52 protein-coding genes, 1 tRNA gene, 1 other RNA gene and 3 pseudogenes (1 of these 57 running past the window's edge) are annotated in these 57,671 nt (G+C 55.9%); 42 read left to right on the forward strand and 15 right to left on the reverse strand.

All coding sequences use genetic code 11. The annotated features are described in order from the left end of the window. Positions 1 to 233: 233 nt before the first annotated feature. Positions 234 to 380, forward strand: coding sequence for an MAPEG family protein (locus tag Abin_RS16155; protein WP_370684457.1), 147 nt, complete (start codon positions 234 to 236; stop codon positions 378 to 380). Positions 381 to 443: 63 nt separating this feature from the next. Here the strand turns inward: Abin_RS16155 and Abin_RS04315 are convergent, their stop codons facing one another. The 4 genes from Abin_RS04315 to Abin_RS04330 all read right to left on the reverse strand — a co-directional run bounded on the left by Abin_RS04315 (position 444) and on the right by Abin_RS04330 (position 3,663). Beyond that, the gene (locus Abin_RS04315; protein ID WP_084593463.1) at positions 444 to 605 is read right to left on the reverse strand and encodes a LysR family transcriptional regulator; all 162 of its coding nucleotides are present in this window, start codon (positions 603 to 605) and stop codon (positions 444 to 446) included. 215 nt (positions 606 to 820) lie between these two features. Next, positions 821 to 1,606: a TSUP family transporter gene (locus Abin_RS04320; RefSeq protein ID WP_255319309.1), complete on the reverse strand. Its 786-nt coding sequence runs from the start codon at positions 1,604 to 1,606 to the stop codon at positions 821 to 823. Between the two features lie 570 nt (positions 1,607 to 2,176). After that, entirely contained in the window at positions 2,177 to 2,875 is a 699-nt protein-coding gene (locus Abin_RS04325) for an aspartate/glutamate racemase family protein (protein ID WP_048845141.1), read from the reverse strand. Positions 2,876 to 3,063: 188 nt separating this feature from the next. Beyond that, positions 3,064 to 3,663, reverse strand: a complete 600-nt coding sequence (locus Abin_RS04330) for a DUF488 domain-containing protein (RefSeq protein WP_048845142.1) — start codon at positions 3,661 to 3,663, stop codon at positions 3,064 to 3,066. Between Abin_RS04330 and Abin_RS04335 the strand changes: the two genes are divergently transcribed. Next, positions 3,662 to 3,877, forward strand: a complete 216-nt coding sequence (locus tag Abin_RS04335) for a hypervirulence associated TUDOR domain-containing protein (RefSeq protein ID WP_061507197.1) — start codon at positions 3,662 to 3,664, stop codon at positions 3,875 to 3,877. The two genes, Abin_RS04330 and Abin_RS04335, sit on opposite strands and share 2 nt — an antisense overlap. A gap of 176 nt (positions 3,878 to 4,053) precedes the next feature. On the opposite strand, the gene Abin_RS04340 is transcribed toward Abin_RS04335, so the two are convergent. After that, a complete protein-coding gene (locus Abin_RS04340; protein WP_307190427.1) occupies positions 4,054 to 4,908 on the reverse strand; it encodes an AraC family transcriptional regulator in 855 nt (284 codons plus the stop codon). Between the two features lie 72 nt (positions 4,909 to 4,980). On the opposite strand from Abin_RS04340, the pseudogene Abin_RS04345 reads away from it, so the two are divergent. Beyond that, positions 4,981 to 5,889, forward strand: a pseudogene (locus Abin_RS04345) (NAD(P)-dependent oxidoreductase); the annotation flags it as partial. 259 nt (positions 5,890 to 6,148) lie between these two features. Here the strand turns inward: Abin_RS04345 and Abin_RS04350 are convergent. Then, positions 6,149 to 7,057 carry a LysR family transcriptional regulator gene (locus tag Abin_RS04350; protein ID WP_048845191.1) on the reverse strand — a complete coding sequence of 303 codons (909 nt, stop codon included), beginning with the start codon at positions 7,055 to 7,057 and terminating at the stop codon, positions 6,149 to 6,151. Between the two features lie 329 nt (positions 7,058 to 7,386). Here Abin_RS04350 and Abin_RS04355 point away from each other — a divergent pair, with 329 nt between their 5' ends. Both Abin_RS04355 and Abin_RS04360 read left to right on the forward strand, forming a co-directional pair. Beyond that, on the forward strand, positions 7,387 to 8,376 hold the full coding sequence (locus Abin_RS04355) for an LLM class flavin-dependent oxidoreductase (RefSeq protein WP_048845143.1): 990 nt from the start codon (positions 7,387 to 7,389) through the stop codon (positions 8,374 to 8,376). A 291-nt stretch (positions 8,377 to 8,667) separates the two neighbouring features. After that, the gene (locus Abin_RS04360; RefSeq protein WP_048845144.1) at positions 8,668 to 9,780 is read left to right on the forward strand and encodes an alkene reductase; all 1,113 of its coding nucleotides are present in this window, start codon (positions 8,668 to 8,670) and stop codon (positions 9,778 to 9,780) included. Positions 9,781 to 10,055: 275 nt separating this feature from the next. Here the strand turns inward: Abin_RS04360 and Abin_RS04365 are convergent, their stop codons facing one another. Beyond that, entirely contained in the window at positions 10,056 to 10,538 is a 483-nt protein-coding gene (locus Abin_RS04365) for an Lrp/AsnC family transcriptional regulator (protein WP_048845192.1), read from the reverse strand. A gap of 135 nt (positions 10,539 to 10,673) precedes the next feature. On the opposite strand from Abin_RS04365, the gene Abin_RS04370 reads away from it, so the two are divergent. From Abin_RS04370 to Abin_RS04390, 5 genes and pseudogenes are all read left to right on the forward strand, one after another. Continuing rightward, complete coding sequence (locus tag Abin_RS04370) at positions 10,674 to 11,693, forward strand: DMT family transporter (RefSeq protein ID WP_052948162.1); 1,020 nt, start codon at positions 10,674 to 10,676, stop codon at positions 11,691 to 11,693. Between the two features lie 11 nt (positions 11,694 to 11,704). Then, positions 11,705 to 12,562, forward strand: coding sequence for a PhzF family phenazine biosynthesis protein (locus Abin_RS04375; protein ID WP_048845145.1), 858 nt, complete (start codon positions 11,705 to 11,707; stop codon positions 12,560 to 12,562). An 83-nt stretch (positions 12,563 to 12,645) separates the two neighbouring features. Beyond that, positions 12,646 to 13,113: a RidA family protein gene (locus Abin_RS04380; RefSeq protein ID WP_048845146.1), complete on the forward strand. Its 468-nt coding sequence runs from the start codon at positions 12,646 to 12,648 to the stop codon at positions 13,111 to 13,113. 119 nt (positions 13,114 to 13,232) lie between these two features. Further along, positions 13,233 to 13,483, forward strand: a pseudogene (locus tag Abin_RS04385) (IS3 family transposase); the annotation flags it as partial. A gap of 304 nt (positions 13,484 to 13,787) precedes the next feature. Beyond that, positions 13,788 to 14,858, forward strand: a pseudogene (locus tag Abin_RS04390) (IS5 family transposase). Between the two features lie 90 nt (positions 14,859 to 14,948). Here the strand turns inward: Abin_RS04390 and Abin_RS04395 are convergent. Further along, a complete protein-coding gene (locus tag Abin_RS04395; RefSeq protein ID WP_255319310.1) occupies positions 14,949 to 15,659 on the reverse strand; it encodes a tyrosine-type recombinase/integrase in 711 nt (236 codons plus the stop codon). Between the two features lie 143 nt (positions 15,660 to 15,802). Further along, positions 15,803 to 15,892 (reverse strand) — tRNA-Ser (locus tag Abin_RS04400). Between the two features lie 215 nt (positions 15,893 to 16,107). On the opposite strand from Abin_RS04400, the gene rplU reads away from it, so the two are divergent. The 4 genes from rplU (at position 16,108) to proB (ending at position 19,151) form a co-directional block, all read left to right on the forward strand. Further along, entirely contained in the window at positions 16,108 to 16,422 is a 315-nt protein-coding gene (gene rplU / locus Abin_RS04405) for a 50S ribosomal protein L21 (RefSeq protein WP_006559166.1), read from the forward strand. 48 nt (positions 16,423 to 16,470) lie between these two features. Beyond that, complete coding sequence (gene rpmA / locus Abin_RS04410; RefSeq protein ID WP_048845148.1) at positions 16,471 to 16,740, forward strand: 50S ribosomal protein L27; 270 nt, start codon at positions 16,471 to 16,473, stop codon at positions 16,738 to 16,740. Between the two features lie 105 nt (positions 16,741 to 16,845). Beyond that, on the forward strand, positions 16,846 to 17,868 hold the full coding sequence (gene obgE, locus Abin_RS04415; RefSeq protein WP_048845149.1) for a GTPase ObgE: 1,023 nt from the start codon (positions 16,846 to 16,848) through the stop codon (positions 17,866 to 17,868). 152 nt (positions 17,869 to 18,020) lie between these two features. Then, complete coding sequence (proB, locus tag Abin_RS04420) at positions 18,021 to 19,151, forward strand: glutamate 5-kinase (protein ID WP_048845150.1); 1,131 nt, start codon at positions 18,021 to 18,023, stop codon at positions 19,149 to 19,151. 81 nt (positions 19,152 to 19,232) lie between these two features. Here the strand turns inward: proB and Abin_RS04425 are convergent, their stop codons facing one another. Together Abin_RS04425 and Abin_RS04430 are read right to left on the reverse strand one after the other, a co-directional pair. Then, positions 19,233 to 19,901: a hypothetical protein gene (locus Abin_RS04425; protein ID WP_048845151.1), complete on the reverse strand. Its 669-nt coding sequence runs from the start codon at positions 19,899 to 19,901 to the stop codon at positions 19,233 to 19,235. A 105-nt stretch (positions 19,902 to 20,006) separates the two neighbouring features. After that, the gene (locus tag Abin_RS04430) at positions 20,007 to 20,279 is read right to left on the reverse strand and encodes a DUF2312 domain-containing protein (protein WP_048845195.1); all 273 of its coding nucleotides are present in this window, start codon (positions 20,277 to 20,279) and stop codon (positions 20,007 to 20,009) included. 260 nt (positions 20,280 to 20,539) lie between these two features. Between Abin_RS04430 and zwf the strand changes: the two genes are divergently transcribed. Together zwf and Abin_RS04440 are read left to right on the forward strand one after the other, a co-directional pair. Continuing rightward, entirely contained in the window at positions 20,540 to 22,012 is a 1,473-nt protein-coding gene (gene zwf, locus Abin_RS04435; protein ID WP_048845152.1) for a glucose-6-phosphate dehydrogenase, read from the forward strand. Then, positions 22,009 to 22,464, forward strand: a complete 456-nt coding sequence (locus Abin_RS04440) for a hypothetical protein (protein WP_048845153.1) — start codon at positions 22,009 to 22,011, stop codon at positions 22,462 to 22,464. Before zwf ends, Abin_RS04440 begins: the two co-directional genes overlap by 4 nt. 142 nt (positions 22,465 to 22,606) lie before the next feature. On the opposite strand, the gene Abin_RS04445 is transcribed toward Abin_RS04440, so the two are convergent. After that, positions 22,607 to 23,695: an alpha/beta hydrolase gene (locus tag Abin_RS04445; protein ID WP_048845154.1), complete on the reverse strand. Its 1,089-nt coding sequence runs from the start codon at positions 23,693 to 23,695 to the stop codon at positions 22,607 to 22,609. Between the two features lie 141 nt (positions 23,696 to 23,836). On the opposite strand from Abin_RS04445, the gene rnpB reads away from it, so the two are divergent. The 23 genes from rnpB to Abin_RS04560 all read left to right on the forward strand — a co-directional run bounded on the left by rnpB (position 23,837) and on the right by Abin_RS04560 (position 54,238). Next, positions 23,837 to 24,246: RNase P RNA component class A (gene rnpB, locus Abin_RS04450), an RNA gene on the forward strand. Positions 24,247 to 24,558: 312 nt separating this feature from the next. Continuing rightward, a complete protein-coding gene (mraZ, locus tag Abin_RS04455; RefSeq protein ID WP_048845155.1) occupies positions 24,559 to 25,032 on the forward strand; it encodes a division/cell wall cluster transcriptional repressor MraZ in 474 nt (157 codons plus the stop codon). Continuing rightward, positions 25,029 to 26,045 (forward strand): 16S rRNA (cytosine(1402)-N(4))-methyltransferase RsmH, encoded by a 1,017-nt coding sequence (rsmH, locus tag Abin_RS04460; protein ID WP_048845156.1) that lies wholly within the window; start codon positions 25,029 to 25,031, stop codon positions 26,043 to 26,045. The genes mraZ and rsmH overlap by 4 nt, the downstream gene beginning before the upstream one ends. Then, entirely contained in the window at positions 26,042 to 27,049 is a 1,008-nt protein-coding gene (gene ftsL / locus Abin_RS04465; RefSeq protein WP_048845157.1) for a cell division protein FtsL, read from the forward strand. The genes rsmH and ftsL overlap by 4 nt, the downstream gene beginning before the upstream one ends. 36 nt (positions 27,050 to 27,085) lie before the next feature. Then, positions 27,086 to 29,170, forward strand: a complete 2,085-nt coding sequence (locus Abin_RS04470) for a peptidoglycan D,D-transpeptidase FtsI family protein (RefSeq protein ID WP_048845158.1) — start codon at positions 27,086 to 27,088, stop codon at positions 29,168 to 29,170. Continuing rightward, positions 29,167 to 30,672 (forward strand): UDP-N-acetylmuramoyl-L-alanyl-D-glutamate--2,6-diaminopimelate ligase, encoded by a 1,506-nt coding sequence (locus tag Abin_RS04475; RefSeq protein ID WP_048845159.1) that lies wholly within the window; start codon positions 29,167 to 29,169, stop codon positions 30,670 to 30,672. Before Abin_RS04470 ends, Abin_RS04475 begins: the two co-directional genes overlap by 4 nt. Beyond that, positions 30,669 to 32,144 carry a UDP-N-acetylmuramoyl-tripeptide--D-alanyl-D-alanine ligase gene (locus Abin_RS04480; protein ID WP_048845160.1) on the forward strand — a complete coding sequence of 492 codons (1,476 nt, stop codon included), beginning with the start codon at positions 30,669 to 30,671 and terminating at the stop codon, positions 32,142 to 32,144. The genes Abin_RS04475 and Abin_RS04480 overlap by 4 nt, the downstream gene beginning before the upstream one ends. A gap of 1 nt (position 32,145) precedes the next feature. Next, positions 32,146 to 33,240, forward strand: coding sequence for a phospho-N-acetylmuramoyl-pentapeptide-transferase (gene mraY / locus Abin_RS04485; RefSeq protein WP_048845161.1), 1,095 nt, complete (start codon positions 32,146 to 32,148; stop codon positions 33,238 to 33,240). Continuing rightward, positions 33,237 to 34,679 (forward strand): UDP-N-acetylmuramoyl-L-alanine--D-glutamate ligase, encoded by a 1,443-nt coding sequence (gene murD, locus Abin_RS04490; RefSeq protein WP_048845162.1) that lies wholly within the window; start codon positions 33,237 to 33,239, stop codon positions 34,677 to 34,679. The genes mraY and murD overlap by 4 nt, the downstream gene beginning before the upstream one ends. Next, entirely contained in the window at positions 34,679 to 35,845 is a 1,167-nt protein-coding gene (locus Abin_RS04495; RefSeq protein ID WP_048845163.1) for an FtsW/RodA/SpoVE family cell cycle protein, read from the forward strand. Before murD ends, Abin_RS04495 begins: the two co-directional genes overlap by 1 nt. Then, complete coding sequence (gene murG, locus Abin_RS04500; protein WP_048845196.1) at positions 35,842 to 36,990, forward strand: undecaprenyldiphospho-muramoylpentapeptide beta-N-acetylglucosaminyltransferase; 1,149 nt, start codon at positions 35,842 to 35,844, stop codon at positions 36,988 to 36,990. The genes Abin_RS04495 and murG overlap by 4 nt, the downstream gene beginning before the upstream one ends. Beyond that, positions 36,987 to 38,420 (forward strand): UDP-N-acetylmuramate--L-alanine ligase, encoded by a 1,434-nt coding sequence (gene murC / locus Abin_RS04505; RefSeq protein WP_048845164.1) that lies wholly within the window; start codon positions 36,987 to 36,989, stop codon positions 38,418 to 38,420. The genes murG and murC overlap by 4 nt, the downstream gene beginning before the upstream one ends. Further along, positions 38,417 to 39,355, forward strand: coding sequence for a UDP-N-acetylmuramate dehydrogenase (gene murB, locus Abin_RS04510; RefSeq protein WP_048845165.1), 939 nt, complete (start codon positions 38,417 to 38,419; stop codon positions 39,353 to 39,355). The genes murC and murB overlap by 4 nt, the downstream gene beginning before the upstream one ends. Further along, a complete protein-coding gene (locus Abin_RS04515; protein WP_048845166.1) occupies positions 39,352 to 40,293 on the forward strand; it encodes a D-alanine--D-alanine ligase in 942 nt (313 codons plus the stop codon). The genes murB and Abin_RS04515 overlap by 4 nt, the downstream gene beginning before the upstream one ends. Beyond that, positions 40,290 to 41,228 (forward strand): cell division protein FtsQ/DivIB, encoded by a 939-nt coding sequence (locus Abin_RS04520; RefSeq protein ID WP_048845167.1) that lies wholly within the window; start codon positions 40,290 to 40,292, stop codon positions 41,226 to 41,228. The genes Abin_RS04515 and Abin_RS04520 overlap by 4 nt, the downstream gene beginning before the upstream one ends. Then, positions 41,225 to 42,655 (forward strand): cell division protein FtsA, encoded by a 1,431-nt coding sequence (gene ftsA, locus Abin_RS04525; protein ID WP_048845168.1) that lies wholly within the window; start codon positions 41,225 to 41,227, stop codon positions 42,653 to 42,655. The genes Abin_RS04520 and ftsA overlap by 4 nt, the downstream gene beginning before the upstream one ends. An 82-nt stretch (positions 42,656 to 42,737) precedes the next feature. After that, positions 42,738 to 44,282, forward strand: coding sequence for a cell division protein FtsZ (ftsZ, locus tag Abin_RS04530; protein ID WP_048845169.1), 1,545 nt, complete (start codon positions 42,738 to 42,740; stop codon positions 44,280 to 44,282). 149 nt (positions 44,283 to 44,431) lie between these two features. Continuing rightward, positions 44,432 to 45,412, forward strand: coding sequence for a UDP-3-O-acyl-N-acetylglucosamine deacetylase (gene lpxC, locus Abin_RS04535; RefSeq protein ID WP_048845170.1), 981 nt, complete (start codon positions 44,432 to 44,434; stop codon positions 45,410 to 45,412). Positions 45,413 to 45,505: 93 nt separating this feature from the next. Further along, entirely contained in the window at positions 45,506 to 46,501 is a 996-nt protein-coding gene (locus Abin_RS04540) for an outer membrane protein assembly factor BamD (protein ID WP_048845171.1), read from the forward strand. Positions 46,502 to 46,675: 174 nt separating this feature from the next. Beyond that, positions 46,676 to 48,397 carry a DNA repair protein RecN gene (gene recN, locus Abin_RS04545; RefSeq protein WP_048845172.1) on the forward strand — a complete coding sequence of 574 codons (1,722 nt, stop codon included), beginning with the start codon at positions 46,676 to 46,678 and terminating at the stop codon, positions 48,395 to 48,397. Then, positions 48,390 to 50,498 carry an NAD-dependent DNA ligase LigA gene (gene ligA, locus Abin_RS04550; RefSeq protein ID WP_048845173.1) on the forward strand — a complete coding sequence of 703 codons (2,109 nt, stop codon included), beginning with the start codon at positions 48,390 to 48,392 and terminating at the stop codon, positions 50,496 to 50,498. The genes recN and ligA overlap by 8 nt, the downstream gene beginning before the upstream one ends. A gap of 190 nt (positions 50,499 to 50,688) precedes the next feature. Continuing rightward, positions 50,689 to 53,361, forward strand: coding sequence for a pyruvate, phosphate dikinase (ppdK, locus tag Abin_RS04555; RefSeq protein WP_048845174.1), 2,673 nt, complete (start codon positions 50,689 to 50,691; stop codon positions 53,359 to 53,361). A gap of 49 nt (positions 53,362 to 53,410) precedes the next feature. Continuing rightward, positions 53,411 to 54,238, forward strand: coding sequence for a pyruvate, water dikinase regulatory protein (locus Abin_RS04560; RefSeq protein WP_048845175.1), 828 nt, complete (start codon positions 53,411 to 53,413; stop codon positions 54,236 to 54,238). Between the two features lie 128 nt (positions 54,239 to 54,366). Here the strand turns inward: Abin_RS04560 and Abin_RS04565 are convergent, their stop codons facing one another. Next, positions 54,367 to 54,741 carry a hypothetical protein gene (locus Abin_RS04565; protein ID WP_052948163.1) on the reverse strand — a complete coding sequence of 125 codons (375 nt, stop codon included), beginning with the start codon at positions 54,739 to 54,741 and terminating at the stop codon, positions 54,367 to 54,369. Positions 54,742 to 54,857: 116 nt separating this feature from the next. Next, positions 54,858 to 55,388 (reverse strand): 2-oxo-4-hydroxy-4-carboxy-5-ureidoimidazoline decarboxylase, encoded by a 531-nt coding sequence (gene uraD / locus Abin_RS04570; protein ID WP_048845176.1) that lies wholly within the window; start codon positions 55,386 to 55,388, stop codon positions 54,858 to 54,860. A 236-nt stretch (positions 55,389 to 55,624) separates the two neighbouring features. Between uraD and Abin_RS04575 the strand changes: the two genes are divergently transcribed. Continuing rightward, a complete protein-coding gene (locus Abin_RS04575; protein WP_048845198.1) occupies positions 55,625 to 56,221 on the forward strand; it encodes an IMPACT family protein in 597 nt (198 codons plus the stop codon). A 78-nt stretch (positions 56,222 to 56,299) separates the two neighbouring features. Here the strand turns inward: Abin_RS04575 and Abin_RS04580 are convergent, their stop codons facing one another. Next, positions 56,300 to 56,698, reverse strand: a complete 399-nt coding sequence (locus Abin_RS04580; RefSeq protein ID WP_048845177.1) for a hypothetical protein — start codon at positions 56,696 to 56,698, stop codon at positions 56,300 to 56,302. A gap of 212 nt (positions 56,699 to 56,910) precedes the next feature. Between Abin_RS04580 and Abin_RS04585 the strand changes: the two genes are divergently transcribed. Both Abin_RS04585 and Abin_RS04590 read left to right on the forward strand, forming a co-directional pair. After that, on the forward strand, positions 56,911 to 57,114 hold the full coding sequence (locus tag Abin_RS04585) for a hypothetical protein (protein WP_086611923.1): 204 nt from the start codon (positions 56,911 to 56,913) through the stop codon (positions 57,112 to 57,114). Next, a protein-coding gene (locus Abin_RS04590; RefSeq protein WP_048845178.1) for a class II 3-deoxy-7-phosphoheptulonate synthase crosses the window boundary here: on the forward strand, positions 57,111 to 57,671 show its beginning. Its footprint extends 819 nt past the window's final position; the window shows 561 of its 1,380 coding nt (coding positions 1–561); its start codon is at positions 57,111 to 57,113; the stop codon falls past the right edge of the window. The genes Abin_RS04585 and Abin_RS04590 overlap by 4 nt, the downstream gene beginning before the upstream one ends.

The raw sequence follows: 57,671 nt of genomic DNA on the forward strand, positions 1-57,671 counted from the left end.
GCTATCCGCGCTCACTCACAACATAATATGCAACTGTAGTGATAGGGCTTTCTATTCCCATATCTCTACGTCACGTGAAGATTAGAGACATGATCGGGGACAGCCCCGATCAACCACTGCACCGCCGCATCAGGGCGCAGGGAAACTTCATCGAATATGTTCCTCTCTGCCTGCTTGGCCTCGTCGTGACCGAAGCCGAGACCGCTTCCCTATGACCTGCACTGAGTATCGGTATCGCACTTGCCTGCGGGCGAGTTCTCCACGTCATCGGCATGTACGGCAATTATGCACCTCTGCGAGGGCTTGGAATGGTGTTGACCTATCTCTCACTTGTTCTGACAGCACTGTTCCTGTCAGGCACAATGCTGGGCTTTGTATAGGCAAGATCTTGTTCCACACAGGCTTCAGTGTATGGTTGGTACATCATTTTGCGAGTGACGCCGTCAACGATGCACGACTTTGGAGAAGATTACGAAAGGTCTCTCTGCCGTTTTCCTGATGCGACGACTGAAGGCCGATTGCGTCACATGACGCTCTTCCGCTACGCGTGAAAAACTCTGCACACGCGATAACGTGATGAAATCTTCAAGCCACTTGATGGCCATAGAATTCTTTTATGTTGAGTTCCATTTTTAGAAAATATTTTCGGAAAGTTTGAAAGCCATTAATATTATTTTAGGTAGATAAATTTTATGATGCAGCGAACTTTACTTAACATCAAAAGCAAAGTGTCAGTCAGGCGCAAAAATCTGCAGCTTATTCCACCATAGAATTCCTCACATCAACAGCGTCCAATACCATACAACGTATCTCAATTGAGCTAGAACATTTTCCAAAGTGGATTATCAGGGTTAGAAAGCATCTTGATGGTCAACGCCAATGACATAAAGACAAGTAAAGGACGAATACCTTTACCCCCAAAGCGAATAGCGAGCCAGGCTCCAACCTGATTACCCAAAATATTTGCACAGGCCATGCCAAAACCCAGAAGCCACAAAACTTTTCCACCTGCAATCATGGCAATCAAACCAGCTAGATTGGTCATCAGGTTAAGAAATTTAGTGTTGGCGATAGCACGTACCAAACCTAACCCAGCAAATGCGACCAAAACAGTTGTTAAAAATGAACCTGCTCCAGGACCAAAAAAACCATCGTAAAAGCCAACCCCGCTGATACAGACTGTAATCCCCCACCTATTCAGGTAAGCGTGACGATCTACCGCACTCATGGGAGGAGATAATAGAAAATAGAAAGCCATCCCAATCAACAGAAGAGGCACAATAGCAGACAAAATAGTAGGATTAATAAACTGTACAGCCGTAGCACCAGCCAATGAACCGAAAAAAGCCCCGGTCGCTGGAACGGCAAATAGGTAGATATCGACATGTCCAGCTTTAAGAAATGCCAGAAAAGCCGAGAGCGTCCCTAATGTGCTCTGCAGCTTGTTGGTCGCGAGCGCTGAGACAGGTGGAATACCAGCCGCCATCAGAGCCGGTATTGTCAGAAGCCCGCCGCCACCTGCCAGAGCATCAATACACCCAGCCAGAAAAGCGCAAGAGATCAGAAAAAAAAGGGTCTCTACCGTAAAATGCATACCAATAAACAAACTTTAACCTGAAGAGCCATATGAGGATTGACCCTATCCTCGACTTGCCTTCATTTTTGAGTGCGGGTCTATAGAATGATAGATTGCGTTAATGAGGCTCTACTTACAAAAGATCCATTCCAACTTTCTCAAACATAATTCCACACTAGCCCTTTCCGAGACCTGCTAATACGTAGTCACCTAGCGGACAAGGAATAGACAACCTTTCTATGACAGGCAGCTTTCATTCTTCAGGCAGTCAGAATCTGTCCTCTGTTTATAGACTTCGAAAGTTGGACAACGCGGACGAAAACACTCGCTAAGCGGGGTTTAGTTTCTGCTTTCTGCAAGATGCCAATTTGAATATTGCTGGCAGCAGGCTGCTCCTGTACCCAGACACCGACCGGACACCTTCTCCATCGCTCCCACTCGCCCAATATCGACTAGTATTGTTTGCTCCACAGTTCGCTCTTTCACATGGTTGCTAGCTTATCGCCTACCTTCTTACAGGGCATGTCAGTGCTGCGTATGGATTACCTGCTTCTGCACTCCTGCTTTGTTTACTGACGGCAGCAGGCATCGCCCTGAAAATTAGCGTGACAATTCCATAGCAGAAAGAAGTGCTTCTGCATGAATTTCGAGCGTATCGAGACATGATATTGAGAGCGTGACACCGTCAAACAGAAGCGGCAGTTCTGTACAGCCGAGAACAACAGCATCTATGCTGGATTCAACGGTCATTCTCTGAATGATGTTCAGAAACTCGGTCTGCGTCGCCGGTTTGACTGTTCCATGTTCCAGTTCAGTCGATATTTTTTCTACCACGAAATCGAAGTCATGTCCTGTGGGGATCACCACGTCTATTCCGACTTCCCTGAAAGGTTTCTTGAAAAAATCCTCTTCCATGGTGAAACGGGTACCCAGCAGGCCTAATTTTTTCAAACCCCGCTTTTTTGCTTCATCACGCGTTGTTTCGATAATACTTACAAGCGGTACAGAAGAATGTTCACGCAAGGCATCAAAAACAATATGAGGCGTATTGCCCGTAAGAGACACAATCTCGCAGCCCGATGCTATGAGATTATTGATGCCGTCCACGAGATAACGCGTTAACCCATCATAATCTCTGTCCGAGCAATATTTGAGAACATTGAAAACATTCAGGCTTTCTATCGTCAGATTAGGAAAAAACTCTTTTCCAACCCGCTTATTGGCTCCATAAACAATTTTCTTGTAGTAAATGAGCGTGGATTCCGGACCTGTCCCACCAATTAAGCCAAGTTTTTTCATATCCACTTCTCCCAATACCCAGATTTCTGCATCAGAATGCAGAATGTCTGCCCTTTTATCGTAACGCGTGGCTTTCGGTCACTCAAGATTGCCCTGTGTCGGCATAAACACAAAACACTCTGGGTCACCAGATCAAAAATCATGCCGCTTTTTCGAAATAGAATGTTTTTACGCCTAGCATTTTACCTTCAGTCTCTGGAAGTGTTTATCTGTGGGTAAGTAATATGGCGGCTGCTATCAATAATCGCAGATTCAATGAGGTGCGCGGGAACGGCATCCGTCATGGACAGAATATGAAAGACTGTCACCCCGTGGGCCAGGAGATAGTCAGTAACGATGCGCCTGTGACAGCGCCACCAGAGCACTTCCGCGCACATGATCGCAACAGTCGCCCGCTGTCCCGCCTCGATAAGCCGGACGAGACCTCGGTGAAAATCTTGCCCAAGCGCATAATCTGCATAATTATGAAAACTCTGGACACGCCAGAATGCGTTGGTCTCCGCAGGCACCGTCTTCAACCGTGGCCGTCGTCCACCAAGCTCTGGAAAATGACTATATCCGATCCCCTGTGTCGCCAGTTCCGGCTGGAGACTGGTGCCATCATAGTCTCGATTACGCCGGGAATACGGAAAAGCCCTCACATCCGCGATCAGTGTCACGCCATAATGACGCAAAAGCGCGATAAAATCAGATAGTGCAAGCGTGGAATGCCCAATGGTGTAGAATGGATGACAAGAAGATGATCTTGCCTCCCCTGCGAGGTTCACATTGGATACGGAGTTTTCCATGCCGTCACAAACTTTCCAGATCGGAGACATCGTATCCTGGAACTCGGAAGCGGGATACGTCAGTGGACGGATCAAAGCCATTCATACGGCGCCCTTTCTGGTCAACGGCTATCAGCATCACGCGACGGCAGAACACCCTCAATATGAAATAGAAAGCCTTAAAACCAGTCATATCGCCTTTCACAAAGGCACGGCCCTGACACTTGCTGAGTGACTGGATCATCTCCTGAGCCAGCATCAATGTAGAGACAGACGGATTGGCTGAGGTGATCAGAGCACAGAGCACCACATCCAGAATCGGGGTAACAGACGTGAGTTTCGCAACAAGCCTCTCATGACAGAGATTGTCCGGCCCAATCACTCTTTTATTGGCGCACGCATGATCTGCTCTCATGATAATTCGTAATTTTTCTCTTGGCAGATGGATTGTTCGCAAATGCGGAGAATATTCCTCTCGCTGCAAAGCTTTATATAAGCTGCAGGACTGTGTCCCGTGATCTTCCGAAATAGTGCCGCGAAAGCGCCCGGACTTTCATAACCGACGTTACGTGCGACACTCGTGACCCTCTCCCCACGTGCCAACCGTTCCTGTGCATTGAGAATACGCAGCCGCTGACGCCACGCCGTAAATGGCATTCCCGTCTCCACTCCGAAATACCGAACAAAGGAACGCACTGACATGGAAGCGACGATCGCCCATTCCTGCTGCTCGCGCACATCTGCAGGGTTTTCGCTCAATGCATCAGCCACACGACGCAAACGCTCATCTTTGGGAAAAGGCAAAGAAACTGACGCACGAGGCAAGGGCAAAAACTCATCCCAGAAGCTTTCGGCCAGACGGGCAACAACATCGCTCCATGACTTAGCTGACGAACAATGCGATAGCCGCTCGGCTTGCGCGATCAAAAGAGGCGTACCACGCACCAGAAATGGCTGAACAGGTAACGCCGTAGACCGGGCTTCATCAATAAACAGGCTCCAGCCGCGTATAGCCCCGTGCGAACGAGCCATGTGACGCAGGTGAGGCGGCAGCCACACTGCCTGCCCCGGTCCGATCAACCAGTAAGCCTCGTCCGTCCGTATGCTCATGACTCCATAAGTGATTCCGAAAATCTGGCCACGAGAATGCGTGTGAAAGTCCGCAAACCGACGTGTCTGCTGCCGCATATGACCACCCAGCAGCCAGGGAAGATCTGCTTCAGAATTTCCCATGCAAGGTGGGATCAGGGACAATGTGGCGCACATGAGTCGAAATCTGGCCTACGGGACGAAGCACGCCAAGTTTTATCTTGTTAACATCGCGCTTGGACCAACACGCACTTTATACAGTCAAGGAGTATGCTCATGAAAATTGGATTTATCGGGCTAGGAGCCATGGGTCATCCTATGGCCAGGCGGCTTCTCGATGCGGGGCATCATCTTGTTGTTTATAATCGCACGACTGCGAAGGCCGCTGATCTTGTCGCTCAAGGTGCTATCCTGGCCGACACACCAGCCGCTGTCGCGCGGGAAGTCGATATCGTTTTTTCGATGCTCTTTGACGACGCCACTACCCAGGAAATAGCCTTCGGCACAGACGGGATCGCAGCCGGACTATCCCCGAAGGGCGTTCACGTCTGTTGCAGTACGATTTCCCTCGCCCAAGCGCGCCGTCTGCGCGACGATCATGCAGAGCGGGGGCAGATTTATGTCAGCGCGAATGTTCTCGGGCGCCCACCCGCAGCGGAAACAGGAACATTATTCGTCATGGCGGCAGGTGATTCCGATGCGCTGGACCGTCTGGAACCAGCACTCACATGTTTCGGTCCCCATGTCTTCAGGTTGGGTAATGATCCCGTTCAGGCTAATCTCGCCAAGCTGTCTCTGAACTTCATGATTTACTCGACCATCGAACAGATGGCGGAAGTATTCGCTCTCAATGAAAAGGCAGGGACTGATCCACGTAAGATCTTCGAGGTTATGACAGGCAGTTTCTATAATGCTCCGGTCCACAAAAATTACGGTAAACTGATGGTCGAGCATGATTACGATTATCCCGGCGCGCCGGTAACACTCGGCCTGAAGGACGTCAAAATGTTTATGGACGCTGGCGGGGATTATGGTGTGCCGCTACCTTATGCCTCTGTCGTCCGAGATCGCCTGCTGAGTGCGATCAGCGCCGGAGACGCCGATCGAGATTTCGTCGTACTGTTGGAACGCGTGCGACAGGAAAGCGGTTTGAAGTAAGGGCGGACGGAAGCTGAGCAAAAATATCCAAAGTTCCCCGAAAAAGGGACAAAACGGGTTCCCGTGCTCATGGACAGTTCACGATGGGGTCCTTATCACGCCATCGAACTGGGAGTTTTCCAAATCGGACAGAAAAGGCCGATTTCGCCATTGAGCCCGCAGAATGACTCCGTCCATGGACGATAGGCCCGGCATTTCGGCGCCTGGCCTCTATAAACAGCCACACTTAAGACCTTGAGAGCGAGATCGGCGCTCTGGATCAGCCAAATCTTTCGGTAGCAAAGAACTCGACCAGTCGATCGACCACATGGCGGATCTTCGGGCTCAGATGTGACGTTTGCGGCCACAGTGCGTGAACATCGACCGCCCGCTTCGTATAATCCTCAAGAACCGGGATCAGGTCGCCCTTTTCAATATGCGTTCTGACAATCGGCATAGGAAATTGGCATAGACCGAAACCAGCCCTCGCAGCTTCGACGATCGCGTCACCATCGCCAAGCTCGAAGGTCGGCGGAGCGTCTATGCGCCTATCTTCTCCGTCGATCCTGAACCACCAACTCAACGGTCGACCGCGACGATATCCGACAATGCAGGCGTGGCTCCTCAGATCATCAGGTGACGCTGGGGCGCCCCTGTCTTCTAGGTAAGCCGGAGACGCGCAGGTGACCAATTTATACGTAGCGAGCTTCCTTGCGATAAGTCCATCGCAATTCTCCAAGTCCCCAAATCGGATGACCAGATCAACGCCCTCGGCTATGGGATCAATGACAAAATCCGAGAACGTCATAGTCAGTTGAAGCCTAGGATAAGGCCGAGCTATCTCCAGCAGGAGAGGCAACATCACGGATCGACCGAACGATACAGGCAAATCTATGCGCAACCTGCCTGTGAGATTTTGCCTGCTCGTCGTGAGTGCGGCTTCCACCCCCAATATCTCGTCGAGGGCATTCGCGCAGGTCGCAAAGTAGACTTCGCCATCCACAGTCAGCCCAATTTTGCGCGTGGTACGATTAAACAACTGCATGCCCAGACGGTCCTCCAGCCGGGAAATACTCTTTCCGACCGCGGACTTCGTGACACCAAGCTGAGCAGCGGCAGCCGTGAAGCTGCCTGCCCGTGCAGCCGCGACAAACGCAACCACACCACCGAGATGATCGAATTCGGACACCTCGCCCCTCCTTCCAAAGCCGCTCACTGTAGAGATTGAGGATACTATCCTACTCCTTAGGATACCTTTATCAAGTTGTGGAGAACGATAAATATGTCACTACGCTGAGCCTCCGTGACGTTCTCATGACAAGGTTCAGCCCTGCCAGCGGCGGTTGTTCGGGAACGGCCACGTGCAGAACTGCACCTAGCCTTCTGGTGTGCTGTTCACTCTTGTTCGCAAGATTGATCCGTTCAACGGTCAAGCCATACAGCCCGCGAGCTGGTCATCTGGTTTTCGAGAACCGGCGGTTCTGGTGCCTTGAGGCGTCCCGTTGGAAAGGAGTTGAAGTGACAAAACTGTCCATCCTCGACCTCGTCATGATCGGTGAAGACAAGGATCTCGCCACCTCTTTGCAGGATACCGTTCGCCTTGCTCAATGCGCCGAGCGTAGCGGCTATCAGCGATACTGGATTGCCGAACATCACAGCATGCCCGGGATCGGTTCTGCCGCGACGACGCTCATCATGTCACATGTCGCGGCACATACGTCGGCGATCCGCGTCGGCTCGGGCGGCATGATGATGCCCAATCACTCCCCGCTTATCGTCGCCGAGCAGTTCGGCACGCTCGACACTTTATATCCCGGGCGGATCGACCTTGGCGTGGGACGCGCGCCCGGCTCGGACAGCTCTGCCATGCGAGCAATAAGGGGTATTTTCCCGCAGCAGCGCGAACTCTCCGAGGACGTCACAGCGTTGCTCGACTACCTCGCCGACAATGGTAGGCAGCCGGCTCGCGCGATCCCGGGCCAGCATGACGTGCCGCTCTGGATCCTCGGTTCTGGCCTGCACGGCGCAGAGCTTGCGGCGACGCTAGGGCTTCCTTTCGCCTTTGCTTCCCACTTCGCCCCGCGGCATTTGCTTGAGGCCATTGCGCTTTACCGCCAGCATTTCCGTCCCTCACAGTATCTGGCAGAACCTTATGTCATTGCCGGATGTTGCGTGTTTGCCGCCGATACGAAAGAAGAAGCCGTATTCCTCGCGAGTTCTCACCAGAAGTGGGTCGCCAATCTGCACTCCGGTCGGTCGGGTCTGCTTCCCAAACCCGTGCATAACTTCATGGAAAGCCTGCCCGTCAACATGAGGACGGGTCTGCAACAGGAACTCGCCTACTCCGTCATAGGCACACGCAAAGAGGTCGGTAATTGGTTGCGTGCCTTCGCGCAGCAGACATCGGCAAACGAACTGATGATTGATGCGCGGATCTACGATCCGGCAGCACGATGCCGATCTTTCGAGATCGCTGCGGCAGCTCTGTCCGCTTCCATTCCTGCATAATCCCGCAAGTTGCAGGCTTCTCTCCGTTTAAGTGCCACCATGTCGCTCAGATGATGTGTAAGGCCGCATGCAAATGATGCGCATGCCTTGTGAACGACCTTCTGAGGGACGTCAGAAATGGAAATGTCCGCTCCAACAATCAGAGAAAGCGGCAACGGGTGACATACAATACTTCAGCACCGTCGTCCCATTACTGTTTCCTCAAAGGAAACAGTAATGGGACATAAAGAGGAATTGTTCTCTCAATCGTGCAGATACACAGTGAGAATTCATATTCTAAAGAGGGCAACGATGATCGATCTTTTTAAACCCTATTCGTTTGCAGGCCATCACCTAAAAAACCGCTTCGTCATGGCCCCGATGACCCGCGCTCGACGCCCGGACTACATCGCCGACGCCGAGACGGCGCTATACTACCGTCAGCGCGCGACGGCCGGCCTTATCGTAACCGAAGGCACTCCGGTCTCGCCAGAAGGTCAGGGCTACATCAACGTTCCTGGCATCTGGTCAGAGGCACAGGTCGCCGGTTGGAAACTGGTGACGGATGCAGTGCATGAAGAAGGTGGCACGATCTTTGCTCAGCTTTGGCATGTCGGTCGCATGTCGCACGTCTCTCTGCAACCAAATGGCAACGCCCCCGTCAGTTCGACCGCAACGCCCGCTCGGGATCCCAAAAGTCAGGCGTTCATCTATCTGGCAGATGGATCGACCGGCTTCGCCGAACCGAGTGTACCGCGTCCATTGGGGACGGAGGAAGTCGCGCGCGTGGTGGCAGATGTCGCCAAAGCCGGCCGTAATGCTCAGGCTGCGGGTTTCGATGGCGTTGAACTGCATTCCGCAAATGGCTACATCTTCGAACAGTTCCTCAACCCGATTCTGAATACCCGGGACGATCGCTACGGCGGTGCGCTCGAAAATCGTGCTCGCATCGTCCTCGAAACTATTGACGCGCTCATCGCGGAGATTGGTGCATCACGCGTTGGTATCCGGCTGGCACCGTTCAACCGACAGTTCGACATGCCCGCCTATGACGACAATGGCGAAACCTATCTCTACCTCGCCCGTGAACTTTCGGCACGCGGCATCGCCTATGTCCATCTTAACGACAACTGGGCCGCCGGGCATTCGGTCATCGGAGAGGACTTCCTGCGGCGCTTTCGGAACGCTTTCGACGGCACACTAATTCTAGCAGGCGCGATGACGCTCGACCGCGCGCAGAAACTCGCGGACGCCAACCTGATCGACCTGTCGGCATTCGGTCAGCCGTTTATCGCCAATCCCGACCTAGTCGCCCGCCTGCGCGAAGGTGCCCCACTCGCGACCCCGAACCGCGCAACCTATTATGGTGGCAGCGCAAAGGGCTACGTTGATTATCCGACACTGGCCGACGAAAAGCGCGCCTGATTTATCGGGGCATTCCCTGCATCGCATCCTATGAGGTGGTATAACCACGTTGCCCGCGGTCGTGCCGCCTACATAACCTTTCCAACCGATGGGAATATTTTTTAGCAGTTTCCTTCGTTGAGCGCGCAAACCATAACGCCACATCTACCTCCACATCGCCCAAAAATGGAGAAACAGTCTGCATAGACCTCAAAAAATACAAAACTCACACATGCCATCGTTAAATGACACCACAGTTCGAACACGGTTTTTAAAAATCGTTAATTATTCTATACTTATTTAGATTGAACAGGCAATGAAGTTGTGTACTTTACCTGCTCAAGCGAAAAGCTGGATCGTATATTCGAAACACCTGGTATTTTTGTTAAAACATTCAACATAAATTTTTGATAGTGCATCAAATCCTTGATGACCACGCGCAATAAAAAATCGGCCTCCCCTGTCATAAGATAGCATTCCATAACTTCCCGTCGTATGGCTATGGCTTGAGTAAATTGATCTAACGTCTCCTTGTCTTGGCGCTGAAGTGTCACGTTAATGAACACATTGACGGCCAGATCCAATTTAATTGGATCGACCAGCATGACCGCACCTTTAATGATGCCTTTTTCCCGCATCTCAGCGACACGCCGCCAGCAAGGTGAAGGAGACAAGCCGACACGCTCCGCCAGTTCGGTATTCGTGATTTCTGCGTTTTCCTGCAAGATTTCCAGAATTCTGAGGCTGGCATTATCGAGCGCTATATTGTTATCGGACAATTTTACCTCCGTGACGTTCTTGTGAGGAATTTTTTTCCGATAATAGACAAAACAGAGACAAAAAAGGAAATTCTTTTCGGGCAACCAGACATACTTTTTAGGTCATCATATTCACGCGAAAACTAAGGCCTGACCTTGTCCATAACACCCGATCTGAAACGCGATGCTCCCCCAGCCCTGACCATCATGTGGCTTTGCGTCATGGTTGTTTTATGGGGCGTGAGTTGGCCAGCCACCAAACTGGCATTGAATAGTGTTCCCCCTTTGTGGCTGGCTGCTATCCGGTTCGGCAGCGCGTCTATCTGCCTGTTCATGTTTGTCGCATGGAGAGGGAAACTCAAGCTCCCTGCTCGTGCCGACCTCCCGGTTGTAATCAGCATGGGCGTTCTACAGATGATGGCATTCACCGGACTGGGAATGGTCGCAATGACGTATACTGACACCAGCCATGCTGTTCTTCTTGCCTACACAACCCCTTTATGGGGCGTATTGGGAGCATGGCTGTTACTCAAAGAGGTGCCATCCCGCCTGCAAGTCATTGCGGTTGCCATTGGACTGGCTGGCATCGCCCTGATCTGCTCACCATTTGAAATGAACTGGAGAGCACCAGGTGTATTCATGGGGTGCGCTTTCCTTATTGGAGGAGCCATCGCCTGGTCTGTGACTATCCTGCATATCCGTCATCATAAATGGCACGACAGCCCTTTGTCTCTTGCTCCATGGCAGATGGCGCTCGCCACAGTGCCCCTTGCTGCGTGTGCATTCTATGTGGAAGGCAAACCACGTTTTTTATTAGCTGACGTGAGACTTCTGTCGCTCCTGATTTTTATAGGACCAGTTGCAACATCAGCCTGTTTTGTCATTTCTGCGGAGCATGGCCGTCGGATAACGACGTTCGCTATGTCAAACCTCACTTTGGGAGTACCACTGCTTGGGATCGCAGCATCGTGTCTTTTTCTTGGAAGCCACCTAACGGGTGTCTTTCTGGCTGGCCTGATACTTGTTTGTTTTGGAGCTATTCTTGCGGCGCGTTCCAATGGCCTATCCTCGAAAGTTTCTCTCAAGGCACCAAAAGTCAGCGTCCCGCAGAAGATTGCTAACCTCCCGGAGAAGTGGCGCGATCTGATGTCAATCGAAAACACAGAAAACCGTTGAAAGGAAATACTATGAGTCGCGATTTCAAAATTGTAGATGTTTTCAGCTCTACTCCGCTCAAGGGGAATCCTGTTGCTGTTGTACTAGATGCCGATGGACTGAACACAACACAAATGCAAGCAATCGCTGGTTGGACAAACCTGTCGGAAACAACATTTCTGTTGCCCCCAACTCAGCCGGGCGCGACCTATAAGCTGCGTATCTTCAGCCCTCGCAACGAGCTGGACTTCGCTGGACACCCCACACTCGGGAGCGCATTTGCCGCGCTCGAGGCAAAACGCGTTTTTCCGACAGAGGGGAAAATCATTCAGGAATGTGGTGTCGGCCTGGTTACCCTCCACGTGGAGGATACCCATCTTTCTCTCACGCTGCCTGAGCCAAAACTGAAAGCTGTTACTGAGGAAACCATTTCAGAAATAGAAACCATTCTCGGGCATTCTGTGTCCAGAACCGCGTCTCCCGTGACTGTAAATACAGGGATTGTTTGGATTGTAGCCTATATCCCGGATGCGAAAGACGTTTTGACTATCAAGCCAAATTTGGAACGCCTGACAGCTCTCTCTCATAAATTGAATGTCACTGGCGTGACAGTTTTCGGCGATAAGGAACACTCGGGCGAGATTGAAGTTCGGACATTCGCGCCGGCATGTGGCATCGAAGAAGATCCTGTCTGCGGCAGCGGAAATGGTAGTGTTGCGGCTTTCCGCCAACATTATAAACTTCTGGAAAAACAGGTAACGACCTATATTGCCAGTCAGGGCCAAAAAGTTGGTCGCAACGGGAAGATAACCGTTAATTACAGCGAAGACGGTCAAATTAGTATTGGTGGTTCGTGCATCACAACGGTGGACGGCAAATTAAACATTTAATGTTAAAACTTATAATAATGCACGGTATGGGGTTAGTTGTTCAACATCATACCTTGCGTGATTTATATTCCTAACAATGAAAAATGAAAGGTTTGCGTTATGTTTATAAAAGCAAAAGGTCTTTTTGTATCGCTTGGGCTTTTTTTCTGCCTGTTCTGGCACATGCAGAATCATCCACTCATTTTTATTCAGCGGAAGAAAAAGATGTACCTTTTTCCTCCGCTGTGCAGGTGGATACTATTCTCTACCTTTCCGGTGTAATTGGCATCGATAAGAACGGGCACCTTCCTGACGGTTTTGGCGATCAGACAAGAAATGTTATGAATAATATTGCAGAATTACTTCGTAAATCTGGAGCAGATTTTTCAGACGTTTTTAGGTGTAGTGTTGCTGTGACAGACGTCAAAAATATACCGGAGTTTAATCGGATTTACCTGTCACATTTTTCGCAAGGTCACTATCCAGTGCGTATGGTTTACGGTGTTTCTGCACTTGCTCTCGGTGCCTCAGTGGAAGTGCAGTGTGACGCACATCATAATGTAAAGAAATAATAGAATATCCATCGGGTATGAGTGATCTTTCCTGAACCTGCCCCCTGAAATACCCTCTATTTGAAGAGAAGTCTGTCCACTGGAGACAGACGATGAAGAAAGAGGTTTCAATTATCGAGAAGCGGCTCCTGATGGAGAGCGTGATGGACGTCTCGACGCTGAAGGAACTGCTGACAAAAAAACTCATGACGCCCAGCTTGCGGCGAAATGCTGCGACCTGGGCGATTACAGAGCGGAGTTACACGGAACGCCGTGCGTGCCAGTTGGTCGGCATTGATCCGAAGACATGGCACTATGCGTCGTACCGTCCGGACGATAAGGGAGCGCGTGCCCGGCTGCGGGATCTGGCGGAGAGCGGCGCCGGTTCGGGTGTGGAATTCAACGCACAATAGAATTTGATTTATGCGAAAATAATTTAAGAAATATTATTTTATTATATATATTTAATGAATACATACGGATTAATTTCCGTATATATTTTATATGTATTTATATAAATAATTTATCATTTAGAAAATATTTTTTCTATTCTGCTCCATCCAGAGAGGGAGATGATCAATCGGTTTCTGTAAGATTATAAGTTAGCACCTGGATGGTTCGAAAAACCTTCTGATTTTAGGTCTTTCTCTGTGATTCCCTCTCTTGTATGATGATTGGGAGGGGAGGGATGGCCCATGAGGCAGCCCGGTTTCTTTGATGTTGACGAGTGCCTTGCCCGATTAAGCGGGCTGGGGGATCAGCTTGAAGCGTTTTTCCAGACTGTGGGTTTTGAGTTGTTCCGTCTGGAGCTGCACAAGGCGCTGGCGTATGCGGATGGTAGCAAAGACGGCCATCCGCCCTTTGAGGCGGTTCTGATGTTCAAGATCCTGGTGATCCAGACGCTGAACAATTTGTCTGATGAGCGAACAGAATACCTGATCAATAACCGGCTCTCCTTTATGCGTTTCCTTGGTCTGGGACTGTCGGACCGCATGCCTGATGCCAAAACGGTCTGGCTGTGTCAAAAGCGTCTGACACAGGCGGGAGCAATTGATGTTTTGTTCAACCGCTTTGATGCGATCTTGCGGAATACCGGTTATCTGCCAATGTCAGGCCAGATCCTGGAGGCTACACTGGTAGCGCCCCAAAGCAGCGCAATACCAACGCTGAAAAGACGGCTCTGCGGGAAGGACGGATCCTCTCAGGACTGGCAGGACAAGCCGTCAATGCTATCCCACAAGGACCGTCATGTGCGCTGGATACTGAAGTTCACGAAAGCGAAGCGACAGGAGGACGAGAGTATACCCGCAACATATCTGGCCATCCTGTTCTTTGGCTACAAATCGCACATTTCCATCGATCGGAAATTCCTGCTGATCCGTAAATGGAAGGCGACCGATGCAGCAACCAGCGATGGCGCGAGGGTCTGCTGGATAAAACCAATATGTCATCAACAGTTTGGGGGGATACGGCCCTATCGCTCAAAAGCCAATGAGGACTTCATGGACAAGCATGGCTTTGTCTCGAAGGTTCACAGGAAGAAGCCGCTTCTCAAGCCTATGCCACGGCATATCCAGAGATCCAATGCCGGAAAATCCATTATCCTGTCGCGCGTCGAGCATGTCTTTGCTGATCAGAAATCACAGACGGGGCTGTTCGTCCGAACCGTAGGCATCGCTCGAGCCACCATGAGGATCGGGCTCGCCAATATCGTCTATAATATGAGCCGCTTTCTCCTCCTGAAGCAGATTAAGGCCGCCACGTAGCAATCCAGAGCATGAGACCCTCTCTCTGCGCAAAACGCAGAGTGAAAATCAGATCCACGAACCAGCAATTAACACACCAAAAACCCAAAATCAGTCAAAAGAGGAAACAATCAACGGTTCTTCGATCCCTCCAGCTGGAATAAGCTCGACTTGATGAAAGAGATGCTTAAGCTCTTCCAGATCTATCAGAGCAGGCTGGCGTCCTTTAATTAAAGGGGCGAGTGCACCCTTGATAACGGAAGCAGGATCATGCCGACCAAGACCATGCGCCATACCAAACAGAAAAATAGCACTTAACCGCTGACGCACTCTTCGCGCAGTTTCCTTTGCTCGGCGGGCTTCAATTTTCTTGATCGTCTCCAGAACCATCGGTGCTGTGATCTCGTCCAGATCGATATGCCCCAGATCGGGCCACGCAAGGCGTTCCAAACTGGTGCGTACGTCTTCCGCATGCCGCGGTGTCCAGCGCGCGGATTGGGCTTTCATCCACTCTTCGCCCACGTGCTGAAGTTGCTTATCTACACGCTTGGCCTCGGCCTGACGCTGGCGTCGCGTCAGGGACGGATCACGACCGGCCCGGAGTTCGACGCGTGCTTGATCACGTGCCTCCCGGGCTGCCGCCAATGTCACCTCAGGATAAGTCCCAAAGGAGAGTAGTTTCTCCTTCCCGCCAAAACGATATTTCATGCGCCATAATCGGGATCCGCTAGACTGCACGAAAATGAACAGTCCGCCTGTATCCGAAAGCTTGTATGGTTTCTCGCGTGGCGTGAGGCGACGCAACTGAACATCTGTCAGCATCAATACCCCCACCCTTGAAATGATACCCCCACAATGCTTGAGCTTGAAGGAACATCACGGAGCGTCATAAAGTGCACAAACAGCAGAAAACCGCCAGTGTTTATGCGAAATAAGCGCTATGGACTGTCATGGGATATATCAGATGGCGGAGAGACAGGGATTCGAACCCTGGGTACTATTGCTAGCACAACGGTTTTCGAGACCGCCCCGTTCGACCGCTCCGGCATCTCTCCGTGGGGCAGGCTTATAATCGTGGTTGAAAATGCGTGCAAGCGGGCATGGCTGCATGTTTTTGTTGACGGACTGGGGGGCTAACCTTTAAAAGGCCGCACCACTCCACATAGATGGGGGCATGCCGCCTGCGCGGCACAAGAACAAAAAGCGTCCAGACCCTTCGCCTGCATTCTGCCGCGAGAGGTTGAGAGATCGGAAAGAGAGACCGTTTATTATGTTCGCAGTTATCCGCACTGGCGGCAAGCAGTATCGGGTTGAGCCCAACATGGTGCTCAAGGTTGAAAAGCTGGAAACAGAAGCTGGCGCAACCATCACCTTTGATGAAGTTCTTGCTGTCGGTGGCGAAGGCACCACCACCATTGGCGCCCCTACAGTCGCTGGCGCAAAGGTGACGGCAACCGTCATCGCTCAGGACCGCCTCAAGAAGGTCATCATCTTCAAGAAGCGCCGCCGGCAGAACAGCCGCCGCAAGAATGGCCACCGTCAGCCGGTTACCGTTCTGCGCATTCAAGAGATCAACGCCGCCTGATTCCCCACACAGGGTTTCAAGAGCAGCAAGACCAGGAGGACTTAGGTCATGGCACAAAAGAAAGCTGGCGGTTCATCCCGCAACGGGCGCGACAGCGCCGGACGCCGTCTTGGCGTTAAGAAATTTGGTGGCGAACAGGTTATCGCTGGTAACATCATTATCCGCCAGCGCGGCACAAAGATGAAGCCGGGCGCAAATGTTGGCGTTGGTCGTGACCACACCATTTTCGCACTGATTGATGGCAGCGTTCGCTTTGAACGTCGCGGTGAAGGCCGCGTGCACGTATCTGTTGATGCGCTGCCGGCTGCTGCTGAATAAGCATTAGCTTTTTACCCGCTGCGCGTTATACCCGTGGCCGGAATGGCGAAAGGGGCCGGTCCTCAGGATCGGCCCCTTTTCCTGTTTTGGCACTGAAAGTATCCCATGAAGTTTCTTGATCAGGCAAAAATCTATGTCCGTTCGGGCGATGGTGGAGACGGCGTAACCGCCTTCCGCCGGGAAAAATATATTGAGTTCGGTGGCCCGGACGGCGGCAATGGCGGCCGTGGGGGCGACATTATTTTTGAAGCCGTACCCAATCTGAACACCCTGATCGACTTCCGTTACACCCAGCATTTCCGGGCCCGTAAAGGCGGCAACGGTGCAGGGTCTGACCGTACGGGCGCTGCCGCGCAGCCTGTTATCATCAAGGTGCCAATCGGCACCCAGATTATGGATGATGACCGCGAAACCCTGCTGGCGGATCTGGATGAAGCCGGCAAACGCGTAACGTTGTGCCGTGGTGGTGACGGCGGGTTTGGCAACGCCAACTTCAAAACCAGCACCAACCGCGCCCCACGTCGGTCTGACAAAGGCTGGCCGGGTGAAGAACGCTGGGTCTGGCTCCGGCTAAAGCTGATTGCCGATGTCGGGCTGGTTGGGATGCCCAATGCGGGCAAATCAACCTTCCTGTCGGTTGTTTCTGCTGCACGCCCCAAAATTGCAGATTATCCGTTTACAACCCTGCATCCGCAGCTTGGTGTTGTGCGCCTGTCCATGACGGAAGAATTTGTTGTGGCAGACATTCCCGGCCTGATTGAAGGTGCGCATGAAGGTACCGGACTGGGTGACCGCTTTCTGGGCCATGTGGAGCGCTGCGCCGTGCTGTTGCATCTGATTGATGGTGCCGCAGGGGACGTTGTCGATGCATGGCGCACCATCCGACATGAATTGACGGAATATGGTGGCGGGCTGGCCGATAAGCCAGAAATCATTGCGCTCAACAAAAATGATGCAATGACACCCCACGAATCATCTGCCCGTCGCCGCGCTCTTGAAAAAGCCAGTGGCACACCTGTCATGCTGATTTCTGCTGCGTCGCGCCAAGGTGTTCCTGAACTGCTGCGCACCATTCAGGACCGCGTGACCAGCATCCGTCGGGAAGAAGACGAAGCAAAATCATCCTGACAGCAGGACCGAGGGCCTACCCTCAGACTATATCACTGCGGGTAAAAACAGGCTTTCTGCTAAGTTTTTGCCCGCAAGCGGATACTCCATTCTGGCAGGATATGCTTTAACGCTTCCGTAACGGCCTTCCCTGCCAGTAACGGATACCGCCAATGACCGGACGCTCCCTGCCCCCTTCCCTTGCCTCTGCCAAGCGGCTTGTTGTCAAAATTGGCAGCGCATTGGTTGTGGATGCAGAAAAAGCAGCCCCTCGACAGGCCTGGCTGACCAGTGTTGCAGAAGATATTGCCCTGCTACGCAAACAGGGCACTGATGTTACGGTTGTGTCGTCCGGTGCTATCGCTCTGGCACGCCACACACTTGGGCTTACCAGTGGGCCTTTGCGGTTAGCAGAAAAGCAGGCAGCAGCGGCTGTGGGCCAGATTAGTCTGGCGCAAGCATGGAGCAACGCTCTTTCGGCACAAGGGCTGACAGCCGCCCAACTTCTTTTAACACCGGAAGACACGGAAGACCGGAAACGGTATCTGAATGCCCGCGCCACGTTAGACACATTGCTGGGTCTTGGCTGTGTGCCGGTGATTAATGAAAACGATACGATTGCTACGGCTGAAATCCGCTTTGGTGACAATGACCGCCTTGCCGCCCGCGTAGCCCAGATGACAGATGCAGACCAGCTTGTGCTGCTGTCTGATATTGACGGCCTTTACACGGCTGACCCACGCACAGACCCGGCAGCCACTCATCTGCCCGTTATCGAAACCCTGACGCCTGAAATTGAGGCAATGGGCGGAGAACCCCCACCCGGCTATTCATCTGGTGGTATGCGCACCAAACTACTGGCCGCCAGCATTGCCACACGGTCAGGCTGCGCCATGGCCATTGCGCTTGGCAAACTTGACCACCCGTTACGTGCATTGATGGAAGGGGCACGGTGCTCCTGGTTTTTACCCCAGACATGCAGCCAGACCGCCCGCAAACAGTGGATTGCCGGCAGCCTGACCCCGGCGGGGGAAATCATGATTGATAGGGGGGCCGCTGACGCACTGCGGAATGGCGGTTCGTTGCTCCCCGCAGGTGTGAAAGGCGTGAAGGGTGACTTCACACAAGGCGATCTGGTCGTTGTGATTGATGAGTCAGGCCGTATTCTGGCGCGCGGTCTGACATCTTATGATGCTGACGATGCCCGCCGCATCGCAGGCCATCGCTCGTCAGAACTGGGGGCCATTCTGGGCTGGCAGGGGCGTGATGAGATTATCCACCGGGATGATCTGGTGGTTGTATGACCCCTCACTAATTACAAAAACAAAAAAGCCGGTGCAGAAAACTGCAACCGGCTTTTTTCATGATTATCGTTGCACGTCCTGTTACAAAGACGACTTGGTATTAGCGGGCCAGTTCAACATTGGCTCGGTACGGCCTGTCTGGGCGTCATAGCGCCGGTGGCCCTGCGGTTCGTCCCGGTCTTTTGAAAAATCAGGACGATAAGGAGGCTGATTGGCATCTGGTGCCCGATCACGCCGAATGACATTGGCTAATGGTTCTGTCCGCCCCTCAGGATAGACTGTCTGTGCAGCCTGATCATGCCACGGCATACGACGGGCTGACAGACCAGCCGGTTCAACCGAGGCCTGAGGCATGGGCGGTGCTTCGTTCCGGGGCTCATAGGCGTCTGAAACCTTTGGCGCACGAACGCTTGTCAACACCGGCGCAACAGGGGGTGCAGATGGTGCCGGGACAGGTGCTGGCGGCCGGATTTCCTCAACCACTGCCTGGCTGCGGGCTACAGGCCGGTCAAACATATCGCGTGACAAACTGCCAGTTTCCACACCCTGAGCCGACGCCAGACGAACGGAAATCGCGCGGACATCGGCATGAAGTTCCTGCACAAGCAGTTCAAGTTCGGCCAGACGGCCTTTCACGCCAAACACCGCAAACGGCGTCATAAGAAAGCCAAGACCGAACACGATCAGCACAGCCAGAAGAACAAGCTGTGCCCACAGCGGCATCCAGTCAGGTAAAGACAGTGACATCATGATGAACAGACCCCACGCGCCATAAATATGCTGCCCTTACAGGCCCCGTGAAAAAGAACGACAAAGACCTGCGGCCAGAACCCCTGACACACGGCAGCACCTACCTTACATGCCCAGAGCGCGACGGTAGATATCAAGCAGGGTTTCCTGCTCTTCCACTTCGGCAGGCTCCTGCTTCCGCAGGCGGATAATCTGCTTGATCACCTTGATATCAAACCCGGCAGACTTCGCTTCGGTAAAGATATCCTTGATATCGCCTGCCAGCGCCTTGCGTTCCTCTTCCAGACGCTCAACACGTTCAATAATGCTGCGCAGTCGGTCTGCGGCAATTCCACCCACAGCGGCATCATCACCACCGGCAAAACCTTCGGTATCCATGCGTCTGTTCCCCTGTTTGCTTGCCATGTTCGGGCCATCATGACGCACAGTCTTTCTGTGAGCCAGACCCAAGCACCAAAGCGGCGGGCTTATCGCGCACGGGCCGCCGGGTCAATTACCTTGACAGCCGGAAATCTTGCAGACAAACCCTCTCCCTTGATCGCCTCCCCTGCGGCCCGGCATTGTTACGGTGTTTCCAATACGTTCTATTTCCGGGGTTTATCAGGGGGCCCCACGCATCTTGCGGGAGTAAAAACTCAATGGCGCATGTCAATCTGATTGAGCCGTTCGACTTCATTATTTTCGGCGCCACTGGCGATCTGACCATGCGCAAGCTGCTGCCAGCCTTCCTGCGGCGCTTCCACGCGGGCGAATTCACGGACGATGCGCGACTCATCTGCATTGCCCGGTCTGAACTGACGGTCGAAAAATTCCGCCAGCAGGTGCGCAGCGCATTGAAGGAGTTTGCGTCCGACATCAGCAAGGACAACGCGACCCTTGATAGGTTTCTGGCAATTCTGTCCTATGTACCGATTGACGCCACACAGCCTGACAGCGATTGGGGGCCTGTGCGTGATGCCCTGAAAGATCAGGACAGAACCCGCGTGTTCTATCTAGCGACGGCCCCTGCGCTATATGCACCGCTCTGTGCCGCTCTGGCCGAGCACAAGCTGATAACCCGTCAGTCCCGCATTGTTCTTGAAAAGCCCATTGGGGTGAGCCTGAAAACGGCCACGGAGATCAATGACGGCGTGGGGCGCTATTTCCCTGAAGAGTCGATTTACCGCATTGATCATTATCTGGGAAAAGAGGGTGTGCAGAATCTGCTGGCCCTCCGCTTTGCCAACCCGGTGCTGGAAAAGCTGTGGTGTGCAGATGCCATTGAGCATGTGCAGATTACAGCGGCTGAAACAGTCGGCGTAGGGACACGCGGTGCTTACTATGACGAATCCGGTGCCATGCGGGATATGGTGCAGAACCACCTGTTACAGGTGCTGTGCATGGTGGCCATGGATGCCCCGGCGTCACTCAGCGCGGATGATCTGCGCAATGAAAAGCTGAAAGTACTGAACGCCCTGCGCCCCATGACACCGGACATGGTGCGGCAGAACGTGATCCGCGGCCAGTATATTGCCGGACGGATAGAGGACAAACCGGTACCCGGTTACAGTGAAGATCTGGGCCACGACCGCACGTCCAACACGGAAACCTTCGTCGCCATCCGCACCAAAATCCGGACTGCACGATGGGGCAATGTGCCGTTCTATCTGCGCACGGGCAAACGCATGGCCGCCAAAAGCACGGAAATTGTGCTTCAGTTCAAACAGCAGGTCTGGCCCATTTTTACCAACACCCCCTCCCCGGGGCGGCTAGTCATTCGCATTGCGCCCGATGAGGGACTATCGCTGGTTGTCGCCTCAAAAGACCCAGGCGCAGGCGGGTTCCGTGTGCGGAATGCCGCGCTGAATATGTCTTACGAAAATCAGTTTACCATTGAGTATCAGGATTCTTACGAACGCCTGCTGCTGGATGCGGTGCGGGGTAATCCGGCCCTGTTCATCCGTCGTGACGAAGTAGAAGCGTCATGGCGCTGGATTGAACCTATTCTGGATTCCTGCCGCCATTCCCTTTCTCAACTTGAGCCCTATCCGGCGGGTAGCTGGGGGCCGGCATCCACGCGTGCCCTGCTGGCACGTGACGGAGCCATGTGGCACGAAGACATGCTGACATGACCCAGAAACCGACAAAACCAACCACAACCGCCCCCCGTGCGCCCCTAAAGAAACGCAGCCTGCGCCAGCATATTCTGCGCAGGCTGGCGTTGGTGCTGCCCATAACCGTTCTGATGGTTGTTCTTGCCCGTAGCGGAATGATCGACACCCTGACAGACCGCTACACCTTCCGGCCTGAAAGCTGGTTTGATGATACGGCTCTGGTGCGCCATCTGCGGGTTTTGGTCACGCATAACGGCATGACGCATGATCGCCCGGATTGCCTGCTGTTTGTGGTCAACGGAAATGATGCACCCAATGCATCCCGCATTGACGTGATGCAGAAACATTCCGGCACCTGCCCCGGCCCCAAAGATGAACTGCCCAAGCTGTTCACCTTACGGGTTGACCGTATGAACCGCATCATCATGTCCGATCAGGGATCACCCGGCACGTTTCATCCTATTCCGTGAGGTCTTCTTTCAGAAGCCCTCAATAAACGGGAAATGCTGCCGCCTGAAAAAGCAGGTTTGCAGGTTGGTTGTTCCGCCACACATAATCAGGGCGCATACATGAAATTCGCGCCCTGATTTATTTCATCAGAACCTGAAACGGTTAAACGCTCTTCCCGCTTGAAGTCTTTGCAAAAGCTTTGCGCAAAGCCCGCGCTCCAGCACGAAGCGCAGATTTCCCCGGCGGCATCAGAGAATAGAAATTCAGAAATCCATGCAGCGCACCGCGATAGCAGATATAGCGCACAGCAACGCCCGCTGCTGTTAGAGCCCTTGCGTAAGCTGCCCCTTCATCCCGCATAGGGTCACATTCAGCCGTAACAATCAGTGCAGGTGCAAGACCCGTCAGATCGACGCACTTACCCGGAACAAAGCGCGGTGCAGTCCAGTCTTCCTCACAGGCAATATACTGTTCGCCATACCACTGCATGGACCGGCGAGAGAGAAAATAACCCTCGGAATAGAAATCATGCGACGGAAAAGCCTCTGCCCCGTAAAGGGACGGATAGTAGAGTAACTGCAAAACCGGTGCCTGCACGGCCCCGGCCTTGGCATCCTGCGCCAGTACCGCAGCCAGATTTCCCCCGGCACTATCACCCGCAACGGCAACGGCCCCACCCCAATGACGGTGCGACGCCTCCACAAGCCAACGCAACGCAGCCAGAGCATCATCAGCGGCGGCAGGGTAAGGATGTTCCGGGGCCAGACGATAATCGGGCAGCAGCACAGCCGCGCCAGAGGCGCGTGCCAGCCGACAGCAGATACCGTGGTGCGAATTAAGCCCACAATGCACAAAGCCGCCCCCATGCAGATATAAAACGGCTCCCCTCACCCGACCATGCGGCACATACAAACGGGCCGCCATAACCCCACCGGCACCATCGGGAATGGAAAGAGCATAGACTTTCCGCAAGCCAAAGGCTGAAAGACGCGTGGGAAAGGATGGGGTATCCATGACCTTTCGCAATGTTTTCAAAAAAGACGCCTGCGCAACAGCATGATCCACAACCTGCTCCGGCGCGGGAATAGACGGCATACTTTCCTGCTCCAGCGCCTGTTGCCGGGTTGAGCGCGCCACCTTGCGGGCACGATGTGCCGCCTGCCATTTGATCCATCCCAGCAAGATACGCGCTGGCAGATTAGGGGTGATGGGCGCGGTCTCGTTGTGGTGCCGAGCGAAGTGTTCTGCCATGGTGCGCCAGACCTCCTGTATGATTCATCTGCTGTGCAAGCCTGGTAAAATCTGGCGCAAGACGGGCCGTAACGACAAGGCCCCCAATCGATTTTGCGTTTTCCCTTGACCTGCCTGCACAGCCGACGCAGGGTGCAGCCGCCAGACGGTTGGACGGTCGCTGCCTTGTTTTACAAGGGGGAGGAAAGTCCGGGCTCCACGGAAGAACGGTGCCGGTTAACGACCGGCGAGGGCGACCTTAGGGAAAGTGCCACAGAAAACAGACCGCCTTCCTGGTCTGCATCATGGGAAACCATGGGACAGTGCTGAAGGTAAGGGTGAAACGGTGCGGTAAGAGCGCACCGCTCCTCCGGCAACGGAGGGGGCATGGTAAACCCCACCGGGAGCAAAACCGAATAGGAGCAACAGAAACCTGCAAGGGTTTCAGGGGTCTTTCGCCCCGTTGCTCGGGTTGGTTGCGTGAGGCCCGCTGCGAAGCGGGTCCCAGATGAATGACCGTCCACGCCCCGTTTGGGGCCGGACAGAACCCGGCTTATAGACCGTCTGGCATTACATACATTTAAGACCCATCACCCGTGGGATTTCATGGGCAATCTGCATAAATCACACTAAAATGAGAACATTTTAGGAACATTCTATGGTTATCTTTTGTTTACTGTTACTGTATTGATTATCTTCAACGCCCGAACAGTTCTGATAGAATACTTTATAAATCGCAGTTTTCTGCTGTTTTTTCTGTCGTTTTAATTTGCCTCCCATAAAATCCCATGCTATCCCAAACCACACCATAGAAGTGGTGCAGGCGGCACCGTTCCCGCTGTTCTGCGAACGGAAAGGTTTGACTCGGAAGGATTTCGTCTCTCGTGAGTGTGTTCCTCGGCACGCATGAAAATCGATTCGACGCAAAAGGGCGCGTTTCGATTCCGGCCGGGTTCCGCACAGTCCTGAAGGCTTTGCATACGGAAGGTGATTCTCTGGTGATTTTGCGCCCATCGCACACCATGCCCTGCATTGAAGCCTGGCCGTCCGCTGCGTTTGCCCATCTGACGCAACCGCTAGACCGTCTGGACATGTTTTCCGACGAGCACGATGACTTGGCCGCTGCCCTGTATGCAGACGCCTACCCCATGGACCCTGACCGTGAAGGCCGTATCATTCTGCCTGATTTTCTGCGCGACCATGCCGGGCTGACAGATGCCGCCAATGCTGCCTTCATGGGCGTGGGCCGCACATTTCAGATCTGGGAGCCTGAAGCCGCAAAGCAGCGCCGTGCCGAAGCGCGCATGCGGTCCCGTCGGGTGAGCATTCCTGCAGCCCGCGAAGGCGAGGCTCCATGAACGCCATGCCTAATGCTATTCCCATGCCCGACACCGCTGGCCACATTCCCGTCATGCTGGCGGAAGTGCTGGACGCCCTGAAACCCGTTGACGGGGACGCTATTCTAGACTGCACGTTTGGCGGCGGCGGTTACACCACAGCCATTCTGAACAGTGCCGATTGCACCGTGTGGGGGATTGATCGCGACCCGGACGCCATTGCCCGCGGTCATGCGCTTGCCCGCACGTTTGTCGATGCGACGGGGCAGTCTCGCCTTCACATGCTGCATGGTGGTTTCGGCTCCATGCAGGAACTGACGCAGCAGGCCAATGCCCCTGCCTTCAACGGCATTGTACTTGATCTGGGCGTTTCTTCTTTTCAGCTTGATGAGGCCGAACGAGGTTTCTCCTTCAAGCAGGACGGTCCGCTGGATATGCGGATGGCCAAAAGCGGGCGCACTGCCGCTGATCTGGTCAATACTGCGCCAGAAACAGAACTTGCTGATATTTTCCATTTCTATGGGGAAGAACGGCACGCCCGCCGTGTTGCGCGCGCCATTGTGGCTGACCGGGTCGAAACCCCCTTCACCACCACAGCCCAACTGGCCGGTTTGATCCGCCGGGTGGTGCCGTCTGACCGGTCTGGTATTGATTCCGCCACCCGGTCCTTTCAGGGTCTGCGCATCGCGGTCAATGACGAATTGGGTGAAATCGAACGCGGTCTTGAACAGGCGCTTGATCTTCTGGCCCCCGGTGGGCGGCTGGTTGTTGTATCCTTCCATTCTCTGGAAGACCGTATTGCCAAACGGGTTATGGGTGCCGCCACAGGCAAGACCCAAAGTTTTTCACGATATGATCCGCGCGCGGCACTGACAAAGGGTGATGATTCAGCCTTTACGGCGCTGACCGGGCGGCCCATACGTCCCGGTGACGCCGAATGCGCCGCCAATCCGCGCGCCCGCAGTGCCCGCCTTCGTGCTGTTGTTAAGCGTAATTCTGATGTTGCTTCCTTAGGTAAAGGACAGACTCCATGATCCCCCGGCCTTTTACTTGCTGCTGCGCTGTCCTGGCCATTTCATCGGGTTTCTTTCTTTATACAAAGAAACATCAGACAACCGTGCTTGATCAGCAGATTTCAAAAATCGTCGCTGATACCGAGCGCACACGCTCCCAGACAGCCATGTTGCGGACGGAATGGGCGCTGGAAAATCAGCCAGAACGCCTGACGCGTCTTGCCGAGCACAATCTGGTTGACCTGCACCCCATGGACCCGGCGCAGTTTGTGCGCATGGCCGATCTGGACAAACATTTGCCCTCCACAGGTCGTGGTCCTGCTGAAGACCCGCGTGCGGGTATGGTTTCCGCTACGCTTGCGTCCGCTCAGACGAATTCTGCCGCACCACCCCACACCCCCGTTGCCGTTGTAGCCGAAGCGAAACCCGCTATCCGGCCAGTCGCCGCGCAAACGCATGACCATGCAGACGCCGATGATGACGCGGCGACTCCCCATGCGGCCACTATTGTTGCAGATGCAGCGCCTGTTCGGGCCAAGCCCCCAGTACGGGCCGTTATTCGCCATGATGTTGCACCGCACATGCTTGATGAAGACGGTGTAGAGGCTGCACCGGTTCGCACCGCGCAGAATATTCCTGCCCCCACACCGCGTCCGGCAATGCCGCATCGGGCACCACAGATCCTGGCTGATGCCTCCATGCGTCCGGTTGCACCCACAACGCGTCCGATCGCAACAGTGGCAAGTGTAACGCCAGCACCGCAGCCAGTTGTTCGGCATACCCCGGCTGTGCCCCGCGTGGCATCAGTGACACCACGCGCGACAGCACAGGATAGCGACGGTGAGCAGCAGGTCAGGCATCCGCTTCCGGTAACAGTTGCAAGCTGGCACGCGGCCCGTGCCCGCCATACTCCGGCCGCATCTCCCGGATATGTTGAGGCCAGAGCAACATCTTCCTACAGCAGTGCGTCATTGCTGGGTCGCGGGGATGATGCTCTGCCGCCGCCTGTACCGATGACCAACTGATTTTTTCTTCCTGCCTGAAAGTGTTTCTCCCCAACAATGGCCCTACCGCCGCACGACCCTGACCATACACACACCGTTGGGCGCACATCTGGTGCCGCCGGTGATGATTTTCGCGTGCGGGCTCATCGGGATCAGATGCATGTCAGGCTTCTGGCCGTTGCAGCCGGGTTCTGCACCCTGTTTGGCGTTGTGGCGCTGAAGCTTTCTGTCGCTACAGTATTTCACCCTATGGCACCTGAAAAACGGCAAATTGCGCCGCAGGTTCCTGAAATTCCCAAAATTGACCCCAAAGCCAGCCTTGCCGGAGATTTCTCTCTGCCGCAGGTTCACCGGGCTTCAATCGTTGACCGAAACGGGCAGACGCTGGCGCTATCGCTGCCTGTGGCGCAGGTCTATGCCAACCCGCAGGAACTGATCGACCCGCAGGATGTCACCAAAAAGCTGAAATCCGTTCTGAAAGATCTGGATGAAGCTGAAACAACCCGCAGGCTCTCGCTCCCCAAGCAGTTTGTTTATATTGCCCGCAACATTTCCCCGCAGCAGGAACTTGCAATCAACAGCCTTGGTATCCCCGGCATCTATTTTGAGCCCGGTGAGCGCCGCCATTATCCGCTAGGGCATATGGCCGCCCAGATTATGGGCACGGTTGATATTGATGACCACGGCGTTGCCGGTGTGGAACGTTATTTTGACAAGCGCCTGATGTCTGACCATCGCCCGCTGCGCCTGTCGCTGGATGTGCGCGTGCAGTCAGTGGTGCGTGATGAACTGGCAACGGCCATGACAACCTTTCAGGCTATCGGGGCCTGCGCCATTGTCATGGATGTTCGGACGGGCGAAATCGTCGCCATGGTCAGTCTGCCTGACTATGACGCTAACGAATTCAACCACGCTACTAACGACGCCCGCTTCAACCGCGCTGTGACGGGGCTGTACGAACCCGGTTCAACCTTCAAACTGCAAACGGCAGCCATGGGGCTTGAAACCGGTACCATTCATATCTGGGATCGCTTTTCATCCGTTCCCATCCATGTTGGTCGCTTCAAAATCTCTGACATGAAAAGCGATCATTTCAGTGAATGGCTGACCCTGCCGGAAGTGATGGCCTATTCATCCAACCCGGCCGCAGCCCATATCGCGCTGGATGTTGGCGGCAAGAAACAGTCTGAATGGATGCGCGGCATGGGGTTCTTCGCCCCCGTGCCCGTTGAATTGCCTGAAGCGGCGCGTCCGCTGGTGCCACACCAGTGGAGCATTTCCACCACCATGACAGTCGGGTTCGGGCACGGTATGGCTGAACCACCGCTTGCCATTGTGCGCGGCACCGCCGCCACGGTGAATGGTGGTATTCTGCTGAAACCTACCCTGCTTGAGCGTGAAGACTCAGCCGCAGCAATCGCAGGCAATGCCCCAGACGCAACCCCGACGGCTGATCAGGGCAAGACGCTGGCCGACGGGGTTCAGAACGCCGCTTTCGCACAGGCTGCCGCTGCGGCAACCGCCCCCACGCCCGCCAATGCTGCGTCAAAATCCACCAGTTCGGATGAAGAAGCGTTGCCTGCACCTGAAGGCACACGGGTGCTGTCAGAAAAAAACTCTGCCCTGTTGCGGCGTCTGCTGCGGCTTGACGTTACGGCAGGTACAGGCCGCACAGCGGAATCCCCTGGGTATTTTGTGGGCGGCAAAACCGGCACGGCTGAAAAAATTGGCCCGCATGGCGGGTATCTGAAACACGTCAACATCTCGGCCTTCACGGGTATCTTCCCGATGAACGAGCCGCGCTATGCCGTATATGTCATGCTGGATAGCCCAAAGCCGACCCCACAGACACACGGCTGGACAACTGCGGGCTGGAACGCGGCCCCCACAGTGTCCAAAATTATTTCCCGCATTGGCCCGATGTTGCAAATCTTCCCGGATACAGCACATGCGGCACAAATTGATGCCTCTATGGCGCTGCCCATGCATCCGCCAGTGCCACGCGGCGTGCGGCCACTCGGGCCGGGTAATGACCCCGGAGACCCGCGCAAGGCAGAAGCGGCCCGCAAGGCTGAAAAAGCTGCGGAAAAGCAGAAACTGGCCGACCTTAAAAAACATGGTGGGGAGGTCATGGACGAATGAGCCAGACACTTTCAGCATTGCAGCAGGCCGTTGGCCTGCCTGACACTCCCAATGCAGGGGCCGTAACGATTACCGCCATTACGGCCGATAGCCGCGCAGTCTCCCCCGGCACACTGTTTGCTGCGCTGCCGGGTGTAAAAACCGACGGGCGCGCCTTTATTGCCAGTGCCGTTGAAAACGGGGCTGCCGCAATTCTGGCCCCCAAAGGCACCGACTGGCCCGCCAATGTGCCCCAGCGCCCATTGGTGCTGGCTGATGAGCCCCGGCATGCGCTGGCTGTTATGGCCGCGACATTGGCTGGCCCGCAGCCAGAACAACTGGTTGCGATCACTGGCACAAATGGCAAAACCAGTACGGCTGACTTTGTGCGCCAGCTTTGGGCATTGCAGGGGCTGAAAGCGGCTGCTGTGGGCACGCTCGGTCTGACTGGCACAGACCTTCCGCCCATCGCCATGCCCTCGCTGACCACGCCTGACCCGGTTGCTCTGGCAAACGGGTTAGCCGCGCTGGCACAGGCAGGCGTGCAGCATGTCGCACTTGAAGCATCATCCCACGGGCTGGAACAACATCGGCTTGATGGGCTGCGCATTTCTGCGGCAGGCTTTACCAACCTGACCCGCGATCATCTTGATTATCATGGCACGGTTGATGCCTATCGGCAGGCCAAACTGAAACTGTTTGCTGATCTGCTTCCCAGCGGGGGCATTGCCGCCGCCAATGCGGATATGGACAGCTCAACACTGGCCGCTTTGCGCACTATTGCCGCCACCCGCAAGCTGCATCTGCGCACTGTGGGTGAAGCCGGTGAAACCCTGCGCTTGCTGGAACATATGCCCCTGCCCTCCGGCCAGAAACTGGTATTGGATGTCAACGGCACCAGACGCACAGTAACATTGGCGCTGCCCGGCCGCTTTCAGGCCGATAATGCCCTGCTGGCCGCCGCATTGGCCGCACCCGATGACGCCGCGTTATTGACTATGGTTGATCTGCTTCCGCGCCTACAGGGCGTACGAGGCAGGATGGAACGCGCCGTTGTGCTGCCAAACGGTGCAAGCACGTATGTTGATTATGCCCATACGCCCGATGCACTTGCCCGACTGCTGGCGTCTCTGCGTCCCCATGCTCTTGGTCGGTTGATTGTCGTGTTTGGTGCCGGTGGGGACCGTGACAAAGGTAAACGTCCCCTCATGGCGCAGGAAGCCGTCAAGGGCGCGGATATCGCCATTATTACCGATGACAACCCGCGTACTGAAAACCCTGCGTCCATTCGTGCCGATGTAAAAGCAGGCGCACCCACCGCGCTTGAAATTGGCGACCGCCGCACCGCCATTGCGGAAGCCCTTGCCATGCTTGGCCCACAGGATGTGCTGGTGGTTGCCGGTAAAGGGCATGAACAGGGCCAGATTATCGGCACGGATGTTCATCCGTTTGACGATGCTGACGTTATTCGTACGCTTGCTGGCCAAAACACCCACACCGCCCGTCAGGTCGCTGGGGTATGAGTGTACTCTGGACCCGTGCCGAACTGGAAGCAGCCACCGGCGGTCACTTTCTTTCAGCTTCACCCGCCGCCCTAGCACCCGCTGCTCTCCCGACAGGCGTCAGCATGATCGCTGGATCTGAAAACCTACCGGACCAAGATCAGGCCGCGCCTGAAATCATTGTCACGGGTATTTCCATTGATACGCGTACCATCGCCCCCGGTGATCTGTTCATTGCCCTGAAGGGCGATAACAGCGACGGCCATGCTCATATTGGCATGGCGCTTGAAAAAGGGGCCGCAGCCGTTCTGGTGCATAACACCACCGGACTGACTGACCCTCGGCTGCTGGTTGTGGACGATACCTTGGCCGGGTTGCAGGCCCTTGCCCATGCCGCCCGTGCGCGTTTCAAGGGCAAGCTGGTCGCTGTCACCGGCAGCGTGGGTAAGACTACCACCAAGGATATGCTCCGGGTGGCACTTAGTGCGCTTGGCCCTACCCATGCGGCCGAGGCATCTTACAACAATCATTGGGGTGTGCCGCTTACGCTGGCCCGGTTGCCACGGGAGGCCGCATTCTGCATCAGCGAAATCGGGATGAACCATCCGGGGGAAATCCTTCCGCTGGCGCGTATGGCACAACCCGATGTTGCCGTCATTACAACCATTGCCTCAGCACATCTGGGGCATATGGGCAGCTTGGACGCCATTGCGCAGGAAAAGGCGGACATCATTGCCGCCCTGCCTGCACACGGTATCGCCATTGTGCCCGATGACGCCCACGGACAGGCTATTTTTCAGAACGTCGCACAGAAAGCGGACGCGACCCTCTGGTTAAGCGGGGAAAACCCGAACAGCTTTGCGCATCTGGATGGGCTAGTTGCCAGCAATGGCGGGTCTTCCTTTATAGCGCATCTGGGCGATAAAGCCGTGCCGGTAAGGCTTGAGGCTCCGGGCACACATCTGGCGCGCAATGCTCTCTCTACCCTTGCTGTTTGCGCGGCTTTCGGGGCCGATATTGCCCGCGCTGCACAGGCGTTGGCCGCTTTTCGGCCCGGCAAAGGGCGTGGGGCGCTAGCGACCATTGCTGGCGGAGACGTGACCCTGCTGGATGAAAGCTATAACGCGTCAGCGGCTTCCATCCGGGCAACGCTCGCTGTGCTGCATCTTCTTCCCGCCAACCGCCATATTGCCGTTCTGGGCGATATTCGCGAACTGGGCGATTTTTCCACCGCAGAACATGCCGCGCTGGCAACCCCAGCCGCTAACTCTGCTGATCTTGTTTTTTGCTGCGGACCCCACATGAAATCCCTTTTTGATGCCCTGCCTCGTGCAAAGCAGGGCGCTTGGGCGGAAACTTCCGCCACTCTGGCTCCTCTTGTCTGCGCTGCGTTGCGCAAGGGGGATGCCGTGCTGGTCAAAGGGAGTCTGGGCAGCCGCATGCGTGATGTCATTACGGCACTGAACACCCTGCACACGGTAGGAGCCGCCTGACATGCTGTATCTTCTGGCGTCCCATGCCGTTCATGACGGCCATATGCCGTTGTTCAACCTGCTGCGCTACATCACGTTCCGCGCCGGATGCGCCTGTCTGACTGCTCTGGTTATCAGCCTGCTGATGGGCAAGCCGCTTATTGCCATGCTGCGCCGCATTCAGCGGGGCGGCCAGCCAATCCGCGCTTTAGGGCCGGAACGTCACCTGCTGGAAAAAACCGGCACACCAACAATGGGCGGCGTGCTGATCCTGTTCTCTCTGGCCATTTCCGTGCTGTTGTGGGGGGATCTGGAAAACGGGTTTGTGTGGGCTGTTCTGCTGACAACATTGGCGTTCGGGGCCGTAGGCTTTGCCGATGACTATCTGAAATTATCCCGCCGCAATACCGATGGCGTTTCAAAGCGCACCCGCCTGGGGGCAGAGTTCGCAACGTCTCTGGCGTGCGGCTGGTATCTGCAGACGCTCATGCCCGCAGACGTGGCAAACATGGTCGCTTTCCCGTTTGTGAAAGACCTGCTGCTGCCGCTGGGCTTTGCCTTTCCCATCTTTGCCATGATTACCATCACCGGCTTTGGCAATGCGGTAAACTTTACTGATGGGCTGGATGGCTTGGCTATTGTGCCGGTGGTGATTGCCGCACTGGTGTTTGGTATTCTTTCCTACGTGGTGGGGAACCACGTTTTTGCAGATTACCTACAGGTGCATGCTGTACCCGGCACGGGCGAACTGGCCGTGTTCTGTGCGGCTCTGGTTGGCGCGGGGTTAGGCTTTCTGTGGTTCAATGCGCCCCCTGCTTCCGTTTTCATGGGGGATACCGGCTCTCTCTCCCTTGGTGGGGCACTGGGGTCTCTGGCTGTTGCCATCAAGCACGAACTGGTGCTGTGCATTGTTGGTGGCCTGTTTGTGGTTGAAACCCTTTCGGTGGTGATTCAGGTTTTCTGGTACAAGCGCACAGGGCGGCGCGTGTTCCTGATGGCCCCCATTCATCACCATTTTGAGAAAAAAGGCTGGGCAGAGCCGAAAATTGTTATTCGGTTCTGGATTATTTCCGTCATTCTGGGGATGTGTGGCCTCGCCACATTGAAATTGCGATGAGCATTTTTCCACCCACGCTGTTTGAAGGTCAACGCTACGCTGTTCTGGGTCTAGGCCGGAACGGCGTGCCTGCTGTACTGGCTCTGGCCCGTTGCGGTGCCACCGTTCAGGCGTGGGATGATGGAGAAAACGCTCGCACTGCACTGGGCAAACACTGCGCGACACTTTCAGCAGATATTGCGGCCCGCATTACCTGCGCTCCAATCGAAACAGTGATGGGGTTTGACGGGTTGGTGCTCTCACCCGGTATTCCGCATAGTCTGCCAAAACCACACCCTGTCGCCCTGCTGGCACAGGATGCGGGGGTGCCCATCCTGTCTGACGCAGAACTGCTATATCGCGCCGTGCGCGGGGCAGGAAGCAAAGCCCGGTTTGCTGGCATTACAGGCACCAACGGCAAATCAACCACCACAACATTGCTGGCCCATATTCTGGACAACGCCGGTCTACCGGTAGCCGCCGGGGGCAATTTAGGCCCCGCCGCACTGGCGCTGCCCCTGTTGCCCGACAACGGGGTCTATGTACTTGAAATGTCATCCTACATGCTGGAACGGCTGGACACGCTGCATTTTGATGCGGCCTGCCTGCTGAACCTAACGCCTGACCATCTTGACCGTCATGCCGGCATGGAAGGCTATGCCCTTGCCAAAACCCGTGTTTTTGCTGGCCAGACACCAGATGATCTAGCGGTAATTGGCGTAGAAGATGACTGGTGCCGTGACATTGCTGCCAAATTAAAAGCCGGCCCCGCACGCTGTGTCACTATTTCCGGTGCTGCTGTAACACCGCCCAGCATGCTCTATGGGCAGAACAATGCGGTATGGCAGAACAACACAACTGCTGGCCCACAGAAAGTCGCAGATATCGGGCCTGCGTTACCCGGCAGCCATAATGCGGAAAACGCGGCTGCGGCGTATGCTATGGCCGAGTTTCTGGGTGTGTCACAGGCTGATATTGCATCAGGCCTGCGCACCTTCCCCGGTTTGCCGCACCGCCAGAAAGTGGTGGCAGAGCAAAATGGTGTTGTCTTTGTGGATGACAGCAAGGCCACCAACGCCGATGCGTCGTCCCGCGCCCTGGGATGTTACGACCGGCTGGTGTGGATTGCGGGCGGCATGGCAAAAGAAGGCGGCATCAATTCTCTGACAGACTACTTCCCGCGCATCACGCACACCTTCCTGATTGGCCGCGATGCCGAGGAACTGGCCGCAACCCTCCGTGCCCATAACGCGCCCTACACTATTGTAGGCACGCTAGAGGCCGCGGTGCCTGCCGCCTACGCCACAGCGCAGCAAAGCCACACACCTGTTGTGCTGCTTTCACCCGCATGCGCCAGTTTTGATCAGTTTTCAGGGTTTGAAGCACGCGGCCTCCGGTTTCAGGAACTGGCCCGCGCAATGCAGACTGATACCGCCCCACAGACAGGAAAGAACGGCTGATGCCAGGGTATTCCCGCAGTGATGATTCCGCTTTGGGCCGCTGGTGGCGGAATGTTGACCGCACCACGCTTATCTGCGCGTTCATTCTCATCGGGTTTGGCTATATTCTGATGATGGCCGCCAGCCCTGCTGTGGCTGTGCGTATTGGCGCATCACGCAATATGTTCATCTTCAAACAGATGATGTTTCTCAGCATTGCCGGGTTGATTGTAACGGGCGTTTCAACACTCTCGCGCAAAGCCGTGCTGCGACTATCCCTGATCGGGGGGGCTCTGATGCTGGGGGCTACGGCCCTGACACTTGTTCATGGCATTGAGATCAAAGGCGCACGCCGATGGATTGCGCTGCCCCTGATGTCCCTTCAGCCATCCGAATTCCTGAAACCCTGTTTTGCCGTTGTAACCGGGTGGCTGCTGACCCAGCGCCGCCTGACCAAATACTTCCCCGGTATGCTGCTGGCCTTTGGTCTTTTTGGTGCCATTCTGATGCTGCTGAAGTCTCAGCCAGACATCGGCATGTTGACAGTCATCACCACCGTTTTCATGACCCAGTTGTTTGTTGATGGCCTTAGCCTTGTTCTGGTGGGTGTCGGCGTGGCGTGCATGATCGGGGCGGGTGTGTCGGCCTTCTTCCTGTTCCCGCATGTGCGGTCACGTGTTGAACGCTTCATGCACCCCAACGTGGGGGACCACTACCAGATTGATACCGCCCTACGCGCTTTTGGTAATGGCGGCCTGACAGGCCGTGGCCCCGGTGAAGGCCGCGTAAAAGACCTTCTGCCCGACGCCCATGCTGACTTCGTGTTTGCCGTGGCGGGGGAAGAATACGGCATGATTGTCTGCATGCTGATTATTGCCGTGTTTGGCGTGATTGTGGTCCGCACATTGCTGCGCCTTATCCGGGAAGATGACCCGTTTGTGGTGCTTTCCGTCACCGGGCTGGTCACGGGGTTTGGCCTTCAGGCCTTTGTGAACATGGCCTCGACCTTGCATCTTATCCCGACCAAGGGCATGACGCTGCCTTTCATCTCCTATGGTGGGTCTTCAGCTATGTCTATTGCGCTGGCAGTCGGCATGGTTCTGGCCTTGACCCGACACCAGCCCGGCGGCCGCACGCAGATTGGAAACGGCTTCATGACCACACTCAGACAATGGCGGCCAGCATGACCCCCCGCACTATCGTCATTGCCGCCGGGGGAACCGGTGGGCACTTCTTCCCCGCAGAAGCACTGGCAGACGCCTTGGCCAGCCGCGGCCACCAGCTTGTGCTGATGACGGATGAGCGTGCCGGCACCCGGACCGAGGGTGTGTTTGCAGGTGGCCCACAATATGTGCTGCGGGGTGCCGGTGTTGCAGGCCGTGGCCCGACCCGTGCCCTGAAAGCCGGTTTGACATTGCTGGCCAGCGCATGGAAGGCGCGTTCCATTCTGCGCACTGTCAAGCCAGATGCCATTGTCGGGTTCGGCGGTTATCCCTCCGTGCCGCCTTTGCTGGGTGGGCGGCTACTGGGCCGCAAGCATCCTGTCCTGATTATTCATGAAGGCAATGCTGTTCTGGGCAAGGCCAATGCCGTGCTTTCCCGCTTTGCTGATGTTATTGCGACTTCCTACCCATCCGTCGCCAAGTTACCGATTGGCGCACGCACAGCGTTGACCGGCATGCCGGTTCGCCCTGCGATTGCGGATCTGGCCGGGGAAGCATATGCGCCCCCTGCTGACACCATTCATCTGCTTGTCTGGGGCGGGTCACTGGGGGCCACTGTTTTTGCCCAGACCGTTCCGGCCGCACTTGGCAAACTGCCAGAAACCCTGCGCAGCCGCCTGCGTGTTACGCAACAAGCCCGCAAGGCCGATCTGGACGATGTGCGTGCATCCTATGCGGGCATGGGTATTCAGGCGCGTGTAGAGCCATTTCTGAACGATGTTCCCGCCCTGCTGAAAAACGCGCATTTGGTCATTGGCCGTGCCGGTGGGTCTTCCGTGGCAGAAATTACCACAGCGGGCCGCCCGTCCATTCTGGTCCCACTGCCCATTGCGGCGAGTGATGAGCAGACTGAAAATGCCCGCGCCATAACCACTGCTGGTGCCGGGTGGATGATCCGCCAGCCGGATTTCACCCCCGCTGCTCTGGCTTCGCGCCTGAGTGATCTGTTAACCGCCCCGGACGATCTGGCGCGTGCCGCCGCCGCCGCGGCCACACTGGCCCGCCCGGATGCCGCCACCCGTCTGGCCGATATTGTAGAAGAATGTTTGCACCTTTCCCCCTCGCCCGCCTATCCGACGACACCCAGCCAGACGGAGTTCAGCGCATGAGAGCCCTCCCCCTTTCCATCGGCACCATCCATTTTGTGGGTATTGGCGGTATCGGCATGTCGGGCATTGCAGAGGTTCTGTCCATGCTCGGCTATTCCGTGCAGGGGTCAGACATTGCAGAAAACGGCAACGTCAAACGTCTGCGTGCAGCGGGTATTCCTATCTCCATCGGGCACGATGCCGCCAATCTGGGTGATGCGCAGGTTGTGGTCATTTCAACCGCCGTCAGCCGCGACAACCCGGAAGTTGTTGCCGCCCGCAGCCGGTTGATCCCTGTGGTACGCCGGGCAGAAATGCTGGCGGAACTGATGCGTCTGCGCTGGTCGGTTGCTATTGGCGGCACACACGGCAAAACCACCACCACCAGTCTGGTGGCCGCCGTGCTTGAAGCCGCGCAGCTTGACCCGACCGTTATCAACGGCGGCATTATCGAAGCCTACGGCACCAACACCCGCATGGGCAAAGGTGACTGGATGGTGGCCGAAGCGGATGAAAGTGACGGTTCTTTCCTGCGCCTGCCTGCTGTTATTTCCGTCGTGACCAACATGGATCCCGAACATCTGGACCATTGGGGGTCAGCCGAGGCCATGGAAGCGGCTTATGACCAGTTTGTTTCCAACGTGCCGTTTTATGGTTTTGCCGTGCTGTGCATTGACCACCCGGCCGTGCAGCAGATGATCCCGCGCCTGTCCGACCACCGCATTGTCACCTACGGGTTCTCCCCGCAGGCAGACGTCCGGGCTGAAAAGCTGATTACGGACAAAATGGGTGCGACGTTTGAAGTCACGCTGACAGACCGCATTACCCGCCGCACCCGCAAGGCCGGTCCATTCCGCCTGCCCATGCTGGGCTCACATAACGTGCAGAACGCTCTGGCTGCCATTGCTGTGGCAACGGAAATGGATATCAGTGACGATGTGATCCGCTCTGGTCTGGCTTCTTTCCGTGGTGTGAAGCGTCGCTTTACCCGCACGGGTGAAGCCGGCGGCATTACCGTGATTGATGATTACGGCCACCACCCGGTTGAAATTGCCGCCGTGCTGAAAGCGGCACGTCAGGCAGGGGCAGCCAAGGTTATTGCCGTAATGCAGCCCCACCGTTATTCGCGCCTGCAAATGCTGTTCGCTGATTTCTGCACCTGCATGAATGATGCAGATACCGTCATTGTGTCAGACATCTACGCGGCGGGTGAACAGCCGATTGAGGGCGTTAGCCGCGATATGCTGATTGAAGGCCTGCGCGAACGTGGCCACCGATCAGTCGTGCCGCTGTCCAGCCCTGACCATCTGGCAGAAATGGTCAACGCCATTGCCAAACCGGGTGACTATGTTGTCTGCCTTGGCGCAGGCACCATTACCAACTGGGCACAGGCATTGCCAGAACAGTTGTCGGCCCTTCAGGCCGCAGCGAAAGGTGGACGTGCGGCATGACTGCCGACACCATGACCAACCTTGTGCAGCATGCATTTGCTGACACACGCGGCCGTCTTACACCGCAAGCTCCTCTTGGGCCACGCACATGGTTTCGGGTCGGCGGCAATGCGGAATGGCTGTTTCAGCCAGCCGATACGGAAGATCTGGCAGCAGTCATGCAGAAGCTGTCACCAGAACTTCCTGTGACCGCACTGGGCGCGTGTTCAAACGTCATTATCCGCGATGGTGGGCTGGACGGCATTGTCATCCGTCTGGCCCGCGGTTTTGCCGATGTCACAGTTGAGCAGGACGGACTGGTTGTTGGCGCGGCCTGCTTGGATGCCACGGTTGCCGAACATGCGGCACAGGCTGGTCTGGGTGGGCTGGAATTTCTGGCAGGTATTCCCGGCTCCATCGGTGGGGCCGTGCGTATGAATGCGGGTGCGTATGGGTCTGACATCGCAGCAGTGCTTGATTGGGCGGATATTGTAACCCGCGATGGCAGTCTGGTACGGCTGGATGCTGGCGCACTGAACTTTGGGTATCGCCGGTCTGGCCTGCCCGAAGGTGCTTTGGTGGTGCGCGCACGCCTGCGCGGTGTGCCTGCAAACCCGGCCGATATTGCCGCCCGTATTGCCGACGTGCGCACATCCCGCGAACAATCCCAGCCTGTCCGGGCCAGAACCGGAGGGTCAACCTTCCGTAATCCTGACCCTGAACTCTCACGCCGCAAGGCATGGGAACTGATTGATGCTGCCGGTTGCCGCGGGTTAACGCTGGGCGGGGCGCAGGTCAGTGAAAAACACTGTAATTTTCTGATCAATACCGGCACAGCCACCGCCTCGGACCTTGAAGCATTGGGCGAGGAAGTCCGGAAGCGGGTTGAACAGAACTCTGGTGTTTCCCTGCACTGGGAAATCAAACGTATTGGCAAAACGGGCACCCCGGCATGAACAGCAATACACGTGTGACCGTTCTGATGGGCGGCATTTCCTCTGAACGCGAAGTCAGCCTGTCATCCGGCAAAGGCGTAGCTGATGCCCTGCGGAGCGCGGGCTATACCGTATCGGAACTGGATGCCGGGGCAGATCTGGCCGGGCTGGTTGCCAGCCTGACCGAACAGAAACCGGATGTGGTGTTCAATGCCCTGCACGGCCGCTTTGGGGAAGATGGTTGTATTCAGGGCATTCTGGAATGGATGCGCCTACCCTATACCCACTCCGGCGTACGCGCCTCTGCAACCGCTATGGACAAGGCCGCCGCCCGCGCGGTGTTTCTGTCTGCAGGCTTACCCGTTGCTGACGGCAAGGTTATCAGCATTGAAGAGCTGGCTGAAGCTGACCCGATGCCTGCCCCCTATGTGGTCAAACCATTAAGCGAGGGCTCGTCAGTTGGGGTATCCATTGTCCGCAAAGGATCAAATGTGCGGGCAGGGATTGTCGAAAACTGGCACTACGGCACACACGCACTGGTAGAAGAATTTATTCCGGGGCGTGAAATTACTATCGGCGTGCTGGGTGACCGTGCATTGACAGTAACAGACATCACCCCTACCCCAGCCGAAGGCCGCGATTTCTACGATTACGATGCCAAATACAAAGCAGGCGGGTCTGCCCACGTTCTACCGGCAAACATAGACGCGGATATTGCGAAAAAAGCCTGTGATATTGCTGTGGCAGCGCATCAGGCTTTGGGCTGTGCAGGCGCATCGCGGTCTGACTTCCGGCTGGATGACACTGGCGACGGCCCAGCCCGGCTTATTCTGCTGGAGGTCAACACCCAGCCGGGTATGACCGCAACATCCCTTCTGCCAGAACAGGCCGCCTATTGCGGCATCAGCTACCCGGAACTGTGCGGCTGGCTGGTTGAACAGGCCCTTCACCGTCAATGAGACCACCGCCCTCACCCTCTGATCGTCCGTCCCGGCTGGCTCTGTTTGCCCGCAGGCAGAAGCATCTGTTGCGGCCACTGGCCGGGCTTATCGTTCTGGGGGCTGTGGGCGGCGCGGCTTATCTGTATCTTCAGCTGCCTGGCGCAAAAGAACAACTTGCCCCCATACGCGATAGATTACTGAACAAAGCCCCCCTGCGTATTACCGCGCTTAAAATCGACGGTGCCCAGCTGACCAGTGAGGAAGCTATTCGTAACGCGGTTGGCGTAAAGGTGGGTGACCCTGTTCTGAACTTCAGCGTCAGTGACGCACGCGACAGACTGAATGCGCTGCCGTTTGTTGATCATGTAACGGTTGAGCGGCACCTTTCGGGCGAGATTGATGTTCATATTACCGAACGGCCGCCTTTTGCCGTCTGGCAGCATAATGGCCATTTTGAACTGATTGACCGTCAGGGCAACAAAGTGCCTGATCAGGGCATGACTGGCAAAGATGCAGAAGCCTTTACCAAACTGCCGCTGGTGGTGGGTGATGGTGCCAATGCCCCCGCAGCAACCCTGCTTGATGCACTGGCGCTGGAGCCAGAAGTCCGCTCCCGCATGGTCGCAGCTGTTCGCGTCAGCAACCGGCGCTGGAATCTCACGCTCAAAGATGGTGCCACAGTGCTGCTGCCAGAGGGAGAGGAAGTGCCCGCCATCCATCGGCTGGCCAAGCTCCACGCGACCACCCGTCTGCTTGATCGGCCTGTCGTGCTGATTGACATGCGCCTGCCAGACCGCCTGACCATTCGGGAAAAACCGCCAGAACCACAACCCGATGCCAGCAAACCAGAAACGGATGCCCCAGCCGCAGCCGGTGCCCATCCCGGCAAACCCGCGGCAGCGCCTTCTGGTCAGCCCCACTCCTCAGCCCCCGCAACGGGAAGCCCACAATGAATGACCGCGCACGTTCTTCCTCTCCCAATTTTTCTCTGGGGGGCCGGTCTCGCAAAAAATCTGCCAATGGGGGCGCATCTTCCGGCCTGTTGATGAGTGGTGATGACACCATCCTTCCGCTGCCGCCGTCAGAAGCCAATAAACGCCCCCGCGTATGGCGCAACGGCTACTCCGCAGTGCTGGATATCGGGTCAACCAAAATTACCTGCCTGATTGGCAAGGGCGAGCCAAACGGCAATCTGCGGGTCATTGGCTGCGGCTGGCGTCGGTCAGATGGTATTCGCAACGGTGCCATTACAGACCTGCAAAAAGCGGAAGCGGCCATTCGGGCTACGGTTGGTCAGGCTGAAATGATGGCCGAACGGACGGTTGACCGCATTGTGGTCAATCTGTCCTGCGGTCATCCGGCCAGCCGTCTGTTCAACGTACGGTGGCCTGTCGGCGGCCGCGTTGTCACGGAAGCCGATATTCGCCGCGTGGTGACGGAAGGCCGTGTGCAGGCGACGGTTGAAGGACGCGACGTTGTCCATACACTCCCAATTGATTTTACGGTCGATGACACCGAAAACGTCGCAGACCCGCGTGGTCATTTGTGTGAAACCCTGAAAGCACGGCTGCATATTATTGATGCGGCTTCGACTGCCCTGCTGAATCTTGAAACGGTTTTAAGCCGGGCAGAACTGAAGCTGGAAGCACTTGTATCCTCCCCCATGGCCTCTGGCTTGTCCGTTCTGGATGCCGATGAGCGGGAACTGGGCACCACCGTCATTGAAATGGGCGGCGGTACAACCTCTTTTGCTGTTTTTGGCGAAGGCCAGATCCTGCACACCGCGCAAATTGGTGTCGGTGGTCTGCACGTTACCCGCGATATTGCCCGTGGGCTGAGCACATCGCTGGAAAATGCCGAGCGTCTGAAAACGGTTTACGGCAGCGCGGATCTTGCATCGGACGTTGAGGACGAACTGATCACGGTAGAGTTACTGGGCAACGACGTTCCGCATTTTGAACAGATTTCCCGCGCACAGCTTGGCCGTATCATCCGGCCACGCATGGAAGAAACACTCGAACTGGTACGTGAAAAACTTGATGGCGCAGGTTTGGGTAATGCCGCAAGTGGTCGCATTGTATTGACCGGCGGAGCCTCACTTCTGGATGGCATGCGGCCGCTGGCCGAGCGTATTCTGGGTTCACCTGCCGCTAAAGGCCGACATGGGCCGGCGTTTACACGCTCGGTTCGGTTGGGGCGGCCCAAGAACATTATTGGCCTGCCTGAAAAAACGGCCGCAGCCGCAGGCTTTGCCACTGCGGCCGGGTTGCTATCCTGGGCAGCAAGTGCTGAACGACCATTTGGCGATGTTGAGTTCAGAGAAGCACCCCCTTCAGGTTTTTTACAGAAACTCGTCGCTTTTATTCGTGAGAGAGTTTGATATACTTAACGCAATACTGAAACATCACGCCCGCTAGCCATTACTGACTCCGTTAGCCGCCGCTGTTCACCGGGAGAGACTTATGACACTGAACCTGACCGTGCCACCTCAAAATCACGCTGATTTCTCGCCGAGAATCACCGTTATCGGCGTTGGCGGCGGCGGTACGAACGCAGTGGACAACATGATTGCGTCGAACCTTCAGGGCGTGGAATTTGTTGTTGCCAATACGGATGCTCAAAGTCTGGCAAAAAGCCGGGCTGACCGCCGTGTACAGCTTGGCCCGCACCTGACGCATGGTTTGGGTGCCGGGGCAAAACCGGAAGTTGGGCGCGGCGCGGCAGAAGAAGCGGCAGATGAACTGGCCCGGCACCTTGATGGCTCTCACATGGTTTTCATCACCACCGGTATGGGTGGTGGCACGGGTACGGGTGCGGCCCCGGTTATTGCCCGCATGGCGCGTGAACGGAATATTCTGACGGTTGGCGTTGTCAGCAAGCCTTTCGACTACGAAGGCAAGCGTCGCGCCCGTCTGGCGGATGAAGGGATTAAAGAACTTCAGCAGTATGTTGATACGCTGATTGTTATCCCAAACCAGAACCTGTTCCGCGTTGCCAGCGAACGTACTACTCTGCGTGAAGCCTACAAAATGGCTGACCACGTTCTGTATATGGGCGTGCGTGGCGTGACCGACCTGATGATGGCCCCCGGCTACATCAACCTCGACTTCGCAGATATCCGCAGCGTCATGGCCGAAATGGGCAAGGCTATGATGGGTACGGGGGAAGCCGAAGGTGAAAACCGCGCGATTGAAGCTGCTGAAGCTGCGATCGCCAACCCGCTGCTTGAAGATTCTTCCATGTCTGGCGCACAGGGCCTGCTGGTGAACATCACCGGCGGTGAAGACATGACGCTGTTTGAAGTGGAAGAAGCCGCAAACCGCATTGGTCGTGAAGTTGCCGAAGGCGCAAACATGATCTGGGGTTCTATCATTGACGAAAACATGAATGGCAAAATTCGTGTCTCCGTCGTAGCAACCGGTATTGATATTCCCCCCCCCAATGCTGACCGTCTGCATCTGGTTTCGGTTGAAAGCGAAACCGGAACTGAACATCCTGCTGCGGCTGCCAACGCAGCTCCGCAGGCAGAAGCCTCGGCTTCAGCGAGCACACCACGGGCAGAAAGCAGCGCTGCGCAGACGCACTATCAGGCACCCCGTCCTGCCGCTGCTGCGCCAACACAACCGGCTTATCAGGCGCCGCAGACTGCATCATCTCACGTAACGCCTCCCCCGGCTCACAGTGTTCCGGGTTCGGCGGCACCGGCGGCCTCTGCCCCGGCTGGTCAGGCCCAACCTCTCAGCCGTCAGGTTCCTTCACCCCGCGCTGGTCTGTTTACGGAAACGCCTCGCTCCCCTTACGCGCCTGAACATGCGCAGCAGTCCTCCCGTAGCCTGTTCGGCCGCGTCACCGGTGCGTTCCGTCGCAGCGCTGGGGATGAACAGCGTAACGAACCCACAACGCAGCAGCGCCCAACCGTCAGTCAGGCTGACCAAGGGCCAAGCATCCGTCAGGCTGAAACGGATGATGCCGGTCTGGAAATCCCGACCTTCCTGCGTCGTCAGTAATCTGGCGGTATTTTATGGCGCGCCGTCCTATGGGGCGGCGCGTTTTTTGTGTGTAATAGACGGCAATAATCATTGACTCGCCAGAACACTTTGCCGGCTTTAGCGTTAGGCTGCACAGTTTTTCACTCTAGCAGGAAAACGTCAGAGCCATGGACAGTCTCCTGATGGAACCGATTTCTCTCTCCGCTACGCCGGAAGCGTTGTCTGTTCCTCCCTATAGCCGCACCAAGACGGTAAAGACCTGTCAGCATACGCTGGGCCAGACTATTTCAAGCGTCGGGATCGGTCTGCACACCGGTGCACGGATCAACCTGACGCTGATGCCTGCCCCAGCTGATCACGGGATTGTCTTCCGCCGGAGTGATCTGAACGCTTCGCCGTTGCCCGCACGATTCGACCACGTGGTTGATACACGCCTGAGCACGGTTCTGGGTGAGGCCACTAATCCTGCAAACCGTATTGCCACCATTGAACATCTGATGGCGGCACTCCACGGATGTGGGGTAGACAATGCGCTGGTGTTGGTTGATGGCCCGGAAATTCCGGTATTTGACGGTTCAGCCGCTGATTTCGTTTTTCTGCTTGATTGCGCTGGCCGAGCCCCACAGGACGCCGTACGCCAGAGCATTGAAGTTCTGCGCCCCATCCGGGTAGAACATAACGGCGCTTTTGTTGAACTTTTACCCTCTGCCGCACCGTCGCTGCATCTGTCTCTGGGGATTGAATTTTCTGCGTCCGCCATTGGTAAGCAGAATTTTTCTCTGTCCCTGACACCTGACACGTTCCGGCACGATCTGGCCCGCAGCCGTACTTTTACTCTGCGTCAGGAAATTGAAGCCCTGCACAAGGCGGGCCTTGCCCGTGGCGGCTCGCTTGATAATGCGATTGTGGTTGATGGTGCAGATATTTTGAACCCTGCTGGCCTGCGCTGCCCCGATGAGTTCATCCGCCACAAAATGATGGATGCCGTGGGGGATCTGTATCTGGCCGGTGCCCCGCTGCGGGCCCGTTTCACAGGCTATCGTTCAGGCCATGGGCTGAATAATCAGGTGCTACGCGCCCTGTTTGCAGATACGTCAGCCTGGCGTTTTGTTCCACCGACCGCAGTGGCCGCCCTTGCCGCTGCATGATATGATTTTTCGTTAAAGCGCACAGAGCATCTATCCTTTCCTTTCCCTGACGGCTATGCGTGCTATAAGATAGCTTCAAATTAAAGAACCGGGATGTCTGTGAGCGTTATCAATCCTCTTTCCGTTCGCTGCCGCATTCGCCAGTTGGCGACGGCCAGTCTGCTATTGGGCTTGTCCGGCTGCGGGCTGTTCGGGCATGAGAAAGCGCCCGAGGTTCCGAAACTGGCCTCGGCAGAAACCCTGTATAACAACGGTATCGACGCCCTACGGACGCGCCGTTACACGCTGGCTGCGGCAGAATTTGAGGTTCTTCAGCAGAACTATCCCTATTCAGGCTATGTGGCGAACGCCCAGCTGATGGAAGGGTATGCCTACTACCTGAAGGGTAAATACCCTGAAGCAGTGCAGCAGCTTAACCGCTTTATTGGCCTGCACCCTACCAGTGCCGATGCCGCTTACGCCTATTACCTGCGCGCCCTGTGCTATTATGAACAGATTGCCGACGTGCAGCGTGACCAGCAGGGCACCGTGGAATCCATGGACGCACTGGAAGAAGTGATTACCCGCTTCCCGCAGTCCAAATACGCCCGTGATGCGCAGCTCAAGATTGATCTTTGCCGTGACCATCTGGCCGGTAAGGAAATGCAGGTGGGTCGCTACTACCAGCAGGAACGCAACTACGAAGCCGCCATCAACCGTTATCAGCGCGTTGTGCAGGACTTCCAGACAACCAACCACGTGCCAGAAGCGCTGGAACGTATGGTTGAAGTCTATCTTGATCTGGGTCTGACAGATCAGGCGCGTAAATCCGGCATTGTGCTTGGCTATAACTACCCCGGCAGCAAATGGTATCGCTTCGCGTACAACAACCTGAAGCGCTACAAACTGCTGAACGAAAAATTCCCCATTCCGGGCAAACTGGTTACTGCACCGGCAACACCGGCCCAGACGGCACCTCCGCCTACCGCCGCTGGCGCAGCCCCTGCCCCGGCCGCCATGGGGCAGGCACAGCCGCTGGATATCAAAAAAGCCCCCGTGGCTCCGGTCAAGGCCGAGCCAGCAGCACCAGATCAGGCCCGCGTGCTGTGACCTAGTGGCGTGCGCTGCAGCCTATTGTGCAAAGGGACAGGCTGTCGTCTGTCCCTTTTTTATTTTTGTTCTCTTTCCGTTCGCCTCTTTTTTTTATAAAACCCATAAAGTCACGGGCACGGATACTGCCCATCCTGTTTCTGTCTTCGTCAGATTTTTCAGACCGGACCCATCATGCTGACAAACCTTTCCATCAGAGATGTGGTGCTTATCGAAGCCTTGGACCTGTCTCTCCATGCGGGCTTTACGGCCCTGACAGGGGAAACCGGGGCCGGGAAATCCATTCTGCTAGACAGTCTGGGGCTGGCGCTGGGTGAGCGTGCCAGTGCAGGTCTGGTCCGGGCAACGGCAGAAGAAGCCCGCGTAACAGCCAGCTTTGATGTGGCGCTTGACCATCCCGCCTACGGGCTATTGACCGAACAAGGCATTGCCGCAGAAGCGGGTGAGCCGCTGATGCTGCGCCGTATTATCTCTAAAGACGGGCGCTCCCGTGCATGGATTAACGATCAGGCTGTGGGCATTACGCTCATGCGCCGCGTTGCCGTGACTCTGGTCGAAATTCAAGGGCAGCACGAACAGATGGGACTGGCCGATTCCAGCACCCATCGCGGGCTTCTGGATGCTTATGGCGTGCCGTCGTCCCTGCTGACAGAAGTTTCACGCACTTACACACGCTGGCAGAAATTAAGCACGGAGCTAACGGCGGCCCGCAGAACACTGCAAGAAGCGGCACGAGAAGAAGAATGGCTGCGCCATACGGTTGAGGAACTGGGCACACTTGCCCCCCAGCCAAATGAAGAAGCCATGCTGGCCGAACAACGGCACGCCCTGCAACAGGCCGAACGGCGTGGTGAAGCCATTGCCGCAGCACAATCCGAACTCACCCCCCGAGACCGCCGCAATGCCGGGCCCGCCGCTGCCCTGCGGGGGGCCAGCCGCGCCCTGCAACGCCTTCTGCCTGCGCCCTCTGCCGAACCCGCTCTGGCAGACCCACTTGAAGCCCGCACCAACGAAGCCTTAGCTGCCCTTGAAAGCGCGGAAACAGCGTTGGCCGAAGCGGAAAATCTGCTCTCCCGTCTGGCGGACGAGTCAGAAGCCAATCCGCGACTGCTGGAAGAAGCAGAGGAACGGCTGTTTGCCTTACGCGCCGCCGCCCGCAAACATGATGTGGCAGTTGATGATCTGCCCGGCCTGCTTGAGCGTCTGACGGCTCGACTCACCGCCCTTGAAACCGGCGCAACTCATCTGGACGCGCTGCAACAGGCCGTGCAGGAAGCACGCACCGTGTACGAAACCGCTGCACAACGGCTTTCTGCTGCGCGTGAAAAGGCGGCACGCAAGCTGGAACAGGCTGTTACCAAAGAGCTGAAACCCATCAAACTTGAGCGCGCCCGCTTTCTGGTGGAACTCGAACGCCTGCCCTCCGAAAGCTGGAGCGCGCAGGGCATGGAACAGACAACGTTCCTGATAGCCGCCAACCCCGGCCAACCACCCGGCCCCTTGGCCAAGGTCGCCTCTGGGGGGGAGTTGTCGCGCCTGATGCTCGCGCTGAAGCTGGTTCTGGCCGAACAATCCTCCATCGGCACCATTGTGTTTGACGAAATTGATGCCGGTGTGGGCGGAGCCACGGCCGCTGCCATTGGAGAGCGCCTGCATCGGCTTGCCAAACGGTCCGTGCAGGTATTGGCCGTCACCCACAGCCCACAAGTTGCGGCCAGTGCTGACGCCCATCTGCGCATTGGCAAAATTGTGCGTAACGGCAACACCGCCACCCACGCTGCCCCGCTCAGCACCGAAGAACGGCAGGAAGAAATAGCGCGTATGCTGGCCGGTGATGTGATTACCGATGCCGCCCGCGCCGCCGCCGCCAGCCTGCTTGGACAGAAGAATGACTGAACACCTCGCCCCAACCGACCTTGACGCTGCACAGGCTAAAGCAGAACTCACTCGCCTTTCTGATCTGATTGGCCGGTATAATACGGCCTACTACACGCATGACGCCCCGGAAGTCAGCGATGCGGACTATGACGCCCTGCGCAAACGCTATGATGCCATTCTGGCCCTGCACCCGGAAGCCGAGCCAGCCGAAAGTACGGCAAACAGCGTCGGCGCCACGCCAGATAGTGCGTTTGGAAAGCACCGCCATCTGGTGCCCATGCTGTCACTGGATAACGTGTTCGATCAGGACGAATTTGAAGCCTTCATCAACCGCGCCACCCGCTTTCTGGGGTTGAGCGAGGCTGACGCCCAAAAGCTGGCGTTTGTAGCAGAGCCCAAAATTGATGGCCTTTCCATCAGCCTGACATACCAGAACGGCAAGTTTATACGCGGCACAACCCGTGGCGACGGCACCGAGGGCGAAGACGTCACCGCCAATCTGCTCACGCTGAAAGACTTACCGAAAGAGCTGAACGGCCCCGCCCCGGAACTAATTGAAATTCGTGGGGAAGTGTTTCTGTCAAAAGAGCATTTTCTGGCACTGAATGCCGCACAGGAAGCCATTGGCCGCAAACCTTTTGCCAACCCGCGCAATGCGGCAGCAGGTTCACTTCGCCAGCTTGATTCGCGTGTTACAGCCCGTCGGCCTTTGTCTTTGTTTGCCTACGCTATGGGGTTCAGTTCTGAACGACAGTCACGCAGCCATTGGGCGTATCTGGAACAACTGAAAGCCTGGGGTTTTCCGGTTAATCCATTATCCCGCAAACTGGAAGCCGCCAGTGGGGCGGAGACATTTTTTGATGACGTCAGCCGTGAACGGGCTGGCCTTTCGTATGATATTGACGGCGTTGTTTATAAAATTGATGACCTGATTTTGCAGGAACGCCTGGGCTTTGCCGGACGCGCCCCACGCTGGGCCGTTGCCTGGAAATTCCCGGCAGAACAGGCCGTAACAACCCTCAAAGCCATTGAAATTCAGGTTGGCCGCACGGGAGCGCTGACCCCTGTTGCGCATCTGGAACCCGTCAATGTTGGTGGTGTGCTGGTGATGCGGGCCACCCTGCATAACGAAGACGAAATCGCCCGCAAGGACGTACGCCCGGGCGATACGGTGCAGATTCAGCGGGCGGGCGACGTTATTCCGCAAATTCTGGCGGTTGTACCGTCCGGCCCGAACGCACCGCCTCGGGCCGAGCCATTCCATTTCCCGGACCACTGCCCTGCCTGTGGGGCTGTGGCCGTACGCCCGGAAGGCGAAGCCATACGCCGCTGCACGGGCGGACTGACGTGTCCCGCCCAGATTGTAGAGCGCCTGATTCACTTCGTCTCACGCAATGCGTTTGATATTGAAGGACTGGGCGATCGCTCCATCCGCGAGTTTTACGATGAGGGGCTGATCCACACCCCAGCCGACATTTTCCGCCTCCATTCTCATGCTGACACCATCATGAAGCGTGAAGGTTGGGGCGAACAGTCAGTGCGTAACCTGATGCAGGCCATAGAAGCGCGCCGCACCATCTCGCTTTCGCGCTTTATTTTCGCGTTGGGTATTCGCCGTATTGGTGAAAGCAACGCGCGGCTGCTGGCGCGGCATTACGGCACCTATGAAAACTGGGTCGCCCAGCTTCGCAAGGCTTCTGTTATTGGATCTGACGAACGACTTGAACTCGGGTCGATTACCGGCATTGGCAGCGTCATAGCGGATGATCTGGTTGCCTTCATGAGCGAAGAGCACAACCGTGCAACATTGGAAGACCTGAAATCCTTTCTGAACATAACTGAGGAAGAGCAGGCCTCGGGAGGCCCGCTATCTGGCAAGACAGTGGTCTTTACCGGCACCCTTCTTACACTGACCCGGCAGGAAGCCCGCGCCATGGCAGAGCGGATGGGTGCAAAAGTTTCTGATTCTGTCTCAAAAAAAACAGACCTGGTCATTCTGGGTGAAAAGGCCGGGTCAAAGGCCAAAAAAGCGGCAGAATTAGGGATTGATACGCTGGATGAAGCCGGGTGGAACAGCTTCTGCGCCGGGGATGCGCCTGCCACACCAGAAAGCGCCTGAAACCGAAAAAGAGTCGTTGCCGAGGGAAACAAAACGCGTCATGCTCGTTTCTGTCGAAGGGGTGGATTTAGTCGTCCAGAATAATAATTAAAAAAATTCGTTCGCAGATCGGCCTGTTACCTCGGTTCTCCCATCCCCTCGCCCGGGGTTGAGCTGGCTCTGCGTTCGCACCAACGAAGTGAACGGCAACATGACCAAGTGGATCTATAGTTTCGGCGCTGGCCATAATGAAGGCAACGCCGGGATGCGCAATCTCCTCGGCGGCAAAGGCGCTAATCTGGCCGAAATGGCCAACATCGGCCTGCCCGTCCCCCCCGGATTTACGATTACCACAGAAGTCTGCTCAGCTTTCTACGACAATGGCCGCGCCTATCCGTCTGATCTGGAAGCACAGATTGACGCAGCAATGGCCGCTGTTGAAGATGCAATGGGGCTGCGCTTTGGTGATGCCAACGCACCGCTGCTGGTGTCTGTCCGCTCTGGTGCCCGCGTTTCCATGCCGGGCATGATGGACACGGTGCTGAACCTTGGCCTGAATGATGAAACGGTTGAAGGGCTTGTCCGCTCATCGGGTGATTCCCGCTTTGCATGGGATAGCTACCGCCGCTTCATTCAGATGTATGGCTCCGTCGTGCTGGGCGTGCCGCATCACCGTTTCGAAGATATTCTTGAGCACGCCAAACGCGCGCTTGATAAGGAAGATGACACCGCGCTGACCGCCGAAGACTGGCAGGATGTGGTCAAAGACTACAAAGCCATTGTTCTGCGTGAAACCGGCACACCTTTCCCTGAAAAACCCAAAGACCAGTTGTGGGGCGCTATTGGGGCTGTGTTCGGGTCATGGATGAACCCACGCGCCAATACCTACCGTAAACTGCATGATATCCCCGCAAGCTGGGGTACGGCTGTTAACGTGCAGTCCATGGTGTTCGGCAACATGGGGTCTGACTGTGCGACCGGCGTCTGCTTCACGCGTGACCCGTCAACCGGTGAAAATATTTTCTACGGTGAATACCTGATCAATGCGCAGGGTGAAGACGTTGTAGCCGGTATCCGCACGCCGCAGCCAATGTCTGCCGAACGCGCAACGCCTGATCAGAACCCGATGGAAAAGGCACTTCCTGAAGCTTACAAGGAAATGCTGAACGTCCGGTCCCTGCTTGAACGTCACTACAAGGACATGCAGGACATCGAGTTCACGGTGCAGAGCAACAAGCTCTATCTGCTTCAGACCCGTAACGGTAAGCGCACTGCGGCGGCTGCCCTGCGTATTGCCATCGACATGGCGCAGGAAGGGCTTATCACGCAGGAAGAAGCCATTACCCGTGTGCCTCCGTCCTCGCTTGATCAGCTTCTGCATCCGATCCTTGACCCCAAGGCAGAACGTACACAGCTTGCCCGTGGCCTTCCGGCCTCCCCCGGGGCGGCAACAGGCGTAATCGCGTTCTCGGCTGAAGATGTTGAAGATCGCGCCAGCAAGGGTGAAGACGTTATTCTGGTGCGTATCGAAACGTCGCCAGAAGATGTGCATGGCATGCATGCTGCCCGCGGTGTGCTGACCACCCGTGGCGGTATGACGTCTCACGCTGCTGTGGTTGCACGTGGCATGGGCCGCGTCTGCGTGGCCGGTGCTGGCAGCATTACGGTGGATTACAAGGCGCAGACCATGTCTGTCAGTGGCCACACGCTGAAAGCTGGTGACTGGATCACGCTGGATGGTGGCACGGGTGCCGTTTATCTGGGCCGCGTTCCGACTATTGCTCCCTCACTGTCTGGCGACTTCTCTACCCTGATGGGGTGGGCTGACTCCGTGCGTCGTCTGGGTATTCGCGCCAACGCTGAAACACCGGAAGATGCCGAAACCGCCCGCCGCTTCGGCGCGGAAGGGATTGGCCTGTGCCGTACCGAACATATGTTCTTCGGCCCGGACCGTATTGGCCATGTGCGCCAGATGATCATGGCGGAAGACAGTGCAGCACGTGCGCGTGCCATTGATGCGCTGCTGCCCTTCCAGCGTGATGACTTCACGGCGCTGTTCCGTATTATGGCCGGTCTGCCTGTCACCATCCGTCTGCTTGACCCGCCGCTGCATGAGTTCCTGCCGCATGGGGAAGCAGAACTGAAGGAAGTGGCTGCGGCTCTTGGTCAGGATGTTGAAACGCTGCGGGCCCGTCGGTCAGCTCTGTCTGAATCCAACCCGATGCTGGGCCATCGTGGCTGCCGCCTTGGCATCAGCCACCCGGAAATCTACGCCATGCAGGTCCGTGCCATTACGGAAGCTGCCCTGGCCGTTTCCAAGGAAACAGGCAAGCAGGTTATTCCTGAAATCATGATCCCACTGGTGGGCACCAAGGCAGAACTTGACCTTGTGCGCAAAGCCAGCGAAGCCGTGATTGCCAACGTGCTTGAAGAACAGAAAGCTGAACTGACCTATCTGATCGGCACCATGATCGAGCTGCCGCGTGCTGCCATCACGGCTGACCAGATTGCTGAAAGTGCAGATTTCTTCTCCTTCGGCACAAACGACCTGACGCAGACGGCCCTTGGTCTTTCCCGTGATGATGCCGGGTCATTCCTGCCATCTTACGTGGAAAAAGGTCTGCTGCCGCAGGATCCGTTCATTTCCATCGACCGCGAAGGCGTGGGTGGTCTGGTGCGGATGGGCGTTGAAAAAGGCCGTGCCACGAAACCGGGCCTCAAGCTTGGGATTTGCGGTGAACATGGGGGCGACCCACTGTCCATTTCCTTCTTTGAAGAAGTCGGGCTTGATTATGTCTCCTGCTCGCCCTTCCGTGTGCCTGTTGCGCGCCTTGCCAGCGCGCAGGCTGCCCTTGCAGCCCGCCGCAATGCGGTGAAAGCCTAACGAAAAGGGCCGCTCCGCAAGGGGCGGCCTTTTTCAAAACTGAACGATCATGAACCAGAAATCTCTGACCCTTCATCTTGTCTCTGAAGCCACCGGCCAGACGCTTGATTCCGTTGCCCGTGCCTGCATTGCGCAATTTCCCAACACTGATGTGCGGCTCCGTCACTGGAACCTTATCCGCTCGCGCCTTCAGCTTCGCCGTGTGCTGCGTCACATTGCGCTAGACCGTGGGCCTGTCATGTCCTCGCTGACTGACCCTGCCCTTCAGGCAGATATGGAAGCAGGATGTGCCAGCATGCAGGTGCGCCTGCTGGACGTTCTGGATAACGCCATGAAATTCCTCTCTAACGAAACAGGGGAAGAAGCAACGCGGCATCCGGGTGGCCAGTACATCATGGATGAAAATTACTACCAGCGTATTGAAGCCATGCACTACGTTCTGGCCCATGATGACGGGCAGGAAACAAACGGGCTGAGCGAAGCGGATGTTGTTCTGGTCGGGGTTTCCCGTGTTTCCAAAACGCCGACCTGTTTTTATCTGGCTAATCGGGGCATCAAAGCGGCCAACGTGCCCTTGGTCATGGGTATTGAACCGCCACCTGCGCTGTTTTCCATCAAACGCCCGGTTATTGGCTTAACCATTGAACCGGAAACCTTGATTGAAATTCGCCGTACCCGTCTGTCGCAGATGATTCCGTCCGGGCACCGTCATGATCCGGCTGCGGAATACGCTTATATTGATCTGGAAAAAGTGCAGGAAGAACTGCGTTGGGCCCGTCGGCTTTGCCGGCACCATAACTGGCCGGTGATTGACGTCACCCGCCGGTCGATTGAAGAAACATCAGCTTCTATTCTGGAACTGATTGAAAGCCCCTAAGCAGCTTTCAGGAAAGCACACAGTTTGGCTGATGAGCCGTGAGCGTGATGCTTTCATGCTCCGAATAATAAAAAAGGCGACCTGCCAAAACAGGTCGCCTTTTTTAGTGGTTTAAGCAGACGTCACCGTCAGTCATCCGCCATTTCACTGGCATCCAGACGCTGCACACGCGTCACCTGCCCCTGTGCGTTGTAATAGATAATTCCGCTGCCACGACGCTGGGCATAGCCGTCTGGTCGGCCATCCGGTGTCCAGAACAGCAGACGGTTTGAATCCGCCTGTTCCTGCACTCTGTCACCCTGCGGGATAAAGCGAAATTTGGAAAAATCCTTATGCGCTTTCGGCAGAGGGGGCTTGGCGGCCAGCTTATGCATATCCGGGCCTTTGCTGCCTTCCTCATCATCGCCCTCATCAGCCAGAGCAGGCGTGACAGACATAACCGGCAGGGCAACAGCCCATAGGCCAACAGCCAGAACACACCCCTTACGGAACCACTGCGCCATAACGCCTTACTCTCCCCGTTCCCTGCTCAATATGTAAGCCTGACGATATGTGCCTGTTTTTCAACTACGGTGCAATCTTGTGCAACGCGCAACACCGAGACTAAGGACTGGTGCCCTTACGCCGTCTTCTCCAGTGTCTGATAAATGGTTGCCAGCTTGTCCTGTGCAAACAGGCTGATCTCATTCAACGCCGTTGCGATCTCAACTTCCGGTTCGTAACGCAGGCGCTGTTCAAGCGCTTTCATAATTTCCGCACTGGTCCGCCCTTCGGCATATATGACAAACGGCATATCAAACCGTTCCTGATACGCTTTATTCAGCGAGCGGAACTGGGCAAATTCTTCTGGTGATAATCGACCAAGCCCAGCGGGAGCCTCATTACCGTTCGGAAAAACGGGGGCATCCGGCGCTGCTGCCAGAAATTGCTCCAAACCGGGGTACGCCCGAATAACGCGAATACGGGCTCCCTCCGGCGCGCCGCGCACCATTGCGTTCAGAGTGGTGTGCAATGTGCTGGCATCCGCAAACGGCCGACAGGCATAGGCTTCCTCAGCCGCCCATTCTGCATTTTGATAAACCGAACCAAAGGTCGCGATAAATGTTTCGCGTTTCATGGCGTTAATGGTGATGATTACCGATTCAGTCATTCATGCCCCGCTTCCATCATGCTTCACGCTACAGGACCGCTCGGTCGCTCGTTGCCTTAAGCTTTATACATCGCCAGATAAACCGATAGACACTCTGCCCCAGTGCAGACGTTCATTCTAGCAGAGAATAAACGCGGGACGTACTTGTCCGTTCACGCAGAAACCCCAATGGCGCGATGTCTGGCTTCTTACGGGTATGGCTTGTCGGCCACCGGGTGCAGACTTTATATGCAGGCATGACAGAGACACTGATCGGCCCGTTTCAGCTTGAAAAAGACATTCGCAAAAGCCGCTTTCTGGCGCGTGCGTTGCCTGTTCACAGCGCGGAAGAAGCCGATGCCTTTATTGCGGGGATAGAAAGAGCAGAACCGGAAGCCACGCATCACTGCTGGGCGTGGCAAATTGGCCCGCTATGCCGATGCCACGATGCAGGCGAGCCTTCCGGCACGGCAGGTCGCCCTATTTTGGGGGTTATTACGGCCCAGAAGCTTGATTTTGTGGTGGTCGTAGTGTCGCGCTGGTTTGGCGGGGTCAAACTGGGGGCGGGTGGCCTGATACGCGCTTATGCAGGCACGGCCGCAGAATGTCTGCGTGAAGCCCCAAAAGAACCGATTATTGAGCGCGTTACCCTGACCTTCCACATCCCGTTTTCTCTGCTGGCCATTATACAGGCCCGGTTGCAGGAATGGGGGCTGGACGCTGGCACGCCGGAATACGACGCTACAGGTGCACAATTCCTACTGACCCTGCCCGCCGACCAGCAGCAGGACATGACAAACCGCCTGATGGATCTAACAAGCGGCCAGACCAGCGTTTCAGTTGTGGAAGACTAGCACGTCTAGCGCAGGGAAAAGTCCCTACGCAGCGCTACGGCCAAAGTGCCGCAGCTTTCTAACTCAAGACAGGCCGCATCAGCGCGGCGTGACCCATCCGTTGCCTGTTGCATCACCCATCTGGCCAGAACCATAAGGACCACTGCTTTGATAGGCAGACCCATAACGGGACAGATCAGACCCTGTTACGGCGTCACGATGCACTTTAGCCAGATGGTCCGGGTCATCCCCATGGTTGAACTCCATGGACGGAGCATCCTGATACCCCGGTGGCAGGTTACGGTGCCCGTGAACAGTCTGCTTTTCAGTCGATTTGCTGTTCTGGGATGAACCGTACGCCGCAGACCCTTCCCCAAAGGAAATGTTGTTGTCTGGCGTCAGGGCCGGATCAGCATAGGCAGAAAAGCCGGACAGCAGGCTGGCACCCAGGCCAAGCCCAGCCAGCAGCAAGAAAGATGGTTTACGCAGTTGCGCCATTGCGCGTCACCCCGCGGAAAAAATTGACCTCAACCCACACCCTCACAGCGTGATGCAGGCGGCAAGCAGACAGTATCGCACCAACTCACGGAAAAATCCAATGAGGGATGAGACTCCCCCACATCCGGCCTGCATATCCCGTTATGATGTTGATATTATTACTGGTTCAGCATGAGGAATGCAGGGGATAACGAGCATGGTGTGGGCATACCGTGCAAGCAAGCCGCTTATTCACTTTACGCATTGCCTGCATGTTCGTTGCGTTCAAAGGCGCATTGCAGGAACAAAATTTGCGTATTGCAGGTAATTTAGACATAAAGGCAGCCCTTTTGCGCCTTCAGGCGTTAGAGGGTGTTTTTCTTTTTACTGACAACCCATCTTCCAGACAGATAGAACTGACAGGATCAATTCAATGAGTTCCTCGCTCGCCCAGCCCCGCCCGACGTCTGCTACCTGGATGCCGGATAGCTGGCGTTCGTTTCCTGTCAAACAGATGCCAACCTATCCAGACGCCGCAGCCCTGAAGGCTGTTGAAGACCGTCTGCACGTTTATCCGCCACTGGTGTTTGCCGGGGAAGTACGTCGCCTACGTAACCAGTTGGCTCAGGCATCAAAAGGGCAGGCCTTCGTGTTGCAGGGTGGTGCCTGCGCTGAAAGCTTCAGCGAATTCAAGGCCGATGTAGTACGCGACACCTTCCGTGTGCTGCTGCAAATGGCTGTTGTGCTGACATTTGGCGCAAAAGTACCAGTGGTTAAACTGGGCCGCATGGCAGGACAGTTTGCCAAACCCCGCTCATCCGACATGGAAACCGTGAACGGTGTCAGCCTGCCGTCCTATCGCGGGGATATCATCAACGGGCCTGAATTTACGGCAGAAGCCCGTATTCCTGACCCCGCACGCATGGAAACAGGGTATTTTCAGTCAGCGGGCATTCAGAATCTTCTGCGGGCGTTCTCACGCGGTGGGTATGCC

This window comes from Acetobacter indonesiensis, from assembly GCF_000963945.1.
Classification (GTDB): Bacteria; Pseudomonadota; Alphaproteobacteria; order Acetobacterales; family Acetobacteraceae; genus Acetobacter; species Acetobacter indonesiensis.

Excerpts from the sequence above, each read along its gene's own strand:
- Abin_RS04470 (WP_048845158.1), top strand. The coding sequence starts at position 27,086 with ATGGCCCTACCGCCGCACGACCCTGACCATACACACACCGTTGGGCGC.
- Abin_RS04540 (WP_048845171.1), top strand. The coding sequence starts at position 45,506 with ATGTCTGTGAGCGTTATCAATCCTCTTTCCGTTCGCTGCCGCATTCGC.
- Abin_RS04475 (WP_048845159.1), top strand. The coding sequence starts at position 29,167 with ATGAGCCAGACACTTTCAGCATTGCAGCAGGCCGTTGGCCTGCCTGAC.
- mraY (WP_048845161.1), top strand. The coding sequence starts at position 32,146 with ATGCTGTATCTTCTGGCGTCCCATGCCGTTCATGACGGCCATATGCCG.
- Abin_RS04330 (WP_048845142.1), bottom strand. The coding sequence starts at position 3,663 with ATGGAAAACTCCGTATCCAATGTGAACCTCGCAGGGGAGGCAAGATCA.
- rplU (WP_006559166.1), top strand. The coding sequence starts at position 16,108 with ATGTTCGCAGTTATCCGCACTGGCGGCAAGCAGTATCGGGTTGAGCCC.
- murG (WP_048845196.1), top strand. The coding sequence starts at position 35,842 with ATGACCCCCCGCACTATCGTCATTGCCGCCGGGGGAACCGGTGGGCAC.
- recN (WP_048845172.1), top strand. The coding sequence starts at position 46,676 with ATGCTGACAAACCTTTCCATCAGAGATGTGGTGCTTATCGAAGCCTTG.
- Abin_RS04565 (WP_052948163.1), bottom strand. The coding sequence starts at position 54,741 with ATGGCGCAGTGGTTCCGTAAGGGGTGTGTTCTGGCTGTTGGCCTATGG.
- uraD (WP_048845176.1), bottom strand. The coding sequence starts at position 55,388 with ATGACTGAATCGGTAATCATCACCATTAACGCCATGAAACGCGAAACA.
- ftsL (WP_048845157.1), top strand. The coding sequence starts at position 26,042 with ATGATCCCCCGGCCTTTTACTTGCTGCTGCGCTGTCCTGGCCATTTCA.
- Abin_RS04515 (WP_048845166.1), top strand. The coding sequence starts at position 39,352 with ATGAACAGCAATACACGTGTGACCGTTCTGATGGGCGGCATTTCCTCT.
- ftsZ (WP_048845169.1), top strand. The coding sequence starts at position 42,738 with ATGACACTGAACCTGACCGTGCCACCTCAAAATCACGCTGATTTCTCG.
- ppdK (WP_048845174.1), top strand. The coding sequence starts at position 50,689 with ATGACCAAGTGGATCTATAGTTTCGGCGCTGGCCATAATGAAGGCAAC.
- zwf (WP_048845152.1), top strand. The coding sequence starts at position 20,540 with ATGGCGCATGTCAATCTGATTGAGCCGTTCGACTTCATTATTTTCGGC.
- ligA (WP_048845173.1), top strand. The coding sequence starts at position 48,390 with ATGACTGAACACCTCGCCCCAACCGACCTTGACGCTGCACAGGCTAAA.
- Abin_RS04440 (WP_048845153.1), top strand. The coding sequence starts at position 22,009 with ATGACCCAGAAACCGACAAAACCAACCACAACCGCCCCCCGTGCGCCC.
- Abin_RS04375 (WP_048845145.1), top strand. The coding sequence starts at position 11,705 with ATGAGTCGCGATTTCAAAATTGTAGATGTTTTCAGCTCTACTCCGCTC.
- lpxC (WP_048845170.1), top strand. The coding sequence starts at position 44,432 with ATGGACAGTCTCCTGATGGAACCGATTTCTCTCTCCGCTACGCCGGAA.
- Abin_RS04445 (WP_048845154.1), bottom strand. The coding sequence starts at position 23,695 with ATGGCAGAACACTTCGCTCGGCACCACAACGAGACCGCGCCCATCACC.
- Abin_RS04580 (WP_048845177.1), bottom strand. The coding sequence starts at position 56,698 with ATGGCGCAACTGCGTAAACCATCTTTCTTGCTGCTGGCTGGGCTTGGC.
- Abin_RS04430 (WP_048845195.1), bottom strand. The coding sequence starts at position 20,279 with ATGGATACCGAAGGTTTTGCCGGTGGTGATGATGCCGCTGTGGGTGGA.
- Abin_RS04380 (WP_048845146.1), top strand. The coding sequence starts at position 12,646 with ATGAAAGGTTTGCGTTATGTTTATAAAAGCAAAAGGTCTTTTTGTATC.
- Abin_RS04480 (WP_048845160.1), top strand. The coding sequence starts at position 30,669 with ATGAGTGTACTCTGGACCCGTGCCGAACTGGAAGCAGCCACCGGCGGT.
- murC (WP_048845164.1), top strand. The coding sequence starts at position 36,987 with ATGAGAGCCCTCCCCCTTTCCATCGGCACCATCCATTTTGTGGGTATT.
- Abin_RS04560 (WP_048845175.1), top strand. The coding sequence starts at position 53,411 with ATGAACCAGAAATCTCTGACCCTTCATCTTGTCTCTGAAGCCACCGGC.
- Abin_RS04520 (WP_048845167.1), top strand. The coding sequence starts at position 40,290 with ATGAGACCACCGCCCTCACCCTCTGATCGTCCGTCCCGGCTGGCTCTG.
- Abin_RS04495 (WP_048845163.1), top strand. The coding sequence starts at position 34,679 with ATGCCAGGGTATTCCCGCAGTGATGATTCCGCTTTGGGCCGCTGGTGG.
- murD (WP_048845162.1), top strand. The coding sequence starts at position 33,237 with ATGAGCATTTTTCCACCCACGCTGTTTGAAGGTCAACGCTACGCTGTT.
- rpmA (WP_048845148.1), top strand. The coding sequence starts at position 16,471 with ATGGCACAAAAGAAAGCTGGCGGTTCATCCCGCAACGGGCGCGACAGC.
- Abin_RS04340 (WP_307190427.1), bottom strand. The coding sequence starts at position 4,908 with ATGTGCGCCACATTGTCCCTGATCCCACCTTGCATGGGAAATTCTGAA.
- Abin_RS04425 (WP_048845151.1), bottom strand. The coding sequence starts at position 19,901 with ATGATGTCACTGTCTTTACCTGACTGGATGCCGCTGTGGGCACAGCTT.
- Abin_RS04575 (WP_048845198.1), top strand. The coding sequence starts at position 55,625 with ATGACAGAGACACTGATCGGCCCGTTTCAGCTTGAAAAAGACATTCGC.
- murB (WP_048845165.1), top strand. The coding sequence starts at position 38,417 with ATGACTGCCGACACCATGACCAACCTTGTGCAGCATGCATTTGCTGAC.
- Abin_RS04395 (WP_255319310.1), bottom strand. The coding sequence starts at position 15,659 with ATGCTGACAGATGTTCAGTTGCGTCGCCTCACGCCACGCGAGAAACCA.
- obgE (WP_048845149.1), top strand. The coding sequence starts at position 16,846 with ATGAAGTTTCTTGATCAGGCAAAAATCTATGTCCGTTCGGGCGATGGT.
- Abin_RS04335 (WP_061507197.1), top strand. The coding sequence starts at position 3,662 with ATGCCGTCACAAACTTTCCAGATCGGAGACATCGTATCCTGGAACTCG.
- rsmH (WP_048845156.1), top strand. The coding sequence starts at position 25,029 with ATGAACGCCATGCCTAATGCTATTCCCATGCCCGACACCGCTGGCCAC.
- proB (WP_048845150.1), top strand. The coding sequence starts at position 18,021 with ATGACCGGACGCTCCCTGCCCCCTTCCCTTGCCTCTGCCAAGCGGCTT.
- Abin_RS04315 (WP_084593463.1), bottom strand. The coding sequence starts at position 605 with ATGGCCATCAAGTGGCTTGAAGATTTCATCACGTTATCGCGTGTGCAG.
- Abin_RS04325 (WP_048845141.1), bottom strand. The coding sequence starts at position 2,875 with ATGAAAAAACTTGGCTTAATTGGTGGGACAGGTCCGGAATCCACGCTC.
- Abin_RS04360 (WP_048845144.1), top strand. The coding sequence starts at position 8,668 with ATGATCGATCTTTTTAAACCCTATTCGTTTGCAGGCCATCACCTAAAA.
- ftsA (WP_048845168.1), top strand. The coding sequence starts at position 41,225 with ATGAATGACCGCGCACGTTCTTCCTCTCCCAATTTTTCTCTGGGGGGC.